Raw genomic sequence first — 56,920 nt, 5'->3', positions numbered from 1 at the left:
GAGACCGAGCTTTCTAGTCTGCTGCTTTTGGCAAGTACTGATTCTGACATTAATCCTAAATTGAATTTGTAAAAAGCATAGGAGCGTCTTGTTCAGCCTATTAATTTCTAGAAATTGAATTGTTCACAAAATAGTCCGTGAGGGAGGAGTCTGGCATATTGACAGATTCCTTTTCTTTTATCATAATAAGTACTACATTATAATTATTTTAAATAAGAACTGACGCTAATGCCGTCCGTCATAAGGAGGATATAGTCATGTATAAATCTATTATCGTGGGTACTGGACCTGCCGGATTGACTGCTGCAATTTACCTGGCCCGTGCCAACCTGAACCCATTGGTTATCGAAGGACCGCAACCGGGCGGACAATTAACTACAACTACTGAAGTAGAGAATTTCCCGGGGTTCCCGGAAGGAATTATGGGTCCAGAACTTATGGACAATATGCGCAAGCAGGCTGAACGCTTCGGTGCGGAATTCCGCACTGGCTGGGTGAACAGCGTGGAACTGGGCGAGCGTCCGTTCAAGCTGAATGTGGAAGGGCTGGGCGTTCTGGAGACAGATACCCTGATTCTGTCCACAGGTGCAACAGCTAAGTACCTCGGCATTCCTGGAGAACAGGATAATGTTGGACGGGGCGTTAGCACATGTGCTACTTGTGACGGATTCTTTTTCCGTGGCAAAGAGATCGTGGTTGTCGGCGGCGGCGATTCCGCGCTGGAGGAAGCAGGCTTCCTGACCCGTTTTGCCTCGAAAGTAACGCTGGTGCATCGCCGGAATGAACTGCGTGCCTCCAAAATCATGCAGGATCGTGTCCGCGCTAACTCTAAAGTAGAATGGGCATTGAACCGTAGTCCGCTGGAAGTGACCGCTGGCGACAACGGCGTGAACGGGCTGAAGGTTCTGAACAATGAGACCGGACAAGAAGAGATCATCGAAGCTAGCGGCGTGTTCGTGGCAATTGGCCACCACCCGAATACATCGTTCCTCGGCGGACAGATTACTACGGATAGCAACGGCTATATCGTGACCAACCCTGGTACTTCCGAAACAAACATCCCAGGCGTATTCGCTTGCGGCGATGTACAGGATACACGCTACAGACAAGCCATTACAGCAGCAGGCAGCGGTTGTATGGCAGCGATGGATGCTGAGAAATATATCGAAAGCCTGGAGCACAGCGCAGTAATTCTGTAACTTGGTACATTACGCACTGCGGTGCTACAATAGATGATGCTATATTTGGTATACAAGAGGGCTGACGCCCCATTTTGAACAGGAGGAGATCATACGATGGAAAACGTAATTGTGTACACATCCACCAACTGTCCGCATTGCCGTCAGGTAAAAAGCTTTCTCGGCGAGAAAGGTATTTCCTATGAGGAGCGCAACATCGAGCAAAACGATGATTATGCTCAGCAGGTCTGGGATATGGGGATGAGAGCTGTGCCTGTAACTGTGATTGGCGATTTCAAAATCGTAGGCATGAACAAGCTCCAATTTGACAAGGCCTTGGCAACTTTATAATAGACGGCCATTTGGCCGGAGAAAAAGCCGCTTCCGTTATGGAGGCGGCTTTTTTGCGGGCGATGAAACAGCAGGCGGTGGAGCAGACGCAGCGTGTTTCTTTTACCCTATTAAAAGTTAATGGGCTTCATTAGTTCTTCTTAGTTGTTAAACTAAAAACATAATCACTTGAAAAACCACGTATACGGCAACACCGCCGCCGATTAGCATGAATCCGGATTTTTTTCTGGACTGGAATAGGCGCAACACACCGAGACTGACTAAAGGCGCGATAATGAGCAGAAATAGCAGTACAGTGATGAACATTTGTGCCGAAATATCAGACGTATCCACATAGGTCATAGACGCTCTCTCCATTTCAGAAAAAAGGGTGATGGTGATAAATATCACACCGCGTACCCTTCATTATATAGGATTGACATTGTTTTTACTGCACCTGAGACCAAAATAAATAGGCGATTTTACGTCAATTTACATCTATGCGTTTCGTTCGGCTGCCAATCACGGATCTTGCTCGAAGAGATAGCAAGAGATCTCCTAAAGTGTTACACGAGTGTCTCCGAGAAAATGCATGACAGCGGCAAAAGCTGCGCCAATCATGGCTCCGCGGCTGCCCAGTTCGGAGAATACAATTTGTAGCTGCTGCTTGTGATAGGGCAGTGTTCGTTCCGCTACCACACGCTGCAACGGCTCGATCAGCCAGTCCCGGGCCACGGAGAGTGTCCCCCCGATGACAATCAGCTCCGGGTTGAAGCTGTTGATCACGTTGGTTAATCCAATGCCCAGCGCTTCGCCCATGACATTGAAATGACGCAGGGCATCTTCCTGGCCGCTCTCAGCGTACCGGACCAGTTCCGGCGTTGTCCGCGCCGGAAGGCGGAGATCAGGCTGATCATAGGTTTTCTCCGAAGCGTATAATTCCCAACAGCCGCGATTGCCGCAGCTGCAGGGCTGACCATCTGCCTCGATGGACATATGTCCGGTCTCACCGGCATAACCCCGTGCACCCTTGTACAGCTCGCCGCCGATAATAATCCCGGACCCGATCCCCGCACCAGCACTGATATAGAGGAGATGGCGGATATCTCGTGCCACACCAAAGTTCAGCTCCCCTTGGGCTCCGGCGTTGGCTTCATTGTCGATAGTGACCGGAACGTCAAACTCCTCCTCCAGCAAAGCCCGCAACTCAACCATTTCCCAGCCCAGGTTGGGTGCAAACAGGACAACGCCATTCTCATCGACCATACCAGGAACGCCGGCACCGATGCCGACGATTCCGTAAGGGGTGTCGGGTGCCTTGGCGATCAGGCTGGCGATCATGCCCTTCATCTCGCCAAGCACATGTGGCAGGCGGTGGTTGTCCAAGGGGGTATGGATCTCCTCAAGGATCCCTCCGCCCAGATCGCAGAGCACAGCCGTGATCTGCTTGACGCCCAGCTCAATACCGACAACGCTGCCGGCCATGCTGTTGAAGTGCAGGATCAGCGGCTTGCGGCCACCGCTGGAGATCCCTGGCCCGGCTTCCGTGACTAGCTGTTCGTTGCACAGCTCTGCTACCAGATTAGAAACGGTCGCTTTATTGAGTCCGGTCATTTCCGAGACCTTGGCCCGGGAGATGGGGGAATGCTTGCGAATGGTATGGAGCACAATCGATTTATTTATCTTTTTGACCAACGCCTGGTCACCGGTTACCTTCACGAATCACACTTCCTTCTTAAGAACGTTCCCACGAATAACATGCCATTTAGTCTAAAACGATAGTCGGCAAAATGCAACTTCCACCACGGACCCTAGGTTAGAGGAGTCAAGAAATGCAGTTCAAACAGTTAGCATAGGATGAGATAAACAGCAAAATAAAAACTTTGTTTAACCAATATACAAAGTCTAAAAGGTGTGTTAATATGATGCTGTAAACGCTTGCGAGCGAGCATAATTGATGAGGAGGATTACACAATGGCCTATTTTGAAACCGTGAATAAAATCGTTTATGAAGGAAGCCGTTCCACCAATCCATATGCATTCAAATTCTATAATCCCGAGGAAATCGTAGCCGGCAAAACGATGGAGGAGCACCTGCGCTTTGCTATGGCATACTGGCACACATTGACTGCTGGAGGTTCCGATCCGTTTGGCGCGGAGACCGCTGTGCGGAGCTGGGACAAATTGAACGGTCTGGACAAAGCGAAGGCACGGGTAGAGGCAGCATTTGAATTTTTGGAGAAAATGAATCTGCCGTACTTCTGCTTCCACGATGTGGACATCGCACCAGAAGGGGCTTCCCTGCGGGAATTCTATAGCAATCTGGATATCATTGTAGAACTGATCGACCAGGGTATGAAGTCTTCTGGTAAAAAGCTACTCTGGAACACAGCCAATATGTTCACCAATCCGCGTTATATGCACGGTGCAGGTTCCACCTGTAACGCAGATGTTTTTGCGCATGCGGCGGCCCAGGTGAAGAAGGGGCTGGAGATCGGCAAGCAGCTTGGCGCTGAGAACTATGTCTTCTGGGGCGGACGTGAAGGTTATGAGACGTTGCTGAATACAGACCTGGGTCTTGAATTGGATAATATCGCGCGTTTGTTTGGTTTGGCTGTGGATTATGCCAAGGAGATTGGCTTTGACGCCCAGTTCCTGATTGAGCCGAAGCCGAAGGAGCCTACCAAGCATCAATATGACTTCGATGCGGCGACAACGATTTCTTTCTTGCAAAAATACGGTCTCGATAAGCATTTCAAACTCAACCTGGAAGCGAACCACGCTACACTGGCTGGACATACCTTCGAGCATGAGCTGCGCGTAGCCCGTATCAATGGCATGTTGGGCTCGCTGGACGCCAACCAAGGCGATACCTTGCTGGGCTGGGATACCGATGAATTCCCGGTCAATATCTATGATGCTACATTGACTCTGTATGAAGTATTGAAAAATGGCGGCTTGGGCCGTGGCGGAATTAACTTTGACGCGAAGGTCCGCCGTCCTTCCTTCGAGCCTGAGGATTTGTTCTTGGCGCATATTGCCGGAATGGACACGTATGCCAAGGGTCTGAAGGTAGCCGCCAAGTTGATTGAAGACCGTGTATTCGATGACTTTATCGACAAGCGCTACAGCAGCTTCAAGGAAGGCGTCGGTGCTGATATCGTCTCCGGCAAAGCCACATTGGCTTCACTGGCTGAATACGCTTTGAACAATGAGAACCCGCGTCGCAACGAGTCGGGCCGTCAGGAACTGCTTAAGGCGACCCTGAACCAATACATTTTGGCTGAGTAGGAAGGGTTCGAACTCTAACGAGAGCTTTCTGGTAAAAGGCGAGCAACAGGCCGTACTGGCGAAATGTGAGTACCAACCCATACTGGCAAAAAGCGAGCACCAAACCATACTGTTAAAATGTGAGCATCAAGCCATACTGGCAAAACGAGAGTATCAAGCCATACTGGCGAAATGTGAGCACTAAGTCATACAGGAAAAAGGCGAGCACCAAGCCATATTGGCGAAATGTGAGCACCAAGCCAAACTGGCGAAATGTGAGCATCAAGCCATACTGGCGAAATGTGAGCATCAAGCCATACTGCCAAAGTGCGAGCACACAAGCCATATCGCAACGGAGGTTGCCGAAGGGGCATTCTTCGGCAACCTCTTTTTATACCGTATTTTGATAGAATAAACTTGCCTAATAGCAAACTAGGGGGATTATGATGAAATATGTAATCGGTGTCGACCTCGGGACCAGCGCGGTCAAGACCGTCCTGGTCAACCCGCAGGGAACGGTAGTTTGTGAGCATTCGGAAGCTTACCCGCTGAGCCGACCCCAACCTGGCTGGAGTGAGCAGAGTCCCGAGGATTGGGTACAGGGAACGTTTACTAGTCTACGCCGGTTAATGGAGAAATCGGAGATAGACCCTTTGGCGGTAGAGGGGCTTAGCTTCTCGGGACAAATGCATGGCCTGGTTCTGGTGGATGATGCAGGTCAGGTGCTACGTCCGGCTATTCTGTGGAATGATACTCGAACTACAGCTGAGTGTCGTAGGATTGAAGCAACGTTGGGCGCGCAGTTGACCGAGATTTCAAGAAACCGGGCGCTGGAGGGATTTACGTTGCCGAAGCTGCTCTGGGTGCAGAGCCATGAACCGGAGGTGATGTCCCGGGCTAGCCTGTTCTTGTTGCCGAAGGATTATGTGCGTTATCGGCTGACAGGAAATTATGCGATGGATTATTCGGATGCTGCCGGAACGCTGCTGCTGGATGTAGGTGCAAAAGAATGGAGTGCTGACATCGCTGGAGCCTTCGGTCTGCCGCTGTCACTCTGCCCTAAACTGGTCGAATCCTTTGAGCTGACCGGCACCTTGCTGCCCGAGAGCGCTTCAGCTTGTGGACTTCTGCCCTCGACGAAAGTATTTGCCGGGGGAGCGGACAATGCCTGCGGGGCACTAGGGGCAGGCATTTTGGGTGAGGGGAAGACCATGTGCAGCATCGGAACCTCCGGGGTGGTCCTCTCCTATGAGAGTAACAAGGATTTGAATTTGGAGGGGAAAGTACATTTCTTCAACCATGGGGAAAAGGATGCCTACTACATCATGGGGGTTACCCTTGCGGCGGGCCACAGCCTGACTTGGTTCAAAGAAACTTTTGCCGCAGACCAAAGCTTGGACGAATTGCTGCAAGGAGTAGCCTCCATACCGGCAGGAAGTGGGGGCCTGCTGTTCACACCTTACCTCGTAGGGGAACGGACCCCGCATCCCGATGCTACCATCCGCGGCAGCTTTATCGGTATGGATTCCGGTCATACGCTGGATCATTTTACGCGGGCAGTGCTTGAAGGTATCACCTTCTCGCTGCGCGAGTCCATCGAGATCGTCCGGGACTCTGGGAAGGCAATTACCGAGGTTATTGCTATTGGCGGCGGAGCGAAGAATGAGACATGGCTGCAAATGCAGGCAGACATCTTCGGCGCGGACATCGTGAAGCTGGAGAGCGAGCAAGGACCGGCGATGGGAGCAGCAATGCTGGCCGCTTACGGCAGCGGCTGGTTCGCTACACTTAGTGAATGTGCGGATGTCTTCATTCGCCGGGCGGAGGTGTACACGCCACAGCCACAGCAAGTCGAAACGTATGACGCGTTGTTCGGTCTTTATCAGGAAGTGTACGGGCAGACTCGCGAGCTGAACCGCAGCCTGGCTGCATACCGGCAATAATCGAGTCTAGCAAGTAAAATAAAGTCGGCTATAACAAAGGCCTACCAGTACTCTCCGGTTGACCTAATAAAACGAAGAGAATGTCCTAAGAGCCACAGGCGTAGGGACGTTCTCTTTTTGCATGATTCGCTCTAATGAGATGATGATGTGATTGATGGTTTGTGGGCGGTGATTGGTGAGTTGGTTGGTGATTGATGATTGATGATTTGTGGTTGATGGTTGATGGTTGATGGTTGATGGTTGATGGTTGATGGTTGATGGTTGATGGTTGATGGTTGGTGATTGGTGATTGGTGATTGGTGATTGGTGATTGATGGTTGGTGGTTGGTGGTTGGTGAGTTAATGATTAGTGTTGGTGGCTTGTGCGTCGTGACTGGTAAGTCATCACTAGTAGCTCGAAATCGGCAGTTCGGCAACTTAATTGAGCGTGAAATTACTACATCAGGTAAATAGGCTTATTAAGATACTATATATTCGCTAGTAAATCTTCTTTCAGGTTATATAGAACGCATTAAAATAACAAATAAAGCCTAGAAGTGAGTTCCCAAGTGTAATTAACGGCATTTTTGTACCTTAAATTATCAGTATTCAAGGTGATTTGGAAAATAAGTGCAATATTGTACATTAATTTTCCACAATAGCCCTCTCAGCGTACTTTTTGCAAAAATAAGGTACAGAAATGCTCTTATTCTCCCTATATACCTCAATTTCAGAAATATAAGGTACAAAAATGCTCTTAGTTGAGGAGGTAGGGCTATTTTCATTGGATGGAATGGCTCTTCGGCTCAACCTTGGCTTGAATTAGATGTAGGTTAGCACCTGGAGCGGACGCTCTGCGACCAAGCACCTGGGGATTCCGGTAATTTCTGTTGCACCAGGGACCTGGTGGTCTCTCGGGCGATGGTGAAATCCATGGGTTTGAGCGCAAATTCAACCTCCCCAAGATATCCCCTTGATCCTTTGATCTCCTGAGTTGATAATGAGAAGCAAGGGTTGCATAATCTTTTGTGTACATCGTGGAGATTGCAGTCGTGGAAACGGAGTTTCGGGCATTTAATATATAGTCAGGCTATTGAATTGCGTGCGTGCTCTATTTAAGATTAAAGATATACAAGTAATGAGGCGCGGGGGGCAGGAAAATAGTATGAGGAAGATTCGTATCACATTGGGAAAGGCTATTCTCGGCGGGATCATCATTGCTGCAGCTATACCTCCGGCGATTTATTGGGGCTGGGATTATGCCTACGCGGCTGACAAGCCCGCTGCGCTAGGTTCGATATCCCAAATGACCGAGAGACTAACGGGCGCAATGAACAATCGGAGAGAGACAATCACGTTTACTTACGAAGGCAAGACCTCTAATTTGAAAAATGGGATCCAAACTGCACTGGATCAGGCGATGGGCAGTGATCCTTACCTTTATTATATTGTGGATAGCTATGGCTTCACCTATCGGGGAAGCAGCCGCTCCGCTAATGTTACCGTACAGGTCAAATACCGGGAGACCCTGCAGCAGACCGCATACGTCAATAAACAGGTGGCAGCTGTGCTTAAAGATATCATCAAACCGGGAATGAACAATCATGAGAAGGTGAAGGCGATCCATGACTGGGTAGTACTGTATCTGAAATACGATACCTCTTACACCCGTTATACTGCCTATGAAGCGCTTCAGAGCCGTAATGCAGTCTGCCAGGGCTATTCGCTGTTGACCTACAAGCTGCTAAAAGGGGCCGGTATTCCGAACAAGATCGTGGAGGGAACCGCCAAACCAGAGGGAGGCTCGACCCTGTCGCATGCCTGGAACCTGGTCCAGCTTGATGGACACTGGTATCACCTAGATACCACTTGGGATGATCCGACACCCGACCAGGCAGGGGTAGCTAGCCACACCTATTATATGAGGACGGATGCGCAGATGCGCCGTGACCATACCTGGACGAAGCCTTATCCGGCAGCAACTAAGGGGTACCACAAGACACTTGCGGAGTTGGTTAGCCAAGGCGGGTCGAAAGTCGCTGTATACGAAAAGCTGCAGCAAGAGCTTCACTATGAACTGTATGATGAAGGACGAATCATCCGTTCGGTATCCGATCTGAAGGTGTTGGCTGAGAAGACTGTTGCTTCCGGGGAGCAATCGCTGTTGTTCCGCTACCGAGGCAGTGCCAAATCGCTGACAAACGATCTTCAGGTGCTGTATGCGCTGGGCTTGAGTAATCCTTCCTATTCCAGCAGCAAGTTCGATAATACCAGTGATCTTAGAGTGTATGTGGTTTGGAAGTAGCCTTGTATAAGAAATGGGCCGTCGCGGCATTGGTCACAGAATCATTTAGAGTGGACAGAGTCATGAAGAAGAGCAGGGTAATTCTAATGCTGTCCGCCATTGCTAAAAGAAAAGTGTACATGCATTAGCTGCAAAAAAAGGAAGAGGCGCTCGGGCCTCTTCCTTTTTAATATGTTCGTATTCTTTTATGTTCTTACTCCCTTGCGCTGCTTGAGTGAACGGTCGGGATCTATTTGGCCTCAGTGCTGAGGTCGCATTGATCCAGCGGCACGATGGAGCTCTTGCGGAACCAACGATAACCGATCCAGATCAGCAGGAACAACGGCAAGCTGATGTAGGAGACGAGAATGCCGTACCAGTCGATACGTTCACCTGTGAATGCGCCCATATTCTGACCCAGAATGGCGATCATGCACAGTACAAAGGCGAAGATTGGTCCAAATGGGAACCATTTTGCCCGATAGGGAAGCTCATCAAGTGAATGCCCCTGCGCGACAAAAGCGCGCCGGAAACGATAATGGCAGACAGCGATGCCGAGCCAGTTGATGAAGCCGCACATCCCGGAGGCGTTCAATAGCCAGTTATAGACGGCGCCGTCACCGAAAAAGGAAGCAAGAAAGGCCAGCATCCCAATGGCTGTAGTTACCAACAGGGCACCTACAGGTACACCGCGTCGATTAAGCTTACCCAGCGCACGCGGGGCCATGCCGTCCTTGGCCATGGCGTACAAGACGCGGGTGGAAGCATACATGCCTGAGTTCCCCGCCGATAGTACAGAGCTAAGGATGACGGCATTCATGACCGAAGCGGCAATGGCAAGGCCTGCCTTGTTGAAGACAATCGTGAACGGACTGACACCAATATCATCGATCCCGCCACGAAGAAGATCAGGATTCGTATACGGGATCAGCATTCCGATGACGAAGATGGCCAGAATATAGAAAATCAGGATGCGCCAGAATACTTGACGGATTGCAAGCGGCACATTGCGGCGTGGATTCTCACTCTCACCTGCGGCAACGCCGACAAGCTCAGTACCCTGAAAAGAGAATCCGGCTGCCATAAAGACCCCGACAAAGGCGAAGAATCCGCCATGGAAGGAGGTGCCTCCAAGCTGGAAGTTACTGAAGCCGACAACGGTTCCGTCACCGCCCATGATACCGAAGATCATGAGTACGCCTACAGCCAGAAAGACAACGACGGTAATGATTTTAATAATAGCGAACCAGTATTCTGATTCTCCGTAGCCCTTTGAAGACAGGAAATTCAGGCCGAACATCAGCAACAGGAATACCAAGCTCCATAGTACGGATGGGCTGTCCGGGAACCAGTATTTAATGATGACGGTGGCGGCGGACAGCTCTGCGGCGATCGTCACCGCCCAGTTGTACCAGAAATTCCAGCCGATGGCGAAACCGAAGGCAGGACTGATAAAACGAGTGCCGTATGTGCTGAAGGATCCGGAAGCTGGTAGGTACGTAGCCAGTTCACCCAGGCTAGTCATGAGAAAATAAACCATGATCCCAACAGCACTATAGGCGAGCAGCGCACCACCTGGACCTGAGGCGGCAATGGTGCCGCCGCTGGCGAGGAACAGCCCGGTTCCGATCGACCCGCCCAGTGCAATCATCGTGAGATGTCTGGCTTTGAATGATTTCTTCAGTTCGGTCGCAGGGCCGCTTCCGGTCGGTGAATGACTTGTTTCTTGCATGAAATGAACACTCCTTCTATTCGCATGTTTCTGTTCATGAACGGGGAGTGTGAAGGCCATGCACCGGATAACGGGGCATCTGCGTCAAATTATGAACGCAAAGAAACCGCAGACGGTCGCTGCGGCTTCTGGATAGACAGCTTCCGCATCATACTCCCTGAGAAGATAGCGCAACACAGTGCATTCCCCCATGACTATAGGAAAATGCTCCGTGACAGTTCCGTTCCTTTCGGAAACGGTCCCAGCCTGCGCCGCAGTGAGAGCGGCGGCACAGGCTTCGGCGGATAGTCCTTTCGGCGGCGTGTCATCGACGGCTCTTCAACGTCTCTACGCGCGTACTCTTCCTATCCGCGACCTCTACCTCATCCTAGGTATGATGAGGCTATCTTTACTACTTCATTCGTTTATAAACACAACAGCAATCAGTATAGATCATCTTCCAGCAGCGAGCAATGACAAAATACGGAAGTGTTGGCCTTATGTGCGGCGGCGCTCCGACATTTGTTGCCAGACCGTTCCGGCTGCTTCCTCGCCGGAAGCGATACGCTCCAGCGCCATGCGCGCTTGCAAGCCCACCTCAAACTCGGGGTCTTCTGCCGCAAGGGCCAGCGCATCCTGCGCTTCTGCGGTTCCGACCTCATAGAGGAACCGGGCAGCGCGCCAGCGGACCAGCTTGCTGCTGTCCGTCAGCGCCGCCGTCATGACAGGCGTGGCGGCAGGGTCACCGATGTCGGACAAGGTATCGCCCGCAGTACGCCGTACTGCAGGGGCGCTGTCCTTCATCGCTGCATAGAGCAGCTCCATTGCTTCTGGCGTGCGCAGGTCGCCTAAGTAGACTACCGCAAGCCGGCGAATATGCAGCTTGGGATCGTGCAGCGCCGCGCCCAGCTCCGGAAGCAGCTCTGGCGTTGGCGCTAGGGCTTCCAGCGCGGCGTAGCGGACGCGCCAGTCTTCATTCTTCAGGTCTTGCAGCAGTTCATCCCTGTCCTTGTCGGCCCGCTGCTCGACGAACTCGTCAGCAGTGCCGTGCGCGATGGCCTGCTGGATGAGGGAATTCAGGCGTTCCTGCGGGTACGCCGCCTCCAGTTCCTGCTCCACCTCGCGCGCGATATCGGCGGGCTCACCGTAGCGGACGCCGTAATCTGTGAGCTTGCGCTCCTTGATCATCACGGCGCTAGCCACTGCGGTGACCGCCTCGGTGAAGCGGGAGGACAAGCCAATGCGCTCTTCATTCGCGCCGGTCTTGACGCGGATTTGTATCGGAATGCCGCGGAACATTTGCACGAATACCTGGGCTTCCCCGAAGTGGGCCCCGGCATTCTCGTCGGTTAAACTCCAGTCGTCGGTCAAGCCTTCTCCGCCGCCGAAGCGGGATTGAACCTCCCGGAGAATGGCTGCCCAGTCGGCACTGCCCTTGCGCTCCAGCGCGGCAAAGTCTGCGGCATGATAGATGCTGGTTACACCGGGAATAGTCAGCATTTCCCGCGCCCAGGAAGGGGCGGAACGCTGGCTTTCCGGCGTATAGGTTCTGCGGATGCCCGCTTCGAGACTTTCGTCCAGATGAAGCTTCATCGTATTTGGACTTGGCGTCGGTTCAATAAAAGTAATCTTCATACGTAGCTCCCCCTCAAACGGATAGTGTCCTATTGACATTTTACATCATTTCTCCCGTTGAACACAAAGCGTATCAACCTTTCAGGGCAAGCTTAGTCTGTAGCAGGAATGGGTAAAATGAGTAGAATCAAGCTTGAACAGGAAAAGCCCGACAAGTGATCTTTCGAATAAAAGGGCGCACGCTTGTGCTGCAAACTGGATATTTTGCAAATATGTCTGTCAAAACCTATAGTTAATATATATTAGCTTGCCACGGAGTTTGCCCGGCAAACCTGTGAAGGAGAGAGAACCGCGATGGCTAAAAAAATTCGCTACAACAATATTGATAACGTCAGCACCGACAAAAAGCTTAAAGAATTTCGTCAATGGCGGGAAGAACGCCGTCGAAAGATCAAAGATTACTCTTATGTAGTGCCGAATGTTCCCCCTAGATTATCCTATCTGGCGGAGAACCGTCTGGAGACCACGATCACCTGGATTGGGCATTCTACCTTTTTGATTCAATATGAAGGCATGAACATTATTACCGATCCGATCTGGGCCCGGCGGCTTGGTTTTGAGAAACGGCTGGGAGAACCCGGCATGAGTCTGCAGGATGTGCCTCCGATCGATCTGATCCTCATCTCGCATTCCCATTATGATCATTTGCATATTGCTTCTATTCGCAAGCTCTACGGTGCAGGAACGACCATTGTTGTACCTGTCGGATTGAAGCGGAAGATGGTTCGCAAAGGTTTTCGCAGTTGTGTGGAAATGCAGTGGTGGCAGGAGCTCACCATTGGTAATATCAAGCTGTCCTTTGTGCCCACCCAGCACTGGACACGGCGCACTCCGTTTGACACGAATACTTCACATTGGGGAGGGTTCATTCTGGAACCGGCGCAGCCAGAGAAGCATCCTTCTGAAGGTGGCGTTAAGCGTGAACTGCCGCCCAATCTGTATTTTGCCGGGGACAGTGGTTATTTTCCAGGTTTCAAGGAGATTGGCAGGCGCTTCAAAATCCATATTGCCCTTATGCCGATTGGCGCTTATGAGCCGGAGTGGTTCATGACCTCACAGCATGTTAATCCCGAGGAAGCGATGCAGGCTTTTATTGATGTGGGTGCGGAAACGATGATTCCGATGCATTATGGCACCTTCCGGCTGGCTGATGATACGGCCAGAGAGGCTCTCGACCGGATGGAGGAAGCAAGAAAGGCGCATGGTATTTCGCAGGAACGAGTGCAGGTCCTCAGCCATGGAGAGACGCTTGTCGTGAAGCCGGAGGCCCGGACAGTGAAGCAATGAGCACGAAAGTGCATTTTTGGTGTAAACTTCCCGCTGGATACGCCACTTTGACGGGTTATTATAATGGTTTTTATGCTATAATGAGCCGGAAGCCTATGTGAAAAGGATGGTAATGCTTAATGATTAGTACAAGCGGCGTAACACTCCGCTACGGAAAACGCGCACTATTTGAAGATGTAAACATAAAATTCACTCCTGGTAACTGCTACGGCCTGATCGGCGCCAACGGGGCAGGTAAGTCTACCTTTCTGAAAATTCTGTCCGGCGAGATTGAAGCAAACACCGGGGATGTGCATATCACTCCCGGCGAGCGTCTGGCGGTTCTGAAGCAGAACCATTTCGAGTACGATGAATTCCCGGTACTTGAGACGGTAATCATGGGTCACACTCGCCTGTACGAGATTATGAAAGAGAAGGATGCTCTCTACGCGAAGTCCGATTTCTCGGAAGCTGACGGTCTGCGTGCCGGTGAGCTGGAAGGCGAATTCGCGGAGCTGAACGGCTGGGACGCTGAGCCGGATGCGGCAGCAATGCTGATCGGTCTGGGCATCATGCGTGAACTGCATGACAAGAACATGGCCGAACTTAGCGGCAATGAGAAGGTTCGCGTGCTCCTGGCGCAGGCCCTGTTCGGTCGTCCGAACAACCTGTTGCTCGATGAGCCTACCAACCACTTGGATCTCGAATCCATTGGCTGGCTGGAGAACTTCCTTATGGATTATGAAGGCACCGTAATCGTGGTATCTCACGACCGTCACTTCTTGAATAAGGTGTGTACGCATATCGCGGATATCGACTTTGGTAAAATCCAGATGTATGTCGGCAACTACGACTTCTGGTATGAGAGCAGTCAGTTGGCACAGACTTTGCAGCGTGATGCCAACAAGAAGAAGGAAGACAAGATCAAGGAGCTTCAAGCCTTTATTCAGCGCTTCTCGGCGAATGCCTCCAAGTCCAAGCAAGCGACATCCCGGAAGAAGCAACTGGAGAAGATTACACTGGATGACATTCGTCCTTCCAACCGTAAATATCCTTTCCTTAACTTCAAACCAGAGCGTGAAGCTGGCAAGCAACTGTTAACCATCAGCGGATTGTCTAAATCGCTTGACGGTGAGAAGCTGCTGGATGAGCTTAGCATTGTAGTTAACAAAGGCGACAAGATTGCTTTCGTAGGTCCGTATTCCCAACCAAAATCGCTGCTGTTCGATGTGATTATGGGCGAGAAGGAAACCGATGCCGGTGAATATACTTGGGGGGTTACCACCACTCAAGCTTATTTCCCGAAAGACAACTCCAACTATTTTGATGGTGTGGACATGAACCTTGTGGAATGGCTGCGCCAGTACTCCAAGGATCAGGATGAGACCTTCCTGCGCGGTTTCTTGGGCCGGATGCTATTCTCCGGAGAGGAAGCACTGAAGAAGGCGAGTGTGCTGTCCGGGGGAGAGAAGGTTCGCTGTATGTTGGCGAAAATGATGCTGAACGGGGCGAACGTGCTGGTCTTTGACGAGCCTACGAACCACTTGGATCTCGAATCCATTACAGCGCTGAACAACGGGCTGATCGACTTTGACGGCACGATCCTGTTCACTTCGCATGACCATCAGTTCATTCAGACGATTGCTAACCGGATCATTGAGATCACACCGGCTGGCGTTATCGATCGTACCATGAGTTATGACGAGTATCTGGAGAGCGATGAGATCAAGGACCTGCGTAAGCGTATGTATCCTGTAGAAGTTTAATATCATATTGCTGTTCCCCGCCCCAGCGGGGAGTGCTCAAGACGAGGTAGCCTGATCAAATCCCGAGGGATTGAACAGGCTGCCTTTTTTTGAATTTCGGGAAGCAGCAAAAACGGCTGCATGCTCCCAGAAGAGAGTACGCAGCCGTTTGGCTGTAACCTATGTACCTGCCCCTTGAATCAGGCCGAGCATTGACATTGCCCGTGAATCTGATAGGGGATCAGGAGCCCCTAGGACCCGCCAGTGCGACGGCGCTGATTGTTGGGCTTTTTGTTGTTCTGGCTTTTTAAGGGTTTGGCCGAACCTGCCTGGAATGAAGATCCCGGCTTGGCGGAAGATTGCTGCTTCTTCTGCTCAAGTTTTTTGCGGATCGCATCGGCAAGATTGATTTTTCCTTTTTCGGTGTTTTCGCTCATAGTGCTAACCTCCTTGGGAGCAAGTCCTTCACTTTATTTTAATGGTTTTTAAATGCTGCTACAAGGGCGAGAATAGTTGAAGGAATTCTCTACGTACGTTGATGGAGCAGCAGGGGGCGGCAGATATCTGCGGGATATTTATGACGATATACGTCAGGGTAACATGGGGCCTCGCTCAGCATTACAACCCATCTTATTCTGCCGACTATTGAACACATTCTGGACTAGTGGCTCATTGAGGAGCGCATGTACAACCTGCGTAATATTATCCATAGGAAGGTCACTTGGAACCTTAAGCCTAGGTAAGAATCAGCTTTACCTAATACATTCCATCTTCCACCAAATCCAAGGAGAAATCGCGACTATAGACCTGTATCTTACCATAAAGTGGCATACTTATTTATGAAATTTGGGGCATGTTCTAAATCCCGGTCAAGCCTATAATGAGGGCAGAAAGCAACAAATGTAGCGCGCACACTTGTTGGTTCTTATTTTAATGAACCGGAGGAACGGAATGATCAAGTCACACAAACAGCTTACATCTACATTATTGGTTTCTGCTGCACTTGCGTTGACGCTTGGGGTTGTTAGCCCTCAGCAGGTGTCCGCCCAATCCGAATCGCTAAATTCATCAATGGTTGTGGCTGCTGCCGGACAGTCCGCCAAAATTGAATCCAGTGTTCGTCTGCGTACCGCCCCATCTGTAAACAGCAATGTGCTGAAGTATTTGCAGAAGGGTGAAATCGTCTCGATTTTGGAAGTGACGAACAGTTATTTCTATAAAGTACAGTCTGCTACTGGTGAGGTCGGGTATGTCAGTTCGGGGAGTCAGTATATCTCTTTGACCAGCGCTGGCAGTGCTGGGGCTAAGCCTGCACCAACCCCTGCACCAACTCCAGCTCCCGTTGTTCCCAATCCGAGCAACGCAGTAGAACGGGTAATCAGTGCGGGCATGGGATATTTGGGCACGCCATACGAGTTCGGCTCCAGCCGCAATAATACAGATACCTTCGATTGCTCTGATTTTATCCGCCAGATTTTCATGGATGCAGGTGTTGTGAAGCTGCCCGCAGATTCTCGTCAGCAAGGGGATTGGGTGAAGCAGAACAGTACTGTTGTTAAGAATATCTCTGGTTTAAAACGCGGAGATCTGATGTTCTTTATGAGTTACCGCGGCAATTCCGCATCGGCCTACGCCGGTGTCAACAAGTTGACTGAAAAAATCACACATGTTGCCATCTACTTGGGCGACAACAAAGTACTGCACACTTACTCCGTTGCTTCCGGCGGGGTTAGAGTGGATAATTTAAGCGCTTCTTGGATGAACCGTTTCCTGTACGGAGGATCGGTCATCCGCTGATATAGATAAGTCGATCAAGGCACAGAAGCGGCAGCAAGCAGCAAGAGTATGTGACGGGTGAACGCAAAGCGGGTACAAGGAAGAGGCTATTCCTTCAGTAGAAGTTCTACTGTGGGGATAGCCTCTTCTTTTCATATAGGAAATTCAATAAAGTATAGGGTTCGCTTTGATTTTGCCGAGACTATTCATGCTTCTGGAATAAAAACCATGGACAGCCACCATTTGCTGGGGCTATGGTAGAGTTATGGTATAAATACATACGCTGAAGCAAGGATGTTAATCCAGACTTTGCCCAGCCAGGTATTGGTTTGGAGATTTTTTATTATCGCTGATTGTTGCTATTCAAGTAAACCCAAAGGAGGCCGGTTGAATCAAACGCTTAGGAATAGCGGGTGGTTACATTGATCTTCCTCTGCGTCCGGTAAAGAGCGAGATGACGAAGAGAACAAGAAAGATATAGAACAGGACTTTGGCGATGCCTGCTGCTGCGGCTACCAGATTGAAGAAACCGAAGATTCCGGAAATCAAGGCAATTACTAGCAGGATTACAGACCATTTTAGCATGATGACTTCACCCTTTCGTTGTGTCGATAGTCATTGTATAAACAGTGAGGTAGGCCATTGAAACAAAGGGCTTGTGAATAGTCTTTTGGACGCTTGACATGTTGTTTCGGCTTTTTGGGGAAGGGGTAACTATGCAGTATTAAGGCAGGTTAGCCATCATTCATTTATGATTTTGGAAGGGGTTTTTGGATATGATTATTGAACTTAGCGTAGCCCTTGTGGCTGTCGCATTCGCTGTACTTGTCTTCTTTTTAATCAAAACCTTGCGTTCGGCCAAGGATTCTCTCGATAATGTCAGCCAGACGCTGCAGGAGGTCCAAAAGACCATTGATGAGCTTACGTATGAAGTGAAAACCACAGTCCGGCACGCGAATGATATTACTGTAGATGTACAGAATCAGCTTCAGAAGATCGATCCTATTATGGATTCGGTGAAGAATCTGGGAGAGGTCATGAATGAACTGACGCTAACCGCAAAGCAAGTATCTGTGACCGTCATTGAGAAATACCGTAAATCTCGTGAGTTGAAGGAAAAGAGTAAGGCAGTATCCATTGATTCTATTCCGTTAACCTCATCTGAGGAGCGTACGGTGAAGTCTAATGAGGACACCAATGCTAAAAAAGAAGGGGGCAAAGTCTCCGCCGTCCTGAAGGGTGTGGATGTGGCCGCGACTCTCTGGAAGAAGTTCCGACCTTAGGTACGACGTAAAGGGCAAGACGGAAACGGATCAGAGAGGTGGAACAACAAGATGAATATGATCATTCTATTGCTTAGTCTCCTTTCTCCGATGTTGGATGCGGGTCCGCAGAAGCCGGACTCCGCAGCTGCCTTGGCGCCGCAGGCGCAGGTGATTTCGTCGCTACTATATGCTGCCCGTCCTACAACTTACCTGGACAGCTTTGATTCCTTGGCAGGTGTTTCTTTGGATGCTACAGCGGAAGAACTGCTGCAGATCAAGGGGACACCGCTTCACATTGCACAAGATCCTTGGCCTGACTGTCTGGAGTATCAATATGCAGACATGTCAGCAGGAGTGTATGAGGGAAAAGTGGTCTATGTTCACGTTGCCCCCGAACAAGCGCGGCTATATGGTCTGCTAATTAACGGGGTGAAGATTGAGCCGGAGAAGGATGTTTTACATGAGTTGCTGGGAGCCCCGTATTTTTTGGCTGAGGATGGCGACGTATATATGAGGGGACATGTAGCGCTCAAGATTTATCGTAATCCGGCTACCGGAACGTGGGATGGCATTGACTTGTTCGATGGCAATTCTTCCTAACCGTTTCAATAGGGGGGGATTGCGGTTAATGAAGGTTCAGTTGTCTTTTTGTTACAGTGACCCTTTGTATAAGGAGTGTCCAATAACGTAACCTCCAGAACCACTAGGTGTAGTGGGGCTGGAGGTTACTTTGTTGAATTCCGAAGGCAGACCTACTTCCTAGTATAATAAGGTTGTGAATGGAACCGTCTTAACAAGTATCGTATGATTATGAAGATACAGGTTGTACAGGATGTTACGGTCGATATACTACTCATGCGAGGTGAAGATAATGAGAATTCTAATCGTGGATGATAATCCGACTAATGTGATCATTATCCGTGAGATCCTGAAGAAAGAAGACTACCGGAATTTCATCACGGCCTCTTCTGCAAAGGAGATGCTGGAGCTTCTGGGCATAGACCAGAATAATCCGGAAGAACGCCCCCGTCCCTCGGACATTGATCTGATTCTGCTAGATATGATGATGCCGGAGATGGACGGGATTGAAGCTTGCCGTGTAGTTCAGCAGTACGAGCATCTCAAGGATATTCCAATTATTATGGTTACTGCTGTAGGCGATTCCAAAAAGCTGGCTGAAGCGCTGGACGCTGGGGCAGTAGACTATGTTACGAAGCCAATCAACAAGGTGGAGCTGATGGCTAGAATCCGCTTGGCACTACGTTTAAAGCAGGAGAAGGATTGGCATAAAGAGCGGGATCAGCGAATACAGGATGAACTGAAGCTCGCAGCGCTTGTGCAGAACGCTGTGCTTAGCCTGCCGATTGAGGAGGCGGATTTTGAAGTCCATGCTATTTATCAGCCGTCCTTTGAACTGGCGGGAGATTTATATGCCTGGTACGCCTTAGGGGATGGTCGCTACGGCGTCATTCTTTTGGATATGATGGGTCACGGAATCTCATCGTCACTCTTTTGTATGTTTATTGCCTCCGTGCTGAAAGACACGGTCACGACCTATGTAGAGCCGGAGAAAGTCGTGCAAGAACTGAACCGGCGTTTTAACCAGCTATATATTGAAAAATCGCTCGTGCAGTATTATTTCACAGCAATTTATATGGTTGTGGACACACGTATGCGCCGTATTGATTATGTCAATGCAGGCCATCCGCCGGCGCTTTTCTTCGAAGGCGATAGCAAGGAACCGGTGCTGCTGAAGAGCAACTGTCATCCGGTCGGTCTGTTTGATCGTATGGATGCAGAGCCGCAAAGCCTCAGCTTTGAGAAAGAAGGTCATCTCGTACTGTATACCGATGGGCTCTTGGAGATGGCAGAGGGTGAACAGGAGGACCAGTTGGACTTTATGATCGGACACCTGAGAGGTGGACATGGTTGGCGGGAAGAAGAGATGCAGGCTGCGTTCTTTAATGAAAAGCTGAATCGGGAACGCGATGATGACAAGTGCCTGGTCTGGATCTCACTGAAAAAGGAGCCGGAGAAGGAATGAAGATCAAAGCCAAACTTCTTATCGGTTTCAGTGCGTTGCTGGCAATTATGTTTGCCCTCACTCTTATTGGATATGACCGGTTAAATTATATGAACCACCAGTTAGACAGCTATCAGGACCGGTATCAGAAGGGGCGTAATTCTTCCGGAATGCGCGGAGAAGTAAATGATATGGCGCGTATATTGACAACCTCGATGTTGAATTCAGATTCCATGGCTATCGAGTCGCAAAAGAGCGAGATTAACGAGAAACTTGCCAAGGTGGATCAATATTTGGGCAACATCAAGGAATCGATGACTAGTGCGGAAGAACTTCAGATCGTCAAAAGAATCGAGAACGCCTATTCCGCTTATAAGGATTATCAGGAACGGGCGATGGTAATGCTTGCCGCTGGCGATATCCAAAGCGCCAATGCCTACCGCAATGCCAAAGGTCAGGATGTGCAGAACGAGGTGCTTGAGAGCCTGAACAACTTGTCTGACTATAACTATTATAAGCAGAATGAACAAGCTAATCAGGCGGAGCAGGCCTACCAAAGCTCCATCCAGATGGTTACCCTGATCATGATTACGGGTCTGCTGCTTGGGTTGGGAGTGATTCTGTGGGTCATTCCCAGCATTACGCGCGGCCTGAATGTGATATCGATGATGATCAGCAGCTTCGGCAACGGTAAGCTCAGGGCGATCCGCCGGATCAGAGTTACCTCCAAGGATGAGATCGGCGAAGTGGCTCGGGTGTTCAAGGAAATGGCCGAAGATATCGAGCAGAAGCAGGAGATGGAACAAGCTTACACTCAGGCACAGACCGATCAATCCTGGCTCAATGCTAATGTTGCCCAGGTCACCGAACTACTGCGTGGAGTTAGCTCGCTGGACGGAATCGCCCAGACTTTTATCAATGAATTCACCCCTATACTAAGCGCTCAGTACGGAGCGCTCTATTTGAAGGACCCCAATAATCCAGAGTCCCTGCGCAGTAGCGGCAGCTACGCCGCCGACGGCGAGAAGGAGCCGAAGGGAAGCTTCGTCATCGGCCAGGGGCTTGTCGGGCAGTGTGCTCTGGACAAGAAGCCAATCAAACTCGAACAGGCACCGGATGATTACATCAAGGTGGCCTCCGGTTTCGGTTATGCCCAGCCTGGCTACATTTCCATTCATCCTGTGTTGTTCGAGGATGAACTGCTAGGAGTATTGGAATTTGCTTCGTTTGAACCGTTTACGGCTCTGCAGACGGAACTGCTGCGCCAACTCGCGAACAACCTGGGCATTATTCTCAATAATGTGACACGTCGAATTGTTGTAGAGGAACTGCTCCGTGAATCGCAGGCGATGACAGAAGAGCTGCAATGCCAGTCGGAGGAATTGCAGACCCAGCAGGAGGAGTTGCGTCGCTCTAATGAGAATTTGGAGGAGCAGACGGAGGCACTCAAGCGCTCCGAAGAGCTGCTGCAGCGCCAGCAGGAGGAGCTGGAACATTACAATACGGAGTTGATTGCCAAGACCCGCGCCTTGGAGGAACAGGTGCAGGCAGTCGAGGAGAAGAAGAACGAGATTGAGCATGCCCGTGGTCAACTGGAGAAGCAGGCGATGCAGCTGGCTGTGACCAGCAAATACAAGTCGGAATTCCTGGCGAATATGTCCCACGAGCTGCGGACTCCACTGAACAGTCTGCTGATTCTTTCGCAGCTGCTCACGGAGAACAAGGAAGGTAATCTTAACGATAAGCAGGTTGAATTTGCACACACCATCTATATGTCAGGCGCGGATCTGCTGAAGATGATCGACGAGATTCTTGATTTGTCCAAGGTCGATGCTGGCAAAATGGAACTGAACCACGAAGAGATCCGGCTGAATGATCTGAACAGCTTCGTGAAGCAGAATTTCGGTCCGCAGGCCCTCAAGAAAGGTCTGTCCCTGCGCACAAACTTCAATGATCCGCTGCCGGAGATCATTATTGCCGACAGCCACCGATTGAAGCAGATTTTGCGGAATTTGCTCTCCAATGCTTTCAAGTTCACAAGTGAAGGATTTGTCGAGTTTTCTGTAAGCCCAGTAACAGGGGACCTGCCTCTCTATTTACCTACTGAAGCCGAATACATCGCTCTGGCTGTGAAGGACAGCGGCATCGGTATTCCGGCGGATAAGACGGACCTCGTGTTCGAAGCGTTCCAGCAAGTGGACGGAACGACCAGTCGCAAATATGGCGGCACGGGCCTTGGCTTGTCTATCAGCCGCGAGTTGGCTCGTTTGATGGGCGGGGCGATCGTGTTGGATTCCCGGGAAGGGCAGGGCAGCACATTCACCCTATACCTGCCGGTCCAAGCGAATTACAGCCAGCTAATGGGGGCATCAGAGGCCGCCGCAGCGAGTGAAGCAGCGACGCTGGCCGGCTATGTCGAAGATCTGCTGCCAGTCAAGACCACCAATGCTTTTACTGTCTCAGAGGTTCAGGAGATGGTCGTTGTAGAGGATGATCGGGAGGATCTCAATACCAGTGATAAAGTGCTGCTGATCATTGAAGATGATGAGAGCTTTGCGAAGATACTGCTCGGTATGGCCCGTGGCCGTGGTTTTAAAGGGTTGGTGGCTCTTCAGGGAGATACCGGGATGGGGATGGCCAAGTCCTACTTGCCAGATGCCATTATTCTCGATATCCAGTTGCCGGTTATGGATGGCTGGTCAATCTTGCGGGAGCTGAAAAGTTCCTCACAGACCCGCCATATCCCTGTTCATGTCATCTCCGTCAGCGACGAGGTGAAGCAGGGACTCATGATGGGCGCGATGGCCTATCTTCGCAAGCCCTCTTCCCGCGAGGCACTGGAGCGGGCATTCTCGCAAATCGAGAACTATACATCCAGTACACTCAAGCATCTCCTGATTGTGGAGGATGATGAGATTCAGCGCCTCTCCATCATGGAGCTGATAGGCCATGATGATGTCGCCATCACCGCGGTATCTAGCGGCGGTGAAGCGCTGGCTGAGCTGCGCAAGCAGAAATACGACTGCATGGTGCTGGATCTCATGCTTGAGGATATGAATGGCTTTGAGCTGCTGGATCAGATTCGCGATGATGAGGAACTGAATGATCTGCCGATCATCATCTACACCGGCAAGGATCTCGACAGCAAGGAAGAGATGCGGCTGCGCAAATACGCGGAGTCGATCATCATCAAGGATGTCCGCTCCCCGGAGCGGCTGCTGGATGAGACTACGCTGTTCCTGCATCGGGTGGAGGCTAATTTACCGGAAGACAAGCGTATGATCTTACAGAAGCTTCATAACAAAGAAGAACTATTCGACGGCAAAAAAATACTGCTCGTTGATGACGATATACGGAATGTATTTGCCCTGTCCAGTGTACTGGAAGGCTACAATATGGAAGTTAAATTCGCTGAGAACGGCCGTGAAGCATTGGACCTGCTCGTGGAGCAAGAGGATTTCGACCTGATCCTGATGGATATGATGATGCCGGAGATGGACGGATATGAGGCCATGCGCCGGATTCGTGAGATGCCGCAGTATCAGAAGCTGCCGATTATCTCGCTTACAGCGAAAGCTATGAAAGAGGATCGGGCTAAATGCATAGAGGCCGGCGCCTCCGATTATATCAAGAAACCGATCGAGACAGATCAGCTTCTTTCATTAATGCGGGTGTGGTTGTATTCGTAGCCACGATTTTGGGGTAATAGTTGTAAAGATTAATAAACAGACCATCTCTGGATGGTGCAGTAGCAAGGAGTCAGGATAATCATGACCGCAATGGATCACGGATATGAGAGCCAACCTGCATTGACCGGGGGCAAGAACGAATTAGAGCAAATTGAGATTGAACTGCTCCTCGACGGGGTACATCGTTTATACGGATATGATTTTCGTAATTATGCGCTGCCTTCCTTGAAGCGGCGGATTTGGCATCATGTCCATGCAGAGAATCTATCGAGCATATCCGCTTTGCAGGAGAGAGTGCTGCATGACCGGTCCTGTTTTGAACGTTTTGTCTACAGTCTTTCTATTCCCGTAACGGAAATGTTCAGGGACCCAGGGCTGTTTCTCACCTTTCGTCAGAAAGTCATTCCGCTCCTGCGAACCTACCCTTACATTCGCATTTGGCATGCTGGCTGCTCTACAGGCGAAGAAGTATACTCCATGGCGATTTTGCTGCATGAGGAGGGGCTGTATGACAAGGCGCGCATCTACGCGACGGACATGAATGACCGGTCCTTGCAGCAGGCCAAGGAAGGCGTATACGAAATCAGCAAAATGCAGCAGTATACCAAGAATTATCTCGAGGCGGGCGGGACCCGCGCATTTTCAGAGTACTATACAGCAAAATACAACTCGGTGATTTTGCAGCCTTATTTGCGCAAAAATATTATTTTTGCCGAACATAATCTGGCTACAGATACTTCATTTAACGAATTCAATGTTATTTTCTGCAGAAATGTAATGATCTACTTCAATGATGAGCTACGAGACCATGTGCACGGGTTGTTTAATGAAAGCCTTGGCCGATTCGGCGTGCTCGTGCTTGGCTCGAAGGAATCCATTCATTTCACCAGGTACAGCGATAGTTACGAACCCCTGGACAGGGTAGAGAAAATCTATCGGAAGATCAAATAGTGTGCGTAGGAGGGTCCCATGGGGTTTCAAGAGCCGATTCATATACTGCTGGTAGACGACCGTCCTGAAAATTTGCTGGCGCTGGAGGCAGTGCTTGAGAGCCAGCAATATAAGCTTGTCAAAGCCACCTCCGGCGAGGAAGCGCTGCGGTGTTTATTGAAGTATGAGTTCGCAGTTATTGTACTGGACGTACAGATGCCGGGTATGGATGGCATTGAGACCGCCAAGATGATCAAGGCCAGAGATAAGACCAAGGATATCCCGATTATTTTCGTTTCAGCTAACAGTAGAGAGGCGGAGCATCTGTTTGCCGGATACTCCGCCGGGGCTATTGACTATATGGTGAAGCCGTTCATTCCGCAGATTTTGAAATCCAAGATTGAGGGCTTTGTCGATATGTATTTAACGAGTAAGAAGCATCAGACCCAAACCATGCTGCTGCAGCAGAAGACCCAGGAACTGGAGCGGATCAACGGGGAATTGATCAAGGCCAAGGAAGAGGCGGAGATCGCGGCCAAAGCCAAGACAGAATTCCTGGCCATGATGAGCCATGAGATCCGTACGCCGATGAACGGTGTCGTGGGCATGATCGACCTGCTGATGGAGACAGAGCTTGAGCCAGAGCAGAAGGAATATACCGAAATAATCCGCAAGAGTGCCGACACATTGATTACCGTTATTAACGATATTCTTGATTTCACGAAGATGGAGTCCGGCAAAATGGAGATGGAGGAGCAACTCTTTGAGTTGCGAACCTGTATACAGGAGGTCTTCAACCTGTTCGCGATGGAAGCCGGGAAGAAGAACCTGGAGTTGGCCTATTTCATTGACTACAAGCTTCCAAGATTGTTGTACGGTGATATGGCGCGCCTGCGCCAGGTGCTTATCAATTTGGTGGCGAATGCCGTCAAGTTCACCAATCAGGGTGGAGTGTATCTGGTTGCGTCTGCTGTGCAAAGCAAGGATAATAAAGTTGTAGTAGAATTTACGGTTAAGGACACGGGCATCGGGATTTCCCCGGAGAAATGCGACCGGCTATTCCAGCCGTTCTCGCAGCTTGATTCCTCCATGACACGCAAATATGGGGGAACCGGTCTAGGTCTCGCCATCTGCAAGTCCCTTGTAGGGATGATGGGCGGCGATATTCGAGTCGAATCGATGGAGGAGAAGGGTGCTACGTTTGTCTTTACCATTCAGGCAACGTTACCCGAAGGGGAATTGATAGGCAACGGAGAGAAGGAAGCAGCAGCCCATACCTTCCCAAGTGAGGCGGAGCGGAGCAGGGTACTTATTGTGGATGACCACCCCATCAATCAGAGGCTGATGGTCAGTATGTTGCACAAGCTGGGCTTTGAGGCTGATGTCGCCGAAGACGGCAGACAGGCCGTGTCCCTGGCGCTGAAGCATACTTATGAGTTTATCTTTATGGACCTGCAAATGCCGGTGATGGACGGCCTGGAGGCTACTGCTGAGATCCGGCGTGGAAGCGGACCGTCTGCTGGAACAGCTATTATTGTTGCGATGACAGCCAATGTCATGGAGGGCATACAGAATCGCTGCCAGGCTTCCGGAATGAATGATTACATCAGCAAGCCGCTCAAGATGGGTAGTATCAAACAAATCATTTCACGGTATTCCCGAAAGGATGCTCTGATGAATGAGCATGGGACGTCCATTAATCATGCGTAATTCAGCAAATGCTAGAGTCTGAATAACCGTTTTTTTGTTTCAAAAGTATGCCTTTAGGGTTATTGGTAAAGAAATCATATATCAGGAGAGAATGTCTATGAATACACATAAAAGCGAGAAATTTCATGCAAAGACAAAGACCGAAGGCAGTGTATGTACAGTTTTCCTAAGCGGGGAACTCGATTTGTCGGTTGCTCCTGATTTTCGTCTTGTCATGGAGCCGCTTGTGGGTGAAGCTGGGCTGGACCTCGTCATTAATCTTAAAGAATTAAGATATATCGACAGCACGGGCATCGGAATTCTGCTCTCGATCCTGAAAGCCAGACATGGTATGGATGTTAAATTCATGGTGGAGGAAGTTCCTCCGCAAATTCAGAAGCTGTTTGATATGACTGGTATTGCCAAGTTTTTTGCTCCCCAAGAGAATTCCCACTAGGAAAGGACCGAACAAAGAATGAGTGATGATGTGCAAAGAGTAGTTCTCCAGTTGCCGGCCAGCGCAGAATATGTCGATATCGTCAGATTAAATCTATATGGTATTGCTTCGAAAATGGGTTTTACGTACGAGGACATTGAAGATATGAAAGTTGCCGTATCGGAAGCGTGTAATAACTCCGTGCTGTATGCCTACGGACAGGATGACGGATTGGTGGATGTGATTTTCGAAGTTGGAGCAGATGCACTGTCCATTACAGTCAAAGATGAAGGGGAGAGCTTTGACGGCGTGGATTCGGCTGCTGAGCGCACGACACTGCACGATAAAGAGCTGAGTGACGTTCAGGTCGGAGGTCTGGGATTCTACCTGATGCAGGCATTGATGGACGATGTCAGCGTAGTAAGCGAAGCGGGGAAAGGGACGGTGGTTACCTTGACCAAGCGGCTTCATTTTAGTGAGGAGAAAGTATGAATGAAAAAGCGACTCCCCCCGAGTCCATGAATGAAGCAGTGAACCTGATCTCGGAATACCAGCAAAGCAAAGATAATGAAATAGCCACCACATTGATTCAAAAATACGAGCCTATGGTCAAAATGGCTGCTGGTAAAATCGCCCGCAATCGTCCCGACCTTTATGAGGATCTGTACCAGGTCGGCCAGATGGCGCTGATCCGGCTACTGCAGCAATATGATATCAGTTTGGGAATTCCTTTCGAACCCTATGCCATGAAAAGTATGATCGGGCATATGAAGAATTTCCTGCGCGATAAATCCTGGTACATACAAGTTCCGAGACGGATCAAGGAGAAGGGCGCTCTCGTTCAGCAAGCGATCGACGAATTGACGATCCGGCTAGAGCGTTCGCCTGCAGTGGATGAAATCGCCCACTATCTCGACCTGTCTGTGGAGGAAACAGTAGAAGTACTGGCGGGCAGGGAATGTTATCACTATGTGTCGCTGGATTCACCGCTTTCTCAAGAGGAGACTGGCGCTACACTTGGCGAGCTGATCAGTTCGGAAGCCAACGATTTCGAAACGGTGGAGAAACGCATGGATTTGCAGCAAGCACTCGGCCAATTAAAGGAGCAAGAGCAGCAAGTGCTGCTATTGGCCTTCCAGGATGGGCAATCCCAGCGGGCTATCGCGCAGAAGCTGGGTGTTTCGCAGATGAGTGTCTCGCGGATTCAGAAGCGGGCCACCGAGAAACTGAAGCAAATCATGTCCAATTCTTTCTATTGAACAAGAAGCGGATATTACTTATGATGAATAGAATCGATGACGCCGTCTGCACGCTATTGCTGAAAGAATGATAGGGTATGCTATTCTCCGGAGTGGAGAGAAGCATACCCTTTGTTGTGTCAACATATGAAGGCCATCTGCGAACACCATTTATCGTAACAATTCTTGAAGGAAGTTCAGGCACAGACAGCAGGGGCGTTAATTGTTGGCATCAATATATTTTTTGATCTCGGCCAGGTAATCTCCGATAACTGGTACATTAATGAACAAACTGGCTATATAACCAAGCAGACCAAGGATGATGAATGTTCCTAGTGAAAGTCCGAGTCCCCGGGAAACGCCAGCCATCAGGTTGGTGATAATTCGTTTTTTCGGGTTAGAATAGTTTTCGAGAATATCTTTGATTTCTGATCGTTCCAGCGAATTAGCAATTTGGTCGAGCCGTGTATTTAGCCGTTTGACCTCATGCCTTAGCTCAAAGGGATGCTCGTCCAATTCATAGGTTTTGCTTCTGTTCATTGAATCTCCCATATTGCTTCCCTGCTTTCTTTAGCGGCAATATTTTAAGTTCAATCTATCCTGAAGACATGGCAATAGCCAGCTACGGTGAGCTGGCTATTGAATCAATGGAGCATAGCTGGTTTTCACCGTCGTTCCATTAGGAGGATTTAGAAGCATCTTGCACATCCGAGGCCACGCTGGCGGAAGCTTCGCTAACCGTATCGCCGATCTTTCTTCCAGTGTCCTGCAGAGTGGCTGCGATTTGCTGTTTACTGTCACTGACGGTAGTATAAATGTCGGAGGCTTTGGTCGAGACCGTGCTGGCAAGGTCAGAAGCCTTTTCGCCTACGGAAGTTGCCAGCGCTTTGGTCTTATCCGTCACGGCCCCTGCTACCTCCTTGGTCTTGTCTGTGGCAAGCGATAGCTTGTCCGACAAATCGCTGCGGATCTCGCGGCCAGGCTTGGGGGCGAACAGTAGGGCGGCTGCCGCGCCGATCAATCCACCAATAAAGACACCTTTTAGGAAGTTGCTACCGTTCTCTGTTTCATGCTCTACGTTACTCATCACCGATCACTCCTTATCAGAATAGGGTATTCCAGATCGGAAGACGAACAATTGCCGTCTCCTGCATCGGAATCTCAGGGGAACCTGAAGTTATCTTACTTGGTATATAAACGTTAGTGTATAAGCTGAAACAGCAAATCAGCAAGGGAACGATTAACGGAGAAATCCGCAGATTGGACGCTACAGAACGACTCTTAAGCACATAAACGGCTGTTTTTGCGGCTTTACAAACAACCCGGAAAGCCGAAAGATTATATAGTTTCTTGGGATTAAATATGAATTATTTTATAGAAGTTTTTAGAAAAGAGGAGAGACATCATGGAAACAGTGTTGGTGCGAGAATACCGGTCGGATTTGCTGGAGTGTGTTCATAGTGGACATATCGCCATCGTCGGTGAGGGGGGGCAATTAAAGGGATACGCTGGAGATCCCGGTTTTGTTTCCTTTACCCGTTCAGCAGCAAAACCTATGCAGGCCATTCCCGGTATCCGTGGTGGAATCGCTGAGCATTATGGCCTCACACCGCCGGAAATTGCACTTATGACGGCTTCCCACCGGGGCGAAAGCTATCATGTGTCTACACTGGAGAGCATCTCGGCTAAGGTCGGCATTGAGGAATCTACTATGATTTGCGCGACTAGCTATCCGCTGGACCGCAGCAGTCGGGAAGAAGCCATCCGTGGCTATAACAAGCGAAAAATTTATCACAACTGTGCCGGTAAGCATATGGGTATTCTGTCCTACAGCAAGCTGAAGGGCTTGCCGCTGGATGAATACGACCAGCCGAGTCATCCGGTTCAACGTGAAATTATAGATACAATTGCAGACTTGGCGGACATAGCTTCGGAGAGCATTGGGCTCGGAACGGATGGCTGTGGCTTGCCCGTATTTGCCCTCCCTCTGACGGCACTCGCTAATGCCTACCTGAAGATGGCCTGTCCCGATCTTATTGACGACGAACCAACCCGTGAGGCGGTCAAGGTCATTACTTCGGCTATGAATGCTCATCCAGAGATGGTGGCTGGTCATGGACGGCTGGATTCTATTCTGCTGGCAGATGATAATATCATTGCCAAAGGTGGCTTCAAGGGGGTCTATTGCTTCGCGCTACGCCGGGAGCGGCTGGGGATCTCGTTCAAGATTCTCGATGGTTCTGAGGAAGAGTGGGGCCTGATCGTCTATAGCATTTTGGAACAACTGGGATACAGCGAGCAGACTACGATGGAAAAGCTCCGTGCAGCCTTCACAGGAATGATTTATAATGACGGCGGAACAAGAGTCGGGCATGCAGAGACGGTGTTCAAACTACAGTCTAATCTCGATTAATGCATGATTGACAGCGAATTACAGTGAACTTTGCTTTGTTTAATTGAAAAAAAGCCCCTTGTCTTCATGGCTCATTCGCGGAATGGACCAGAACAAGGGGCTTTTGTCTACGCTGTTACTTGCGGCGAAGACGACCAAGCTCGGACACCAGCGCCTCTACTTGGGAAATGCTGAGTCTGTCGCTACCCATAGCGACTTCATACACATCGAAAATATCCTCATAGTTATCTACCGAGAACGCGGAAGCCTGCATCGCGGCTGCGCTGGCCATTTTCAGCTTATCCTTGATAGCTTCAATCATATATTCAACATTTTCCTGACTTGGCTGTGTCAAATCCATTGGGTTTATTACATCCTCTCTGACCATTGATCCATGTATTTTACCATGTTTGCAGGGGGCACCACCATTTTTTTGTCCAGGAGGATGAAATCGTGTAGAATGATAAAAGCATTTTGGAATAACGGAGCAAGAGAACAAGGAGGTGGGGCAGATGGGAATCAGGGAGCAAGAGGATGGACGCCGCTATAAAAAGGACGCGGAAGGGCTGACCGCTTTCTTTCGCGAAATTGCAGCTCTTCATAGTATGGAACAGGTAACCTTTCTCTGTATTGGAACGGATCGCTCCACCGGAGATGCGCTTGGCCCGTTAACAGGCAGTAGGCTGCTGGAATATGGCTTTCCGCATGTAATCGGCACATTGCCAAAGCCCTGTGATGCAGATAATTTGGCTGCACGGGTGGCTTCGATCCCACCAGAACAGATTATTATTGCTGTAGATGCCTGTCTGGGGACGCTGCTCACACGGGGGAGTTATCTCGCTGCGGTGGGACCCTTGCAGCCAGCACAGTCGGTCGGTCTGAAGCTTCCGGCTGTTGGGCATTACAGTATAGCGGCTATTGTGGATGTTAACGGCCCCAAGCCCTATCATACTTTGCAGACCACGCCGCTGCACCGGGTGATGATCATGGCAGAGCAGATTGCGGAAGCGGCTGCCACAGGTTTCGGTCTGGAAGCTTATGGGCGTTTCAAGGGAAGTAGTTTGGCTTAAATATATATATCTAACGTGCTTCATAATCTTCTACATAGAAAGAAGGAGCAGCCATGGAAAAAGTTCGATATGAAGGAAGCACGATCTGCTACAGTGATCAGGGTAAGGGTGAAGTCATTGTTCTGCTGCACGGATTTTGCGGCAGCGCTGAATATTGGGAGAAGGTGATCCCTCGTCTAAGCAGCAGTTATCGCGTCATCACACCTGACCTGCGCGGACATGGTGAATCGGATGCTCCGCTAGGAGCGTACACAATTGAGAGTATGGCGGACGATGTGCTTGCGCTGCTGGATGCCCTGGAGTTGTCCAAGGTGACACTGCTTGGTCATTCGCTGGGCGGTTATGTTGCGCTGTCCTTTGCCCAGCGGCATGCGTCCCGGTTGACAGGCTTTGGACTGATCCATTCGACAGCCTATCCGGATACGGAAGAGGCGAAGGAGAAACGGCTGAAGAGTGTAAGCACCATTCAGAATGAAGGAATTAACGTGTTTGTAGACGGGCTTGTACCAGGTCTATTCGCCCCCGGTACAGTGGAGTCTTCGCCGCATCTGCTAGAGCGTGCGAAGGAAATCGGTTATAGAACACCTCCACAGGGAGCCGCGGGAGTGGCTCTGGCGATGCGCGAGCGCCCGGATCGCCGGGATGTACTCTCGGCCAGCGAGCTGCCTATTCTACTGGTGGCCGGTGCGGAGGACAGATTGGTTCCTGCGGAGCGAACCTTTACATCAGACAAGCCGAACGTCACACAGGCTACGATTGCAGGCGCGGGTCATATGAGTATGATGGAAGACCCCGAGCGGTTGTCGGAGATTATCGCGGATTTTGTGGACAAGGCTGTGGCTATAAATTAATATCTGATCTCCAAGAAGGCAAAGAGGCAGCACCCGCAGATTTGCGGAGCGCTGCCTCTTTGCCGTTCATCTACCATGCAGTCCGTCCGATCGAGTGTTTTTTGTCAAGCCGTTGTCCATCGTATAAGATGGAAGCAGAAGCACACAGCTGAGCAAGAAAGAGGCAGCGTGGCGGCTGGGAGTTTGTAATCGCGGCTGCGGCAATAGAAAGGAGTGTAGGGTATGTTCCGGAGAGATTATATTGTTCGCATGATTGAGGATATGACAACGATGGTGGCAAAGGTCCTTACGTTGAAGCAGGAACGAAAGACGACGGAAGCCTTATGGGAAGTCGATGAATTACTGAACAGGCATTTCCGGCTCAATTCCCGCCTTTTAAATTCATTGTCTGTGGAGGATGTTATTGAGATGTTCCGTTTAGGCGGCATCATTGAATCCGATAAACTTCAGGGAGTAGCCAGACTGCTCAAAGAGGAGAGCGGAATCTACACGGCTGCAGGCAACAGGGAAGAAGCGCTATTCCGGTCTATGCGGGCACTACATCTGTACTTGTACGCCGATATGCATGGTGCTGACCGGAGCCTTTTATCGATGACAGAGGAAATTGATGAACTCCTGCAAGAGGTCCAGGGCTATCGGATCCCAGCCAAGACAGAGCGGCTTCTGCTGCCCTATCTGGAATCCCAAGGCCGTTATAGTAAAGCGGAGGACAGCCTGTACCGGTTGAGAGAGCAAGGGGAGAATGTAGCTGCTGAAGGGAAGGCTTGGTATGAACGGCTGCTGCTTAAGGACCCCGAAGAACTGGAGAGGGGACAGTTGCCCCTTGAGGAAGTCAAGCAAGGATTGCAGGAATGGAATCGACTGACTGCCCGGGAAAAGGAGTGGGAGCTGCAATGAGCCTGCCTTTATTCATTGTTGATGCATTTGCAGATCAAGCTTACTCTGGCAATCCGGCCGCCGTATGCCTACTGAAGGGCCCTGCCGGAGAGGACTTTATGCAACAGACCGCCGCAGAAATGAATCTGTCAGAGACAGCCTTTCTCTGGCCGGAAGCCGGTGCATATCGGCTGCGCTGGTTCACACCAGTTACGGAAGTGAAGCTATGCGGACATGCTACGCTGGCGAGTGCACATATACTGTGGGAGACTGGAGTGTTGGCTCCCGGTGAGGAGGCTAGGTTCCATACATTAAGCGGACTCCTGGTAGCAAGACGGGAGGCTGAAAAGATCAGCCTCTATTTTCCGCCCTATGAACTTACACCGGTGCGGGAGGTACCGGGACTGACAACTGCACTCGGTATACCAGAGAGACATGTCTCACAGATCATGCAGTACGCTGACAATCTACTGGTTCATGTGGATCAGGAATCCATGGTTCGGGAACTGAAGCCTGACTTTACGCTGCTGGCTGGACTTGCTGTAAGGGCTGTTTCGGTTACAGCTGAGAGTAAGGAAGAAGGCATTGATTTCGTCTCGCGCTTCTTTGCCCCTAAAATGGGTGTGAATGAAGATCCTGTAACCGGCTCTGCACATACCGCACTCGGTCCTTATTGGGCCGCGAGATTGAATCGTTCCCGTCTGAATGCCTATCAGGCCTCCCCACGCGGCGGTTATCTGCTGTTAGATGTCGACACGGATACGATCACCCTAACTGGTCATGCCATCACAATACTCAAAGGGCAATTACAAGTAGAGCCGGTCGGTTTATAACCAGTATTGTTATGACATGCTATAATAGATGAACTATCAGGAGAACATGGTTCTCCATTTTTAATACCGAAAGCGAGATGTGCCCTGTGGAATCTTTGAAAGCTCTTATTGAACAAGTGATCAGTGACCGTACGTTAATTACGGCGACGCTGAGTCAACTGCGCAGCAAAGGCGAAGTCGCCTACAACAAGGTGGTAATCAAACCTGTTGAGTTAAAAGGCAAGCTGCATTATCAGTTCGCCTACTATATTGGACCAAAGGTGGAGCATCGCAACATCCCGGCCGAAGAGGCTGCCGAAGAGATGACTCTGCTACTCCGAGAGACCTTCCGCCAAGGGCTGATCTGTACCATAGAAGCCGATTATCAAGTGCTGATTAGCAAGAAGTACAAGGTCTCCATTCTGACGAAGTCCCCAACCAAGCAGGAAAAGCCGGACCTGGCCCATAACCGCCGCAAGCGTTATGTCCTGGAGGACGGGAAGCCGGTACCATTCCTCGTCGAGCTGGGGATCATGAACAGTGAAGGCAAGGTGTTGGCGAAAAAATACGACAAGTTCCGGCAGATCAATCGCTTCCTGGAAATGGTGGAGGATGTACTGGCCGATCTGCCAACCGGACGTCCGCTGACAATCGTGGATTTTGGCTGCGGCAAATCATATTTGACCTTCGCGTTATATCATTATTTGAAGGTGCGCGAGAAACGCGAGCTGAACATTGTTGGTCTGGATCTGAAAGTCGATGTTATCGCACATTGCAGCGAGCTTGCTGCAAAGCTGGGATACGATCAGCTTCGTTTCCTGGTAGGCGATATCGCCAAGTACGACGAACTAGAACAAGTCGATATGGTCGTCACACTCCATGCCTGTGATACCGCGACGGATGCTGCGCTTGAAAAAGCTGTTCGTTGGGGCGCTTCAGTCATCCTCTCCGTACCTTGCTGCCAGCATGAGCTGTTCGCACAGGTCGAGAATGAAGTGCTGAATCCGCTGCTGTCGCACGGCATTCTGAAGGAACGATTCTCTGCGCTGGCGACAGATGCTATTCGTGCCAAACTGCTGGACCTTCTCGGCTACCGGAGTCAGCTTTTGGAGTTTATCGACCTGGAGCATACGCCGAAGAACATCTTGATCCGTGCTGTCCGCAGTGCTGGAGGCGATAATGCTGCCAAATGGCGCGAGTATACCGCCTTCCGCGATTTCCTTGGCGCCAAGCCGTATCTGGAACGCGCATGTGCAGATTTGCTGCCGTCAGAGGCGTAGGAAGCTGCGTCTCCAAGTCGTAATAGTTGACAATGACGGACTACCTCTTGCCAAGATCATAAGTTCGAATGATATCGTTTTGAAAATGGACGGGCCGTACACTATAGATTACAGCGACATTGTGTTGAGCGTTAACGGGGCAAATGCCATAAGGTTCAACGATATTGTGTTGAAATAAAGTGACCATAGACCATAAGCTCCAACGAAATTGTGTTGAGCATAAAACTGGTCACACCATAAGTTCCAGCGACATTTCGTTGAGCATAAACAGTCTCAATCGTGTCCGCAATCGTTGAGCTCAACCTAAAAATGACCTCAGAATCCACGCTTCAGTGGAGGACGAGGTCATTTTTTGTAGCAAAATTCCGGCTCAATGTTATAATCAGCGCCAGCTAAAGCAACTTCAAATAAGCAACTTCATCATAGAGCTTCATCAGAACAACTTCATGGAGTTAACTTTATGGAACTAACCATATAGTAGGTTGGAGCTCATTAATGAGAGCTACCGGACTGTATAGCCGTTATTTGCCGCATAAAGTTGCTTTGGAGATGTAGTGGACTCAGATGACGCTATTTCCTTCTAGACAGCGGTATTTGGACAGTATTTCTCGCCATAGCGCCTTTGGAGTCCGTTAGCTTCCTGATTGGTTGGATCTATAAGCAATAAGGTCTCTGGAGTCCGTTTCTTGACGAAGCAAGCACTGATTATGAGAGGAATCCCAGATTCCAAAACAAAAAAATCTATCGAATATAAAATTTATATCGAAAGGATTGCGATATCCCTTTTGTATAAAAGCTAGGCTGGGAATACTGGTGAGCATCATGTAGTACAGGGGACTTTCCAAATGTTCAATAATCAACACAAAATTTCAGTGCAAACCACGTTCTTATATCTGTGTGCAGCAATGGTCGTAGCTGCAGGAATAGCAGCATGTCTGCTACGAGGATTTTTTTTCACGCGAGAAATCTATTTTTTTCTGACCGTATGGTTTGTGTTGTGCTGCTTGCTTCTTTTGCTGAAGCTAGTGTTATTAGAGAGAGGTAGGAGCAGAGCCAATAATCGGGCAATGATCTACATTGTGCTTTCCAGCCCTATTATTATTCTTTGCCTTTACGTCATTCATTGGCTGCGTGGTCCGTTGTCGGCACAGGCCAATCTTGATGAAATACTGCGCTGGGCGCTGTACGGTAGTTTTGCTCTGATTGCCTACAACAGCGCGGACAGCAAGGGCGCTACCCAGATTTTGACTGCTGGTTGGCATGGACTTGGTTTGACACTATGTCTTAGCGCATTGCTCCCACTATGCACTAGCTTGACGCTTCCCTTTAATGTAGCCTATACCAGCACCCCGGATGTCAGTGTAACAGGTGCACGGCTCGCTGGCCTGCTGCAATATCCCAACACCTTTGGTGCGGTCATGGCAGTTTTTTTGCTGGAGCGACTCTTTGCAGTCGCGGGGGGGTATGGAAGTGCAGAAAGTGGAGAGGCGCTACTAAGGCAGCAGCGGCGGCTGTGGCAACTCCCGTGTACCGCCAAGTTGCAGCGCCAGTGGGGGCAATTCTCGCATGCCCCCAAGTTGCGGCGTCAACGTCAGCAATTCCCGTACGCCGCCAGGTTGCTGCGCCAGCTGCCGCTATTCCCGTACGCCGCCGCGCTGCTGCTCAGCGAGTCGCGCGGCGCATGGCTGGCGGCGGCTTGCGCATGCGCCGCCGCTCTGGCATTGAAGCGGCGGCTGATCGCGCCGCTTCTGCTCACAGGCGCCGCGCCCGTGGCTAGCGCGGCGCTGTTCTACCGCCAATTGGCCGCTGCCGGCCTGGCGGTAAAGCCCTTGCCCGGCCTGCTGCTGCTGGCCGGGTGCTGGGCCGGCGCTGTGCTAGCCGGCCTGTGGCTGGAGCGCCGCTGGCACAGCGCGGCGCAAGGGACCCGGGCCGCGCTGCTGGCACTCGCGGCCGCGGGCTGGACGGCGGGGGGAACCGCCGTCCTGACGTACATGAGCGCGCGTATCACCGGACCGTCGTCCACGGTCGCCGCGCGCGGCCTGTTGTACCGCGATGCCCTGCGCCTCGCGGGTGAAGCCCCTTGGCTGGGGCGCGGGGGCGGAACGTGGCGAAATATGTATCTCGCCATTCAGTCCCGTCCCTATGTTGGCAGCCAGACCCATAACGGCTACCTGGATCTACTGCTGAACCTAGGCGTTGTCGGTTTGGCAGTGGTTCTGGTCATGCTGCTGGCTGCTGCATATTCTCTAAGAGCGGCACCGCATCTGCTGGCACCATTTCTGGTCCTGGTTCTGCACAGTGCCGTTGATTTTGACTGGAGCTATGGCTTGGTCTGGCTGCTGCTCTTCTGGTTGCTGGCGTTGGCTGTTTCCCCAAGAAGAGAACCGGCCGCCTCGTTGTGTCCAATGTCATACAGCCCGATTCAAAGGCATTCCCGCTGGATAGCAGGGGGATTAGTGTGTATTTTGCTCTTGATATTAGGAGTCAGCTCATTCCGGGCAGACCGGGGCGCATTATTATATCGTGCAGCGCTCAACGCGCCTGGGCCTGCGGAGAAGGTCAGCCTGTTGAAACGATCCATGAACTGGAACCCGTGGTCTTCCGAGACGTGGCTTGAGCTTTCAAGGCTGGTACCAGATGGACAGCGCGAAGCTGTATTACAAGCGGGTCTCCAGGGATCACAGCACCATGCAGGATTGAACTGGGAAATGGCAGAGCTATACATGAGGAGAAGTCAGCCGCGAACTGCGGTATATTGGATTCGCAAAGCCCTGGGGACGGATACGTATAACTATTTCAAATGGACTAAGGCTGTAGAAGGAGTATGGGAGTTGGGACGTAACAGATTTCAGTCCGGGGACAAAGAAGAAGCTGTCCGGATCGCCAACTCCGGTATGGAATTGCTGCGGGAATACAGATTGCTTGAATTGAATAGTGGAGGAAAGGGGAATGATCGACATTTCCGAATGACCGCGCAAGCTGAGGTGGCAGGTCAGAAGCTGCAATGGCTGTTGACAAAAGGTCAGCAAGTCGCTCGGAAGAACCCTCTGTATCCGTAATCGACTAGTTTAGCGTCAACACTCGGATTTTATCCTGTGATGCAGAAAAGAAGCAAAAGCAGCAACAATCCTAAAGGGTAGACGTACAATTCACATCTTGGATCGCTGCTGCTTTGAATTTTTGTTTACACGCTATATAAGACTATATATGAGGAAATTAAGATCTAAATGTAAGGACTGGATTTAGGGATCGGTTGTCACTATGGTGATTGACTGGACTTCCAGACGATTTAGGCCTTCAGCCGCTGCGCCATCATCCACGAATAAACGACGGGAACGAGAGTGGACAGCACCAAAGCTATCACAATCACTACTGTGTTCCATATTCCCCCCGTAAATATGGATCCAATCATCAGAAGTCCGCCAATCATCCAGAGACCGCCTGCGAAACGATGTGTTTTGCGCCATACCTCGGGATTATGCAGTGTCCATGGGGTGCGAATGCCAATGAAGTAGTTATCTTTGACCTGGGGCATATAATTTCCTATAACGATAAAGAGAACCCCGATCGCACCTACTGCAATTTTGCCTACAGGAAGATTGATGTTGAGCCCGTACATGATGACCAGGACAAAAATAAAATCGAACAATAGGGCCATGGCCAGACGTGTCATAGCATAGGCATTTTCAAATTTTGCATAATTTTCTCTTCGCGGATCAATGCTGCGTATAAAATGCATTAGCAGTGGAAAGAGCAAGCCCAGCGCCCCCAGGCAGGCTATAGCCGAATTCTTGCTCCAATATCGGTTAACCTCTCCCGTAACTCCGAATTGGGCCGGAAGCTGGTCCGGCAGGGCATTGTAATTGAATAGGGCAAAACCAATTGAGGCTAGACCCAACACTACAATAAGGGTATCCTGCCATTTCCATTTGATGTTTCTCATCTTCCATCCTCCTTAGTAGCGTGATTACTCTTGCTTCTTGGATTTTTGTCGGATTTCTGTGCGTTTTCCTGCTTGCCCGTCCCCGTCATCTCCAGCAGCCAGCCAACCACCTCATCGAGAACAGTGGTGTTCAGACTATACAGAATGAATTGGCCCTGGCGCTCATCCTGCACGAGCCCAGCGTGTTTAAGGGCGTTAAGATGATGCGAGATGCTGGGCTTCGAGACGTTAAAATAATCGGCTATCTCACCGGCTGTCCTATTCTTCTCCCGCAACAGCCGAATGATTTGGCGGCGGGTAGGATCGGCCAGTGCTTTGAAGGATTCATTCATGTCTACCCAACCTTTCGATATTTAAATAATTATCTAAATATATAATAGCAATAAATTTCCTGTTCCGTCAATGATCCTATCGTCTATTTTGCAGAATTCCCCGTCATGTCCATAATGTATTGTGGAGATACATTTTCCTGTAAGTAGAAGTTGTATCCTTCCATATGCTAGAATAGGCTAAGAGAAGACTGGCTACATAGAGCATAGCGACGCAGTGAGCCCTGCCGCCTATGCAAATAAACGGAGGAGGAGCGCCTACATGCATTACATCTCTGAGCTGATCTCGAATCTTTTTGAATGGATCCAGAGTCTTGGCTATTTCGGGATTATGATCGGCTTAATGATGGAAGTTATTCCTAGTGAAATTGTTCTAGCTTACGGAGGATATCTTGTTTGGACAGGGGATATTAATTATTTCGGTGCAGTGGTATTCGGAACAATCGGGGGCGTTATTGCCCAGATTTTCGTATACTGGATCGGTCGTTACGGCGGCAGACCTGTACTGGAGAAGTACGGAAAGTACATTTTTATCTCCAAAAAGCACATTGATCACTCCGAAGAGTGGTTCAACAAATATGGGACAGGCGTTATTTTCACAGCTCGGTTCATTCCGGTTGTACGTCATGCCATATCCGTACCTGCCGGAATCACCCGGATGCCACTGGGCAAGTTCACCCTGCTTACTACACTTGCCGTTATCCCATGGAGTGCATTATTCGTGTACTTAGGTATGACTTTAGGTGACAAGTGGAAGAACATTGATGAAGTGGCTTCGAAGTATACTCACGAAATTATTCTAGGCGCTATTGCCCTTATTGTTATTTATTTTGTAATCAAGTGGTACCAATCCAAGAAGAAGAGAGGGAATGCAGCATGAAGCAAAATGTAGCTCCTAAATTTGGTCAAGGACTCACGCCCCGTCAATTCGTTGAGGGCATGACCCGCAATCAGCAGGATTTCGAAGCCTGGTATGAGAAGTTTACCTGGGAAGACGAGAGCGACCGGGAATTTTTCGAGAGCCTCAATCACCGTGATGATTTGCGTGTACTCATTCTGGCAGCGGACTGGTGCGGCGATGTTGTGCGCAATGTTCCAGTTGTATTCCATATCCTTGAGACCGCAGGAATCAAGACAGAAGTGCTTATTTTAGAAGAAAATCAGGATTTGATGGACAACTTCCTGACCATGGGCGGTCGTTCGGTTCCAATCGTTATCTTCGCCGATACCGGCGGCTATGTACTTGGACATTGGGGACCTCGTCCTGAGCATGTACAACGTCTGATGAGAGAGTTTAAGCAGGAGAATCCTGACCGCGAAGCTGCTGATTATGACAGCAAAATCGGGGATGTCCGCAAGGCAATGGGTCAAGCCTACGGGGAAGGAACGGAATCCCACGCCATTATCGCTAAAGAGCTGCGTGGCCTGATTTCCGGTTTCTAAGAGTCATGCTTAATATTCGTTCATTTACGCTTGGCCCGCTTCAGACCAATGCTTATCTGCTTACGGGGGCTGATCCAGCACGGGGCATCATTATCGACCCTGGTATGAATCCTGCTGCACTGGTGCGAAGCATAGAGGGGATGGAGATTGAAGCCATTCTGCTGACACATGCCCATTTTGACCATATGGGCGGTGTGGATGAAATCCGCAAGCTGAAGAACTGCCCAGTCTATCTGCATCCTCTGGAGAGTCAGTGGCTGGAGAGTCCCAAGCTGAACGGTTCCCTGATGTGGCCGAATCTGTCCGCTCCTTTAACTACAGCTCCGGCGGAATATGATCTTGGTGAAGGCCAAGTTTTGGACTTTATTGGACATACTTTCCGTGTCTTCCACACCCCGGGGCATTCTCCCGGCAGCGTTAGCTTCCTGTGTGGAGATGACCTGTTCTCCGGTGATGTGCTGTTCAAGCTGGGAGTAGGGCGTACGGATCTAACCGGTGGCCGGGAACGGGATTTGTTTGATTCTATTCGGGGCAAGCTCTACCGGCTGGATGGAGAGGTTAAGGTCTATCCGGGTCACGGCTCACGGACAACAATCGGGTTCGAGCGCGAGCACAACCCATACGTATCTTTATAGTCTACCGTCCCAGAAGTACCGACAAAAATCGGGGAAATACAGATGGACAAGGGACTACAAAGTTGGTACAATATTGTTAATTAAATGTAATATTTACCTCGCGAAGCACGCAGACTGTGGAATAATCCCGGTTTGCGTGTTTTTTTGTCTACATATGGATTTGAATTTCATTTACATGCTAGGGAGGACTTGGAGTGAAGGATGATATATCGGGGCACTTGGATTACGGATCCACCCAATCTCAAGGTACATACGAGCACTTATGCAGCAAGAATTGCCGCTTTTTTTCGGAGTGTCCGGAGAAAGGCGGCTTTTGTTCATTTATGGAGTACAGACAGCATGTAGGGGAAGAAAAGGCTGTTGTTATGCCTGAGGATTTGGTTAGGGAGGCCTGTTTGAGTAGAAGCTACGAAAGTGCTCATGGAGGAAATCTTACGGATCGTCGTCGTGGGAGAGAAACGTTATTCTGGTGTTTTCCTGCCGGGAAAGGCTCCATCCAGCCTTGGCGGCGCAAGCTTTGGGAGTACCAGAATAAAATATGAATCGCTGATTGAACGATGTCTCCTAGATAATCGTATTATACATGAATCAATTTCATAATGCGGATTTCAATCCGATTAGGTGCGATATCTAGTTATACCTAAACCATGTATAACTAGATATCCATGATTAGACGCTCACTTATGGATTTATGAAAATGATTCACTTGCTGACAACTTTTATGGAGGGAAGGGCCCATGGACGATCCAATGAAGGAAAGGGTACGGCAGGCTCAGCAGGGTGATGTTTCATCACTGGCGGTGCTTCTCCGTGAACATTATACCTTTCTTTACAAGTATTTGATCAAAGTGACCATGGACCCTTTGCTGGCGGAGGAAATTGCTCAGGATACCATGGTCAGATGCATGGAGAAAATCCGGGCTTACAATGGCTCCTCATCCTTTTCCTCCTGGCTGATTACGATTGCGACTCGGCTGTATATTGACCGAAAACGACGCTGGAAACGTGAGGAGCAATGGAAGCGGGAGGAGCAGGGTATTCGCTCCATTCGCTGGCAGTTTGAGAGCAAGGATGAGGAATGGAGTGACGTGCTGGATGCATTATCCAGACTGCCTTCCGCTCAGCGGATAGCGGTCCTGCTGAAACATTATTACGGTTACAGTTATGAGGAGATCGGAGAGATTTTGCAGATTCCTGCTGGCACAGTCAAATCACGGGTAGCTTATGGCCTGAATCAATTACGGAAGGAGCTGAGAGAAGACAATGAATAAGGATGCCGGGCAGGAGGAGGCGCTATTGCACAAACTTACTGAGGAGATGGATCGCCTGGATGAGCAGTATGATATTCCCCTTCCATCCCTCAGAGCGCTGGAATCTTTAATTGTGGCAGAGGAACAATCAAGACGAAAGAAGGCTCGCAAGGAAAGGTTGCTATTCTGCATCGTCTCAGTGATTCTGCTCAGCTCTACATTAACTTTACTTGGCTATGTGCCAGTAATCTATCTGACTCTTCAAGGAATTATACCGCTAGCCGCATTAGTAGTTCTGACTGTATCACGCTTCCGGCGCTGGAAAGAAGGTGCCAGGGAATGAACGAACTGCAGGATGTGCCGTTATGGGTATGGATCGTTATCGCCATTTGTTTATTTTTGCAAGGGAACTTGTTGTTTCGGGATGCAAAACGAAGAGGCAAGAAGGCCTGGTTCTGGGGATTATGGGGGATTACCGGGTTTCCCACGCCCACGGTTGTTTATCTGCTGTTCGTTATTTTGCCTGAATCCAGAAGACGAAGAGCCAATAGAAAGTAACAATGAAGGAGAGTGGGTTATGGAGAATGTGAATTGGGGGCTTATACTACCGCTTGTGGTGCTGCAAGTCCTACTTGCGGTCATCGGTTTAATTTCACTTTGGAAGGCGGAGAGTGTCCGGGGGCCCAAATGGCTCTGGATCATCATTCTTGTAGCCGGGAGTTTGTTCGGCAGTATAGCCTATTTCACGGTCGGTAGGAGGGAGGCATGATGCAGCCGTTGCTTCAAGTCTCTAATTTGCAAAAAAACTACGGCAGCCACCTCTCTGTTGGCGGGATCAGCTTTGAGATTGCCCAAGGAAGCTGTGTCGCGCTGCTCGGACCCAATGGTGCCGGGAAGACAACGACGCTGCGCATGATAGCCGGACTGCTCCCGCCATCAGCGGGAAGCATTGCCTTTGCAGGGAGTTACCAAGGAGGAGATTTTCGGCGGGAACTGGGATATCTACCCCAATCGCCAGCTTTTTATGGCTGGATGAGTGGGCAGGAATACGTTGTTTTTGCTGCTAAGCTCAGTGGAATGAACGGGAAGGAAGCCGTAAGCAAGGCTAAGACGGCCTTGGAACGGGTGGGGCTGACAGCCGCCGCACGCCGCCGCATCGCCGGGTACTCTGGTGGGATGAAGCAGCGCTTGGGTTTGGCACAGGCGCTTGTGCACCATCCCCGCCTACTGCTGCTAGATGAGCCGGTATCGGCACTTGATCCCATTGGTCGACGGGAGGTCATGGAACTGCTGCGTGAAATTCGGGAAGAGACAACCATCGTTTTTTCCACACATGTGCTACACGACGCAGAAGAAGTGTGCGATGAAATTATAGTGATGAAGGACGGATTGATTGCAGAGCAGGGGGCATTGTCCATGCTGCGTTCCAAGTACAGTCAGCCAGTCATTACGGTTCGTACAGAGAAGAATGCAGAGGCTATCCAGTGGTTAAACTCTGTTGCCTCTAAGCCCTTTATATTAGAGGCACGGCTTAATGGAGAACACGCTGTGTTCAATGTGGACAATTTGGAGCAAGCACGCGGTGCCATTCTGAAGGAAGCTGCCTCTTTGGATATCCCTCTTCTGCAATTCGAAGCAGGTTCTTCCACGCTTGAGGATATGTTCATGAAGGTGGTCGGGGGATGAGAAATACCTGGATTGTTTATCAAAAAGAAATGTTGGAAGCAGTTCGGACTTATAAACTAATCTGGATACCTGTGGTCTTTATTCTGCTGGGAGCCATGCAGCCTATAATAACCTACTATATGCCGGATATTTTGCAGGCATCGAACAATGTCCCTCAAGGGATTTTGGAAGGCTATGTCATGCCAGGTGCAGGTGCGGTGATGTCCCAGGCGCTGGGGCAATACAGTACGATCGGAATCCTGGTACTGGTACTGGCGGCCATGAACAGCTTGTCCGGAGAACGGTACAACGGAAGTGTTGAGCTTGTGTTATCCAGACCTTTGTCACCTACTGGATTTGTAATTGCCAAGTGGATTGGGTTGTTTACACTACTGTTGCTTGCGCTTGGCCTGGGTGTAGCTAGTGCACTCTATTATACTGAGCAGTTGATAGGGACTCTCCCCTGGATGGATGTCGTGGCTGCAACAGCACTTTATGGACTATGGCTGTTATGTGCCCTTTCACTCACCTTGCTGTTCAGTGCTTTTTTGCGTGCATCTGCCGCTGCATTCCTGTCACTTCTGTCGTCCGCAGGAATGGCGCTTGCCAACAGCCTGATGCCATCATGGTTTGATTGGACGCCAGCGGCTCTCCCCGGACTGTCTACCCAGCTTCTTTCTGCAGGAAGGAAAGCCACTACGGTGGACTTAAGTCCTTGTTTGTCAGCAGTGCTGCTCATTCTCCTTTGCTTTGCTGGTGCTTCCATATTGATGGGGAGGAATAAATTGCCGAAATGAAGGTGAAGCCACTTTATCCGCGACTTTTTTCCAATCCCGAAGCATATTATGGAAAAAGAGCTTGAACGCTTCCTCCTTCCGCTAGACAGCTCTATTATTTTTTAGTAGACTGTTGAAATAAGTAAAATCATCATAGATTTTGGGCCAGGAGGTAGGGCGATGCTGCGTTTAGGAGAGAAGATTGTCATTGTCGCGGACGCTTTCGAGCAGGGTCTTCCTATCGGGGACTACGGCTACCTGATTGCTTACGATCGCAATCCCGATAATGCGTTTGATTATGTCATTCGAGTTCCCCAGGCGAACAGGAATTTTTATGTTCCGGCAGAGGACATTGAAGCAGAAGAAGTTTTGCTGACCGTCGAAGCCGAGCGGGCGACGCATGAAGCGTTGATCGATTATGCCTTGTCCACGCACAATGAGAAGCTGTTCCATTATTTAATGAACGGCGATGTGGCCGATGCGGAAGAGATAGAGACTACAACCAAAGAGAGTCTGTCCCAGGCGGAATTCATTAAGCAAGTGAATCTCCGGGCTTGGATTTAAGAAGGGCCGGCGCAAGCCGGCTTTTTTAACATGCCTGAGGCACAGTACAAGCACATTGAATTGTCCAGGCTTCTACAATATAATTAAAAACGTTATCCGGGCGCTTTAGCCCTTTAATCAGGAGGGATGTTTGTTATGAGCATTACTGTCAAAGATGTGCAGCATGTGGCCAAGCTGGCTCGCCTGCAGTTAAGCCCGGAAGAAGAGGCAACCTTTACCGAACAAATGAATGCCATTTTACAATATGCAGAGAAACTCAATGAGTTGGATACAGAAAATGTACACCCAACCACTCACGTGCTTCAGGTAAGCAATGTCATGCGTGATGATGTTGTGAAGGAGAGTTTGTCTCAGGAAGAGGCGCTGCTTAATGCGCCAGATCAGGAAGACGGACAATTCAAAGTACCAGCCGTACTGGAATAACTACACCTATTTAAGAAGGAGGAAGAATCTTGAGCCTGTTTCAATATCGTTTGCCCGAAGTACATAACATGCTGAACAACAAAGAGATCTCTGTCAGTGAGCTGACTGAAGAATCGTTGTCCGCCATCGCTGAGCGTGATGCGCGCGTGCATGCTTTTTTGACGTTAAATGAAGAGGGGGCACGTGCTGCAGCACGCTCTCTGGATGACAAACTAGCTTCCGGGGCGGCACGTGGTCTGCTGTTTGGTCTCCCTGCGGGGATTAAGGACAACATTTCTACCAAGGGATTGCGTACAACTTGTGCCAGCCAATTCCTGAACAATTTCCAACCGGTCTATGATGCTACAGTAGCCGACAAACTGCGTCAGGCTGATGCTGTAACCATCGGCAAGCTGAACATGGACGAGTTCGCTATGGGCGGCTCCAATGAGAACTCAAGCTTTGGTGCTGTACGCAATCCGTGGGATCTTGAGCGTGTTCCTGGCGGTTCCAGCGGTGGCTCCGCAGCTGCTGTTGCAGCTGGCGAAGTATTCTTCGCGCTGGGCTCCGACACTGGTGGTTCCATCCGCCAACCCGCTTCTTATTGCGGCGTAGTGGGTCTTAAACCGACCTATGGCCTCGTATCCCGGTATGGCTTGGTGGCTTTCGCCTCCTCGCTGGATCAGATTGGCCCGATTACTCGCAATGTGGAGGATTCCGCATATGTGCTGCAAGCTATCGCTGGCTATGATGCCAAGGATTCCACATCCGCCAAAGTAGATATTCCAGATTATTTAAGCGCGCTTACTGGCGATGTATCCGGACTGCGTATTGCAGTACCGAAGGAGTATCTGGGTGAAGGCGTTGATGCTTCTGTTCGCGAGCCGGTTTTGGCAGCACTCAAAGTGTTGGAAAGCTTGGGAGCTACCTGGGATGAAGTATCCTTGCCGCATACCGAATATGCGGTTGCTACCTATTATCTGCTGGCTTCGTCGGAGGCATCCTCCAACCTGGCCCGTTTTGACGGTGTCCGTTATGGTGTTCGTGCGGATGATGGCAGCGGCCTGCTCGACCTTTACCACAACTCGCGTAGCCTTGGCTTTGGACCAGAGGTGAAGCGCCGGATTATGCTGGGTACCTATGCGCTCAGTTCAGGTTACTACGATGCTTATTATCTGAAAGCTCAGAAGGTAAGAACTCTGATTAAACAAGACTTCGATGAAATCTTCCAGAAATACGATGTTGTGATTGGGCCAACTGCGCCTACAACAGCCTTTAAGCTGGGTTCGCAGACCGAAGATCCACTGACTATGTATTTGAACGATATTTTGACTATTCCTGTAAGTCTGGCTGGTATTCCGGCTGTCAGCGTTCCTTGCGGTTTTGCTGAAGGACTCCCAGTGGGTCTGCAAATTATCGGTAAGGAATTTGATGAAAGCACTGTACTGCGTGTCGCACACGCATTTGAACAAAATACAGATCATCATAAGCAGCGTCCACAGCTTTAATCGGATTTTGAAGCTAGATTGGACTTGAAAATATACAAGAAGGGGAAAGTGGCGTAGGGGAATTTTGGAACTGTAGGAGCGAGAGCGTCCGCCTTTGTCTGCGGATTTCTACCGCTAATAGCGGTTAAAATCAAGAAATCTGCAGACAACAGCGGCCGAAAGTCCAAACATTCTCTGGAGTCACGGCTCATCCCATAGTAGAAAAATCACAAGTTCAATCTATATAGTGAAGAATAGGCTCACAAAACTTTTAAGGGAATGAGATAACTTATGTCTAAATATGAAACGGTTATCGGGCTGGAAGTCCATGTGGAGCTTCATACAAAGTCCAAAATCTTTTGCGGCTGTTCCACTGAATTCGGTGCTCCGCCTAATACACACACATGCCCAGTCTGCCTGGGCCATCCCGGTGTTCTGCCGGTACTGAACCGCCAAGCGGTGGAATATGCAATGAAGGCGGCAATGGCGCTGAATTGTACCATCGGTGACGTTAGCAAGTTTGACCGCAAAAACTATTTTTATCCTGATTCGCCGAAGGCTTATCAGATTTCCCAGTTCGATCAGCCAATCGGTCTGAACGGCTGGATTGATATTGAAGTGAACGGGGAGACCAAGCGGATTGGCATCACCCGTCTGCATCTGGAGGAAGACGCTGGTAAGCTGACACACGTAGATGGCGGTTATGCTTCATTGGTCGATTTCAACCGGGTCGGTACGCCGCTGATTGAAATTGTCTCTGAGCCGGAGCTAAGATCGCCGGAAGAAGCACGAGCTTATCTAGAGAAGATTCGGGCGATCATGCAATACTGCGATGTATCCGATGTGAAGATGGAAGAGGGCTCGATGCGTTGTGATGCGAATATCAGCTTGCGTCCATACGGACAAGCTGAGTTTGGTATCCGGGCCGAGCTGAAGAACATGAACTCCTTCCGTGGTGTACTGCGTGGATTGGAGTATGAGGAATACCGTCAGGCTGAGATTCTCGACGACGGCGGTGTGGTTGTACAGGAGACGCGTCGTTGGGATGAAGCACAAGGCAAGACCTTGTCCATGCGTGGTAAGGAAGAGGCGCATGATTACCGCTACTTCCCAGACCCGGATCTAATTGTGCTGCACATTGATGAGGAATGGAGAGAATCCATCCGCGCGGGTATCCCGGAGCTTCCCGATGCACGGAAAGTCCGTTACAGTGAGGAATTTGGACTCCCGGCTTACGATGCTGGTGTGATCACTTCATCCAAGCTGCTGGCTGATTTCTTTGAGGGAAGTCTGGCCTATACCCAGGATGCCAAGGCTGTAGCCAACTGGATCATGGGTGACTTGCTGGCTTATTTGAACAGCAACAATCTGGAGCTGTCCCAAGTGAAGATCACCCCTCAGGGGCTCGGCGAGATGATTGGCCTCATTGCGGCTGGAACTATCAGCAGCAAGATTGCCAAGACTGTCTTCAAGGAGATGCTGGAATCCGGCAAATTGCCAGGCGTTATCGTTGAAGAGAAGGGTCTTGTGCAGATCAGCGATGAGGGAGCCATTAAAGGAATCGTCGAAGCCGTTGTTGCAGCCAATCCGCAGTCCGTAGAGGATTACAAGGCGGGCAAGCAAAAAGCGATCGGCTTCCTGGTTGGCCAGGTAATGAAAGAAAGTAAAGGCAAAGCGAATCCGGGCCTTGTTAACAAATTGCTGGCTGAGGTTTTGAATAACTAATGTACTTGTAGCGATATATAACTTGGGGCTTGTCGGCAACGGCAGGCCCTTCGCGGCATATAAGGGGACGGCGGGAATGAATATAACAAGACTTGATCTTCAGGATGAGATGACTGTTGATGATCTGTGGAGCCTCCAGCACAAGGCTTACCGTTTGGAAGCGGAGCTTATCGGGTTTCACGAAATTCCTCCACTAATGGAGACGAGGGAGATGCTTAGACGCTCCCCGGAGGTTTTTTACGGCTGTCATGACCATGCCTATGAGCTGATGGGTGCAGTTGCTGTTGAAGAAGAATCACCTGGCAAGCTGACGATTACCCGGATGATGGTGAACCCGGGGCATTTCCGTAAGGGAGTTGCCGGTGCGCTTTTAGAGTACGTATTTGGAAAATACAGCGAGATGGAGCAGTTCATCGTCTCCACTGGCAAACTGAACTTTCCTGCAGTTGCTTTGTATACGAAGCATGGATTTGTTCAGGTGGGAGTAGAAGAAGTGGTTCCCGGTGTTGAACTGGTCGAATTTTATCGGAGGGGTCACGTTTGAAGTGGGACAAGCAATCTTGGCGAGAGGAGGAGCCTGGAATGACAGACAAGCCGGAGTTCGTGCCCGAAGAAGAGCAGGGCGAAATGGATATGCAAGAGTCACTTCAGGATGATGATCAGCCTAAAATAATTCCGCCGCGGCCCAAACGGCGCAGACGTAAGCTTAAGTTTATTGCGGGCTTGCTGGCGGCGATTATTCCTGGGTCCGGGCATATCTATTTCGGGCTGCTCCGTAAAGGGATTTCGTTTATTTTTGCTATTCTTTTAGATATCTCTGCACTAATATACTTCTCCTCAATAGGCATGCAGATTAATGTGCCGTTGCTTATCCTGCTGGGGCTACTGATCCCTGTTCTTTATTTCTATAATGTATACGATGTGCTGCAATCTGCAGATCGGATTTTACGATTTCCGGTAGAACAAGACCCCGGACTTGCCCCAGTACCATCCAAACGCCGGACCTTTGTTACCGAACCGGGCCTATCCTTTGGCCTGATGCTGTTATTCGGCGGGGCACTACTCTTCCTTTTCCGACAGAAACCCCCATGGTTACAGTATTTCATTGAGCATTATGCGGAGGCTACTATCGCTATAGTTTTAGTAGGCGCAGGCTTGCTGATGGGGATTAGGGAGATTGCCAATGGCACTGATCGGTGGAGACGGAAGGAGCGCCGCAAGCGTCGTGTCGGAAGATATACAGCTGTCGCTCTGCTTGTTAGTGTCGGTATCCTTCTTTTCCTCGACTGGAAAGAAGGGACGGAACGGATGCTGCTTCTGCTGAAGTGGTGGCCGCTGATCCCTGTACTTTGGGGTGTGGAGTACCTGGTGATATATGTTGTTGCCCGCCGTGTGAACGCTGAGCATGCTGCAAGAGCGAGGCTTGATCTTAGAGGCTTGTTGTCTGCCATTGTACTGGCGGCGAGTGTCTTTCTTGTAGCGGAGCAGGGTCATTATCTGCATCTATGGAACCGTGTAAGCTTAAATTTGACCGCTGCTGCCGTTGATTACGGGGAAGCAGAAGGAAGGCAATTTGAGAAGCCAACGCTAATTGTACCGGTTGAACTTAATACCGCGAAAATTTCTATAGACGGGATCAACGGAGATATTCTATTGCACCGTGCACCAGTCCAGAATATTGAGATCAATACTACTGTATGGGTGGATCAATTGGAAGGCGCAGTGGCTGAAGCAATATCCGAGCAGTCCTTTGTGGATGTAGCGGTAGGCCCCAACATCAAAATCACCCCCAAAAGCAAAGCATACGGCGATTCGGGAAAACGTCAACCGCGGATGAACCTGGACATATCACTTCCTGAGGACCGGCGGTTTGACATCGAAGTCCGCACCATGAACGGTGGCATAACGCTCCAGAATGTAGAAGCGATCAAGGACATTTCCCTGGAGACGGGCAACGGTCAATTGATTCTTCACCGAATCTACGGCGATGTCAAAGGGAAAACGCTGAATGGCGCGGTCCGTGCCAGAGGGGTGCAGGGCAGCGTGGATTTGACGACGAACGGTGGCGACATGAATGCCTGGGATGTGAATGGGGCCTTGAAGCTGTCGACGGTAGTTGGTAACATCAGCGCCATGAACAGTAATGACAATATTGATCTTACCAGCAAGAACGGAAATCTGGAGATTGATGGTGCACCGCTGAAGCTGCATGCAGAATCCCTGAATGGAGGTATCATTGTCCGTTCACCTTTGGTTGGCGGGGACTGGGATATTTACAGCGCAGTGGGTGATATCAGCTTGTATCTCCCCGAGTCTGGAGATTACCAGCTGAGTGGCTCCAGCGGTTATGGAGATATCATCTCGGATTTGCCAGGACTGGTTATAGACAAGAAAACAATCTCCGGAGAAGCGGGAATGGCAGAATTCAAGCTGCATGTGGAAGGAAACAGCAATCTAAATGTGAGGAAATATTGAATTAAGTAATTTTTCTTATATAATAATAAATATAATGTACAGACCACATTGACAATATTGAAAGAGCGGTCTTACAATTGTAAATATACTTTTACAGAAGTTTTTTAATTTAAAGGCGGTGGCAATTATGGGTAGTGGCGTACAACATGCATTGGAACAATTAAAAACAACCGGTGTCCGTATTACACCCCAGCGACATGCAATACTTACGTATTTGATGGAAGCGATGAATCATCCGACGGCGGACGATATTTATCGGGCGCTGGAGCCTAAGTTTCCAAGCATGAGCGTGGCAACCGTATATAATAATCTCAAAATGTTTATGGAAGCCGGCATGGTTCGTGAATTGACCTACGGCGATAATTCCAGCAGGTTCGATGCCAATGTCTCCGATCATTATCATGTGATCTGTCAGACATGCGGCAAGATAGAGGATTTCAGTTATCCGCCGCTTCATGATGTGGAGCATCGTGCAGCAGAGGAGACGGGATTCAGAATTACAGGACTGCGTATGGAGCTTTATGGAGTATGTGAAGAGTGTAATGACAAGAAGATCCAGCAATAGAATTACAGGCAGCTGAATAGTAAAAGGCGGGAAAGCATGGCGCTTCGGATGATCCGGGAGACCTATGGCCTGTCTGTTCATAACGTGTGGAGTCCGGTCAACGGAAGCTGCACGTTTTATTTTTTATATCATTTTTACAGAATGAGGGAGGTATGCCAGCAGTTTTTGAAACAAAACAGGCATTTAACGCGTATACTTAAAGGCAGTGTTAACCGTATTTATCAATAATTCAAAAATGCTATAGTTGGAGGATGCATCTTGGACAGAAGACATGGACAAAGACATGTTAAAAAACGCGGAAGCCTTTTTCGCCGCTTACTTGGGCTCTTGATTGTCGTGGCTGCAGCTTACTGGGTGATCTTTTATATAATGCCGAACCGGCAGCATGTTGACCCTGATTGGAAGGGGCTGGAGAGACCTGTATTCGTCAAAGGAGAGCTGACAGGATACTCTGCCACTGGAACTGGAGATGGCCTTCTTTTACCGCTGCCGCTGCTTCAGGAGTATGTAGATTCGTCTATCCGCTATGAAGCGGCCACGAAATCAGTGATCCTTTCCACAGGTAATGAACTTCTTTATATGCAGGAGAATAAGACAGATGCCAGTCTCAATAACAAGCCCCTGCAGCTTCGGCTCGCCCCGGAAGTGAAGGATGGTGTGACCTATCTGCCAACGACTACACTTGAGGATCTGTACGGGTTTGAAGTTCAGGAGGACAAGGATACCGGTGCTGTCTTGTTGATGAGTGCAGGAGAATCGGTTCCGCTTGGAAAAGTGAAGGGTAAAGTAGGGGGCAAAACAGTTGCCATGCGTACGGAAGCCACGATTCACGCCCCAATTGTAGCGGACATGCCTCCCGGCACTTCGGTGAGAATCTGGAAAGAAGCCGAGGAGGGCTGGCTGTATGTGCAGCTGGACAGCGGCTATTCGGGGTATGCCAAGACGAGCGACATTATCCCTGATGGTGATAAAACCGTTGAGCTGAAGCCCGTAGTTCCTTCAAGAGCCGAGCGTAGCTGGAAGGGTAAGCCTGTTAACCTCATCTGGGAAGCTGTCTATGAACGCAAGCCAGACCCGAATGCAATCGGCAAGCTGCCGGGAGTAAATGTGGTCAGTCCAACATGGTTCCGGATTGTGGATACTGATGGCAATGTTCGCAGTCAGGCGGATAGCGCGTATGTACAGTGGGCTCATGCTCAGGGGATGGAGGTATGGGGACTGCTCAGCAATAGCTTTGAGGCTGATCTGACAACGGAGGCTTTGTCCACTTATGAGAAGCGGATGAGGACGATCGTGCAGATGCTGGAATATGCAGATCTATACAATCTTGACGGGATCAATATTGATTTTGAGAATGTGTATACGAAGGACGGAGAGAACGTTACGCAGTTTATGCGCGAACTGAAGCCGATGGCGCAAGCCAAAAATCTCATCGTATCTATAGACGTCACCCCCAAATCGAATAGTGAAATGTGGTCGTTGTTCCTCGATCGCCGAGCCCTGGGGCCGCTTACGGATTTCCTGATCGTGATGGCGTATGATGAACATTGGGCAGCCAGTCCCAAAGCAGGATCTGTAGCTTCACTTCCATGGGTCAAGAATGCGATGAATCGTATTATCAATGAAGATGAGGTACCTCCTGAGAAGCTGATTCTTGGGGTGCCTCTGTATACACGTATCTGGACCGAGAAACCGGTTGATGGCAAGACGAAGGTTAGTTCCAAGGCAGTGAGCATGAATACAGTGGACAAGATCATTAATGAAAAGAAGTTGAAACCAACCCTGGATGCGAGTGCAGGGCAGAATTATGTAGAGTACAAGGAGGAAGGCGTTCTGCGCAAAATATGGATCGAGGATAAGACTTCGTTGCAGGCTAGAGTGGAACTTGCCCAGTCCCTCGGACTTGGAGGCATTGGTTCTTGGAACCGCAGCTTTGCTAATCAGTCGGCCTGGGAAGCTTTGCAAGGAATTCATAAGTAATATTTTATAAAAATGATCTAAAAAGGGACTCCGCTTTTTCGGAAGTCCCTTTTTCTATGCATATCTAGTTGGAGTATCGTTCAGATGAGCCTTCACGCATTTCTAATTCTGATTAAGCTGCTGTTGCTTAAGCTGTTCTGCAGTAATATTCGCCTGGTTTGGGTCCAGCGTGAGAATGGTGTGACAGAACATACAGCGGTCGGTTTTGCCGAGCATTTTGGTGAGCTTATGACATTCCGGGCATTCTAGCTGCACAGCGCTTGTAGAGAGCATGCCAGCCCAGAAATAGATGGCCATACTGGCCACCATCGAAATTAAACCGATTACAAGCCCAATTCCGGCAAATACTTTACCGGCAGGGCCCCAGAATACAATTCCGGCAGTCCCCAAAATCATTAGTCCCATTCCAAGCATTGTGAGCAAAAGTCCCCATGTACGGAAAGCGTTGATTTTGGCCGATTTGAATTTCATGAGTATTAACTCCTAACCTAAATATAGTTCGGTTGACCAGAAGGAACTAACTTGGATATGTAGAATTACATTACTAAGTAAATTATACCTGAATTATAACTGAATTGACGCAAAATCGCCAAATTTGATGGAGGGAAGTATGGAACTGTCCAATTTGACTTTGTTAAGTGGAGAAACGTTTGATGATAGTGTTCTCGGCGCTGTGGCATTTCGGCGGAAGGGGAATGCTCCTTTTCAGAGCGCGCTGCTTCACGATTTTGATATGGTCGTGCTTATGCTACATGAAGGGCAGGAGAAGGAACGTCTGGTTAGTCAGACAATTGCCGGTGAGAGACGCACCCATTCGCTCCACGTAGGTATGTCTGCTCTCGAACGGGCGGTTATGGCGGGCGATAACAATGAACTGCTTACTAGTCTAATGTCGGGAGAGATAATCTGGGATCCGAAGGGTATCCTTGAGGATATGCGTCAGGAAATCACTCGATTTTCGGCACCACTTAAGGATCGGGTACTGTTAATGGAGTTCGCCCGCTTTTTGCATATGTATGTGAAGGCCAAGCGCTATATGGATGCTGCATGTATTATGGATGCTTACAATTGCATATTGATGGCTTTGTATCATTGGGCACGCATTGAAGTGAGCGAAAGTGGCAGTTTTCCCGAGCCTGCTGTATGGGATCAGGTCAAAAAAATGAACACACCTGTTCATAAGCTGTATGAGGAACTCACTGTAAGCACAGAGACGCTGGAACAAAGAGTGGAGCTGATCTTGTTAGCTTGTGATTTCTCAATTATGTCGAAGATGGTGGATTGTTGTAGTCTACTCCTCTCCATTTTGCAGAGTCGCAAGGAGCCATGGGGCATCGCGGAACTCCTTCAGCAGTCAGGACTGAAACCACTGGAAGCTGAACTTCCGCTTGTTCTACGTAAACTAGCCTCCCGTTCACTCCTTCGAGAGATCACCTCCTGGGGTGAAGCTAATCCTGGGGAAGGTCATGCTGTTCGCTATACTGTATAGAGATAAGAAGAAGCACACCGCTACAACATACTATAGATAAAAGCTGTGGGTAGGGAGAGGCGAAGCACTCTCTTTTTTTGTTTGGTTGTAGCTTATAAATGGGAAATACGAAGTAAGAGAAAATTTATAGTTGACTCATCGTATGAAGATGTGATAAATTATAACTCGTCCCTCTGAGACAGAGATTTGTTGAAAAACAATCGATGAACAACCTGAAAAAAGAAATTAAAAAAAGGGTTGACGAAAACGAGGACAGCATGGTATAGTATAAGAGTTGCTGCTGAGACATTAAGCGGACAACGAGAACAGCTTGATCTTTGAAAACTGAACAACGAGTGAGTATCGAATTCACGCAAGTGAATTCACAAATGAGAATTTAATTCTCGTCAGATGTTTCAAAATGAGCAATCGCTCTTTCTAAATACCAATTTGGAGAGTTTGATCCTGGCTCAGGACGAACGCTGGCGGCGTGCCTAATACATGCAAGTCGAGCGGGGTTGATTTGAAAGCTTGCTTTCAAATCA

56 protein-coding genes, 1 rRNA gene and 1 riboswitch are annotated in these 56,920 nt (G+C 49.7%); of the genes, 45 read left to right on the top strand and 12 right to left on the bottom strand.

Annotated elements, in window-relative coordinates; translation table 11 throughout:
- Positions 1–257: 257 nt before the first annotated feature.
- The 3 genes from trxB to AC3Y23_RS24620 all read left to right on the top strand — a co-directional run bounded on the left by trxB (position 258) and on the right by AC3Y23_RS24620 (position 1,663).
- Positions 258–1,199 carry a thioredoxin-disulfide reductase gene (trxB, locus tag AC3Y23_RS24630; protein ID WP_379204099.1) on the top strand — a complete coding sequence of 314 codons (942 nt, stop codon included), beginning with the start codon at positions 258–260 and terminating at the stop codon, positions 1,197–1,199.
- Positions 1,200–1,295: 96 nt separating this feature from the next.
- Complete coding sequence (locus AC3Y23_RS24625; RefSeq protein WP_379204097.1) at positions 1,296–1,529, top strand: glutaredoxin family protein; 234 nt, start codon at positions 1,296–1,298, stop codon at positions 1,527–1,529.
- Between the two features lie 11 nt (positions 1,530–1,540).
- A complete protein-coding gene (locus AC3Y23_RS24620) occupies positions 1,541–1,663 on the top strand; it encodes a hypothetical protein (protein ID WP_379204095.1) in 123 nt (40 codons plus the stop codon).
- Positions 1,664–1,676: 13 nt separating this feature from the next.
- Here the strand turns inward: AC3Y23_RS24620 and AC3Y23_RS24615 are convergent, their stop codons facing one another.
- Both AC3Y23_RS24615 and AC3Y23_RS24610 read right to left on the bottom strand, forming a co-directional pair.
- Positions 1,677–1,871, bottom strand: a complete 195-nt coding sequence (locus tag AC3Y23_RS24615) for a hypothetical protein (protein ID WP_379204093.1) — start codon at positions 1,869–1,871, stop codon at positions 1,677–1,679.
- 195 nt (positions 1,872–2,066) lie between these two features.
- Positions 2,067–3,227: an ROK family protein gene (locus AC3Y23_RS24610; protein WP_379204091.1), complete on the bottom strand. Its 1,161-nt coding sequence runs from the start codon at positions 3,225–3,227 to the stop codon at positions 2,067–2,069.
- Positions 3,228–3,482: 255 nt separating this feature from the next.
- Between AC3Y23_RS24610 and xylA the strand changes: the two genes are divergently transcribed.
- From xylA to AC3Y23_RS24595, 3 genes are all read left to right on the top strand, one after another.
- A complete protein-coding gene (gene xylA / locus AC3Y23_RS24605; protein WP_379204089.1) occupies positions 3,483–4,799 on the top strand; it encodes a xylose isomerase in 1,317 nt (438 codons plus the stop codon).
- Between the two features lie 425 nt (positions 4,800–5,224).
- A complete protein-coding gene (xylB, locus tag AC3Y23_RS24600) occupies positions 5,225–6,721 on the top strand; it encodes a xylulokinase (RefSeq protein ID WP_379204087.1) in 1,497 nt (498 codons plus the stop codon).
- A 1,144-nt stretch (positions 6,722–7,865) separates the two neighbouring features.
- A complete protein-coding gene (locus tag AC3Y23_RS24595) occupies positions 7,866–9,005 on the top strand; it encodes a transglutaminase domain-containing protein (RefSeq protein WP_379204084.1) in 1,140 nt (379 codons plus the stop codon).
- Positions 9,006–9,234: 229 nt separating this feature from the next.
- Here the strand turns inward: AC3Y23_RS24595 and AC3Y23_RS24590 are convergent, their stop codons facing one another.
- Together AC3Y23_RS24590 and AC3Y23_RS24585 are read right to left on the bottom strand one after the other, a co-directional pair.
- Positions 9,235–10,716 (bottom strand): amino acid permease, encoded by a 1,482-nt coding sequence (locus tag AC3Y23_RS24590; protein WP_379204082.1) that lies wholly within the window; start codon positions 10,714–10,716, stop codon positions 9,235–9,237.
- A gap of 158 nt (positions 10,717–10,874) precedes the next feature.
- A riboswitch (Lysine riboswitch) is annotated at positions 10,875–11,084 on the bottom strand.
- 109 nt (positions 11,085–11,193) lie between these two features.
- Positions 11,194–12,330, bottom strand: a complete 1,137-nt coding sequence (locus AC3Y23_RS24585) for a virulence factor (RefSeq protein WP_379204080.1) — start codon at positions 12,328–12,330, stop codon at positions 11,194–11,196.
- A 294-nt stretch (positions 12,331–12,624) separates the two neighbouring features.
- Here AC3Y23_RS24585 and AC3Y23_RS24580 point away from each other — a divergent pair, with 294 nt between their 5' ends.
- Positions 12,625–13,617, top strand: coding sequence for an MBL fold metallo-hydrolase (locus tag AC3Y23_RS24580; protein ID WP_379204078.1), 993 nt, complete (start codon positions 12,625–12,627; stop codon positions 13,615–13,617).
- A 119-nt stretch (positions 13,618–13,736) separates the two neighbouring features.
- Positions 13,737–15,362, top strand: coding sequence for an ABC-F family ATP-binding cassette domain-containing protein (locus tag AC3Y23_RS24575; RefSeq protein ID WP_379204076.1), 1,626 nt, complete (start codon positions 13,737–13,739; stop codon positions 15,360–15,362).
- Between the two features lie 230 nt (positions 15,363–15,592).
- Here the strand turns inward: AC3Y23_RS24575 and AC3Y23_RS24570 are convergent, their stop codons facing one another.
- Positions 15,593–15,778 carry a hypothetical protein gene (locus AC3Y23_RS24570; protein ID WP_175371737.1) on the bottom strand — a complete coding sequence of 62 codons (186 nt, stop codon included), beginning with the start codon at positions 15,776–15,778 and terminating at the stop codon, positions 15,593–15,595.
- Between the two features lie 514 nt (positions 15,779–16,292).
- Here AC3Y23_RS24570 and AC3Y23_RS24565 point away from each other — a divergent pair.
- Positions 16,293–17,138, top strand: coding sequence for a C40 family peptidase (locus tag AC3Y23_RS24565; protein WP_379204074.1), 846 nt, complete (start codon positions 16,293–16,295; stop codon positions 17,136–17,138).
- A 396-nt stretch (positions 17,139–17,534) separates the two neighbouring features.
- On the opposite strand, the gene AC3Y23_RS24560 is transcribed toward AC3Y23_RS24565, so the two are convergent.
- Positions 17,535–17,702: a DUF1328 domain-containing protein gene (locus AC3Y23_RS24560; protein ID WP_379204072.1), complete on the bottom strand. Its 168-nt coding sequence runs from the start codon at positions 17,700–17,702 to the stop codon at positions 17,535–17,537.
- Positions 17,703–17,893: 191 nt separating this feature from the next.
- Here AC3Y23_RS24560 and AC3Y23_RS24555 point away from each other — a divergent pair, with 191 nt between their 5' ends.
- From AC3Y23_RS24555 to AC3Y23_RS24515, 9 genes are all read left to right on the top strand, one after another.
- Complete coding sequence (locus AC3Y23_RS24555; protein WP_379204070.1) at positions 17,894–18,400, top strand: DUF948 domain-containing protein; 507 nt, start codon at positions 17,894–17,896, stop codon at positions 18,398–18,400.
- A gap of 51 nt (positions 18,401–18,451) precedes the next feature.
- The gene (locus tag AC3Y23_RS24550) at positions 18,452–18,982 is read left to right on the top strand and encodes a hypothetical protein (protein ID WP_379204068.1); all 531 of its coding nucleotides are present in this window, start codon (positions 18,452–18,454) and stop codon (positions 18,980–18,982) included.
- 271 nt (positions 18,983–19,253) lie between these two features.
- Complete coding sequence (locus AC3Y23_RS24545) at positions 19,254–20,426, top strand: SpoIIE family protein phosphatase (RefSeq protein ID WP_379204066.1); 1,173 nt, start codon at positions 19,254–19,256, stop codon at positions 20,424–20,426.
- Positions 20,423–24,094: a response regulator gene (locus tag AC3Y23_RS24540; RefSeq protein ID WP_379204064.1), complete on the top strand. Its 3,672-nt coding sequence runs from the start codon at positions 20,423–20,425 to the stop codon at positions 24,092–24,094. Before AC3Y23_RS24545 ends, AC3Y23_RS24540 begins: the two co-directional genes overlap by 4 nt.
- Before the next feature lie 81 nt (positions 24,095–24,175).
- Positions 24,176–25,045: a CheR family methyltransferase gene (locus AC3Y23_RS24535; RefSeq protein ID WP_379204061.1), complete on the top strand. Its 870-nt coding sequence runs from the start codon at positions 24,176–24,178 to the stop codon at positions 25,043–25,045.
- Between the two features lie 18 nt (positions 25,046–25,063).
- Positions 25,064–26,734, top strand: coding sequence for a response regulator (locus AC3Y23_RS24530; protein WP_379204059.1), 1,671 nt, complete (start codon positions 25,064–25,066; stop codon positions 26,732–26,734).
- Between the two features lie 97 nt (positions 26,735–26,831).
- Positions 26,832–27,170, top strand: a complete 339-nt coding sequence (locus AC3Y23_RS24525; RefSeq protein WP_379204057.1) for an STAS domain-containing protein — start codon at positions 26,832–26,834, stop codon at positions 27,168–27,170.
- An 18-nt stretch (positions 27,171–27,188) separates the two neighbouring features.
- On the top strand, positions 27,189–27,641 hold the full coding sequence (gene rsbW, locus AC3Y23_RS24520) for an anti-sigma B factor RsbW (RefSeq protein ID WP_379204055.1): 453 nt from the start codon (positions 27,189–27,191) through the stop codon (positions 27,639–27,641).
- Positions 27,638–28,408 (top strand): sigma-70 family RNA polymerase sigma factor, encoded by a 771-nt coding sequence (locus AC3Y23_RS24515; protein WP_379204053.1) that lies wholly within the window; start codon positions 27,638–27,640, stop codon positions 28,406–28,408. The genes rsbW and AC3Y23_RS24515 overlap by 4 nt, the downstream gene beginning before the upstream one ends.
- 198 nt (positions 28,409–28,606) lie before the next feature.
- On the opposite strand, the gene AC3Y23_RS24510 is transcribed toward AC3Y23_RS24515, so the two are convergent.
- Positions 28,607–28,927, bottom strand: a complete 321-nt coding sequence (locus tag AC3Y23_RS24510) for a DUF5665 domain-containing protein (RefSeq protein WP_379204051.1) — start codon at positions 28,925–28,927, stop codon at positions 28,607–28,609.
- 139 nt (positions 28,928–29,066) lie between these two features.
- Positions 29,067–29,474 carry a YtxH domain-containing protein gene (locus tag AC3Y23_RS24505; protein WP_379204049.1) on the bottom strand — a complete coding sequence of 136 codons (408 nt, stop codon included), beginning with the start codon at positions 29,472–29,474 and terminating at the stop codon, positions 29,067–29,069.
- Between the two features lie 318 nt (positions 29,475–29,792).
- Between AC3Y23_RS24505 and AC3Y23_RS24500 the strand changes: the two genes are divergently transcribed.
- Complete coding sequence (locus AC3Y23_RS24500) at positions 29,793–30,800, top strand: asparaginase (RefSeq protein ID WP_379204047.1); 1,008 nt, start codon at positions 29,793–29,795, stop codon at positions 30,798–30,800.
- Positions 30,801–30,915: 115 nt separating this feature from the next.
- Here AC3Y23_RS24500 and AC3Y23_RS24495 read toward each other — a convergent pair whose 3' ends face one another.
- The gene (locus tag AC3Y23_RS24495) at positions 30,916–31,140 is read right to left on the bottom strand and encodes a DUF1128 domain-containing protein (RefSeq protein ID WP_379204045.1); all 225 of its coding nucleotides are present in this window, start codon (positions 31,138–31,140) and stop codon (positions 30,916–30,918) included.
- 151 nt (positions 31,141–31,291) lie between these two features.
- On the opposite strand from AC3Y23_RS24495, the gene yyaC reads away from it, so the two are divergent.
- From yyaC to AC3Y23_RS24465, 6 genes are all read left to right on the top strand, one after another.
- Positions 31,292–31,849 (top strand): spore protease YyaC, encoded by a 558-nt coding sequence (gene yyaC, locus AC3Y23_RS24490; RefSeq protein ID WP_379204043.1) that lies wholly within the window; start codon positions 31,292–31,294, stop codon positions 31,847–31,849.
- A 53-nt stretch (positions 31,850–31,902) separates the two neighbouring features.
- Entirely contained in the window at positions 31,903–32,700 is a 798-nt protein-coding gene (locus AC3Y23_RS24485) for an alpha/beta fold hydrolase (protein WP_379204041.1), read from the top strand.
- A gap of 222 nt (positions 32,701–32,922) precedes the next feature.
- Positions 32,923–33,597, top strand: coding sequence for a DUF6483 family protein (locus tag AC3Y23_RS24480; RefSeq protein ID WP_379204039.1), 675 nt, complete (start codon positions 32,923–32,925; stop codon positions 33,595–33,597).
- Positions 33,594–34,409, top strand: a complete 816-nt coding sequence (locus AC3Y23_RS24475; RefSeq protein ID WP_379204037.1) for a PhzF family phenazine biosynthesis protein — start codon at positions 33,594–33,596, stop codon at positions 34,407–34,409. Before AC3Y23_RS24480 ends, AC3Y23_RS24475 begins: the two co-directional genes overlap by 4 nt.
- A gap of 77 nt (positions 34,410–34,486) precedes the next feature.
- Positions 34,487–35,668 carry a class I SAM-dependent methyltransferase gene (locus AC3Y23_RS24470; RefSeq protein ID WP_379204035.1) on the top strand — a complete coding sequence of 394 codons (1,182 nt, stop codon included), beginning with the start codon at positions 34,487–34,489 and terminating at the stop codon, positions 35,666–35,668.
- A gap of 1,067 nt (positions 35,669–36,735) precedes the next feature.
- Entirely contained in the window at positions 36,736–38,727 is a 1,992-nt protein-coding gene (locus AC3Y23_RS24465) for an O-antigen ligase family protein (protein ID WP_379204033.1), read from the top strand.
- 230 nt (positions 38,728–38,957) lie between these two features.
- On the opposite strand, the gene AC3Y23_RS24460 is transcribed toward AC3Y23_RS24465, so the two are convergent.
- Positions 38,958–39,611: an SdpI family protein gene (locus AC3Y23_RS24460; protein ID WP_379204031.1), complete on the bottom strand. Its 654-nt coding sequence runs from the start codon at positions 39,609–39,611 to the stop codon at positions 38,958–38,960.
- Positions 39,608–39,943 carry an autorepressor SdpR family transcription factor gene (locus AC3Y23_RS24455; protein ID WP_379204029.1) on the bottom strand — a complete coding sequence of 112 codons (336 nt, stop codon included), beginning with the start codon at positions 39,941–39,943 and terminating at the stop codon, positions 39,608–39,610. Before AC3Y23_RS24455 ends, AC3Y23_RS24460 begins: the two co-directional genes overlap by 4 nt.
- Before the next feature lie 259 nt (positions 39,944–40,202).
- Here AC3Y23_RS24455 and uptA point away from each other — a divergent pair, with 259 nt between their 5' ends.
- From uptA to AC3Y23_RS24365, 18 genes are all read left to right on the top strand, one after another.
- Positions 40,203–40,820 carry an undecaprenyl phosphate transporter UptA gene (uptA, locus tag AC3Y23_RS24450; RefSeq protein ID WP_379204027.1) on the top strand — a complete coding sequence of 206 codons (618 nt, stop codon included), beginning with the start codon at positions 40,203–40,205 and terminating at the stop codon, positions 40,818–40,820.
- Positions 40,817–41,383, top strand: coding sequence for a thioredoxin family protein (locus AC3Y23_RS24445; protein WP_379204025.1), 567 nt, complete (start codon positions 40,817–40,819; stop codon positions 41,381–41,383). The genes uptA and AC3Y23_RS24445 overlap by 4 nt, the downstream gene beginning before the upstream one ends.
- A 5-nt stretch (positions 41,384–41,388) precedes the next feature.
- The gene (locus AC3Y23_RS24440) at positions 41,389–42,018 is read left to right on the top strand and encodes an MBL fold metallo-hydrolase (protein WP_379204022.1); all 630 of its coding nucleotides are present in this window, start codon (positions 41,389–41,391) and stop codon (positions 42,016–42,018) included.
- A gap of 395 nt (positions 42,019–42,413) precedes the next feature.
- Entirely contained in the window at positions 42,414–42,560 is a 147-nt protein-coding gene (locus AC3Y23_RS24435) for a hypothetical protein (protein ID WP_379204020.1), read from the top strand.
- 195 nt (positions 42,561–42,755) lie between these two features.
- Entirely contained in the window at positions 42,756–43,289 is a 534-nt protein-coding gene (sigY, locus tag AC3Y23_RS24430) for an RNA polymerase sigma factor SigY (protein WP_379204018.1), read from the top strand.
- Positions 43,290–43,314: 25 nt separating this feature from the next.
- The gene (locus AC3Y23_RS24425) at positions 43,315–43,611 is read left to right on the top strand and encodes a YxlC family protein (protein ID WP_379204016.1); all 297 of its coding nucleotides are present in this window, start codon (positions 43,315–43,317) and stop codon (positions 43,609–43,611) included.
- Positions 43,608–43,826, top strand: coding sequence for a hypothetical protein (locus AC3Y23_RS24420; protein WP_379204014.1), 219 nt, complete (start codon positions 43,608–43,610; stop codon positions 43,824–43,826). Before AC3Y23_RS24425 ends, AC3Y23_RS24420 begins: the two co-directional genes overlap by 4 nt.
- 19 nt (positions 43,827–43,845) lie before the next feature.
- Positions 43,846–44,037, top strand: a complete 192-nt coding sequence (locus tag AC3Y23_RS24415; RefSeq protein WP_379204012.1) for a PLDc N-terminal domain-containing protein — start codon at positions 43,846–43,848, stop codon at positions 44,035–44,037.
- Positions 44,034–44,954, top strand: a complete 921-nt coding sequence (locus AC3Y23_RS24410) for an ABC transporter ATP-binding protein (RefSeq protein WP_379204010.1) — start codon at positions 44,034–44,036, stop codon at positions 44,952–44,954. Before AC3Y23_RS24415 ends, AC3Y23_RS24410 begins: the two co-directional genes overlap by 4 nt.
- Positions 44,951–45,730 carry an ABC transporter permease subunit gene (locus AC3Y23_RS24405; protein WP_379204008.1) on the top strand — a complete coding sequence of 260 codons (780 nt, stop codon included), beginning with the start codon at positions 44,951–44,953 and terminating at the stop codon, positions 45,728–45,730. The genes AC3Y23_RS24410 and AC3Y23_RS24405 overlap by 4 nt, the downstream gene beginning before the upstream one ends.
- A gap of 159 nt (positions 45,731–45,889) precedes the next feature.
- Complete coding sequence (locus tag AC3Y23_RS24400; RefSeq protein WP_379204006.1) at positions 45,890–46,273, top strand: ATPase; 384 nt, start codon at positions 45,890–45,892, stop codon at positions 46,271–46,273.
- A 135-nt stretch (positions 46,274–46,408) separates the two neighbouring features.
- Positions 46,409–46,696, top strand: a complete 288-nt coding sequence (gene gatC, locus AC3Y23_RS24395) for an Asp-tRNA(Asn)/Glu-tRNA(Gln) amidotransferase subunit GatC (RefSeq protein WP_379204004.1) — start codon at positions 46,409–46,411, stop codon at positions 46,694–46,696.
- 29 nt (positions 46,697–46,725) lie between these two features.
- Complete coding sequence (gene gatA / locus AC3Y23_RS24390; protein WP_379204002.1) at positions 46,726–48,183, top strand: Asp-tRNA(Asn)/Glu-tRNA(Gln) amidotransferase subunit GatA; 1,458 nt, start codon at positions 46,726–46,728, stop codon at positions 48,181–48,183.
- A 270-nt stretch (positions 48,184–48,453) separates the two neighbouring features.
- Positions 48,454–49,887 carry an Asp-tRNA(Asn)/Glu-tRNA(Gln) amidotransferase subunit GatB gene (gatB, locus tag AC3Y23_RS24385; RefSeq protein ID WP_379204000.1) on the top strand — a complete coding sequence of 478 codons (1,434 nt, stop codon included), beginning with the start codon at positions 48,454–48,456 and terminating at the stop codon, positions 49,885–49,887.
- 76 nt (positions 49,888–49,963) lie between these two features.
- On the top strand, positions 49,964–50,431 hold the full coding sequence (locus AC3Y23_RS24380; RefSeq protein ID WP_379203998.1) for a GNAT family N-acetyltransferase: 468 nt from the start codon (positions 49,964–49,966) through the stop codon (positions 50,429–50,431).
- Positions 50,432–50,469: 38 nt separating this feature from the next.
- Positions 50,470–52,362, top strand: a complete 1,893-nt coding sequence (locus tag AC3Y23_RS24375) for a DUF4097 family beta strand repeat-containing protein (protein ID WP_379203996.1) — start codon at positions 50,470–50,472, stop codon at positions 52,360–52,362.
- A 127-nt stretch (positions 52,363–52,489) separates the two neighbouring features.
- Positions 52,490–52,927 carry a peroxide-responsive transcriptional repressor PerR gene (gene perR, locus AC3Y23_RS24370; RefSeq protein WP_066365765.1) on the top strand — a complete coding sequence of 146 codons (438 nt, stop codon included), beginning with the start codon at positions 52,490–52,492 and terminating at the stop codon, positions 52,925–52,927.
- Positions 52,928–53,185: 258 nt separating this feature from the next.
- On the top strand, positions 53,186–54,907 hold the full coding sequence (locus AC3Y23_RS24365) for a glycosyl hydrolase family 18 protein (protein WP_379203993.1): 1,722 nt from the start codon (positions 53,186–53,188) through the stop codon (positions 54,905–54,907).
- Between the two features lie 102 nt (positions 54,908–55,009).
- On the opposite strand, the gene AC3Y23_RS24360 is transcribed toward AC3Y23_RS24365, so the two are convergent.
- The gene (locus AC3Y23_RS24360; RefSeq protein ID WP_379203991.1) at positions 55,010–55,378 is read right to left on the bottom strand and encodes a DUF2614 family zinc ribbon-containing protein; all 369 of its coding nucleotides are present in this window, start codon (positions 55,376–55,378) and stop codon (positions 55,010–55,012) included.
- A gap of 139 nt (positions 55,379–55,517) precedes the next feature.
- On the opposite strand from AC3Y23_RS24360, the gene AC3Y23_RS24355 reads away from it, so the two are divergent.
- Positions 55,518–56,396, top strand: a complete 879-nt coding sequence (locus tag AC3Y23_RS24355; protein ID WP_379203989.1) for a nucleotidyltransferase-like protein — start codon at positions 55,518–55,520, stop codon at positions 56,394–56,396.
- Between the two features lie 426 nt (positions 56,397–56,822).
- Positions 56,823–56,920, top strand: a 16S ribosomal RNA gene (locus tag AC3Y23_RS24350); the annotation flags it as partial.

This window comes from Paenibacillus sp. MAHUQ-45, assembly GCF_058133325.1.
This window is presented reverse-complemented; position numbering and strand designations above follow the sequence as displayed.

What these genes read in the sequence shown, in the direction of transcription:
- trxB (WP_379204099.1), top strand. Translation starts at nt 258, where the DNA reads ATGTATAAATCTATTATCGTGGGTACTGGACCTGCCGGATTGACTGCT.
- AC3Y23_RS24625 (WP_379204097.1), top strand. Translation starts at nt 1,296, where the DNA reads ATGGAAAACGTAATTGTGTACACATCCACCAACTGTCCGCATTGCCGT.
- AC3Y23_RS24615 (WP_379204093.1), bottom strand. Translation starts at nt 1,871, where the DNA reads ATGACCTATGTGGATACGTCTGATATTTCGGCACAAATGTTCATCACT.
- xylA (WP_379204089.1), top strand. Translation starts at nt 3,483, where the DNA reads ATGGCCTATTTTGAAACCGTGAATAAAATCGTTTATGAAGGAAGCCGT.
- xylB (WP_379204087.1), top strand. Translation starts at nt 5,225, where the DNA reads ATGAAATATGTAATCGGTGTCGACCTCGGGACCAGCGCGGTCAAGACC.
- AC3Y23_RS24595 (WP_379204084.1), top strand. Translation starts at nt 7,866, where the DNA reads ATGAGGAAGATTCGTATCACATTGGGAAAGGCTATTCTCGGCGGGATC.
- AC3Y23_RS24590 (WP_379204082.1), bottom strand. Translation starts at nt 10,716, where the DNA reads ATGCAAGAAACAAGTCATTCACCGACCGGAAGCGGCCCTGCGACCGAA.
- AC3Y23_RS24585 (WP_379204080.1), bottom strand. Translation starts at nt 12,330, where the DNA reads ATGAAGATTACTTTTATTGAACCGACGCCAAGTCCAAATACGATGAAG.
- AC3Y23_RS24580 (WP_379204078.1), top strand. Translation starts at nt 12,625, where the DNA reads ATGGCTAAAAAAATTCGCTACAACAATATTGATAACGTCAGCACCGAC.
- AC3Y23_RS24575 (WP_379204076.1), top strand. Translation starts at nt 13,737, where the DNA reads ATGATTAGTACAAGCGGCGTAACACTCCGCTACGGAAAACGCGCACTA.
- AC3Y23_RS24570 (WP_175371737.1), bottom strand. Translation starts at nt 15,778, where the DNA reads ATGAGCGAAAACACCGAAAAAGGAAAAATCAATCTTGCCGATGCGATC.
- AC3Y23_RS24565 (WP_379204074.1), top strand. Translation starts at nt 16,293, where the DNA reads ATGATCAAGTCACACAAACAGCTTACATCTACATTATTGGTTTCTGCT.
- AC3Y23_RS24560 (WP_379204072.1), bottom strand. Translation starts at nt 17,702, where the DNA reads ATGCTAAAATGGTCTGTAATCCTGCTAGTAATTGCCTTGATTTCCGGA.
- AC3Y23_RS24555 (WP_379204070.1), top strand. Translation starts at nt 17,894, where the DNA reads ATGATTATTGAACTTAGCGTAGCCCTTGTGGCTGTCGCATTCGCTGTA.
- AC3Y23_RS24550 (WP_379204068.1), top strand. Translation starts at nt 18,452, where the DNA reads ATGAATATGATCATTCTATTGCTTAGTCTCCTTTCTCCGATGTTGGAT.
- AC3Y23_RS24545 (WP_379204066.1), top strand. Translation starts at nt 19,254, where the DNA reads ATGAGAATTCTAATCGTGGATGATAATCCGACTAATGTGATCATTATC.
- AC3Y23_RS24540 (WP_379204064.1), top strand. Translation starts at nt 20,423, where the DNA reads ATGAAGATCAAAGCCAAACTTCTTATCGGTTTCAGTGCGTTGCTGGCA.
- AC3Y23_RS24535 (WP_379204061.1), top strand. Translation starts at nt 24,176, where the DNA reads ATGACCGCAATGGATCACGGATATGAGAGCCAACCTGCATTGACCGGG.
- AC3Y23_RS24530 (WP_379204059.1), top strand. Translation starts at nt 25,064, where the DNA reads ATGGGGTTTCAAGAGCCGATTCATATACTGCTGGTAGACGACCGTCCT.
- AC3Y23_RS24525 (WP_379204057.1), top strand. Translation starts at nt 26,832, where the DNA reads ATGAATACACATAAAAGCGAGAAATTTCATGCAAAGACAAAGACCGAA.
- rsbW (WP_379204055.1), top strand. Translation starts at nt 27,189, where the DNA reads ATGAGTGATGATGTGCAAAGAGTAGTTCTCCAGTTGCCGGCCAGCGCA.
- AC3Y23_RS24515 (WP_379204053.1), top strand. Translation starts at nt 27,638, where the DNA reads ATGAATGAAAAAGCGACTCCCCCCGAGTCCATGAATGAAGCAGTGAAC.
- AC3Y23_RS24510 (WP_379204051.1), bottom strand. Translation starts at nt 28,927, where the DNA reads ATGAACAGAAGCAAAACCTATGAATTGGACGAGCATCCCTTTGAGCTA.
- AC3Y23_RS24505 (WP_379204049.1), bottom strand. Translation starts at nt 29,474, where the DNA reads ATGAGTAACGTAGAGCATGAAACAGAGAACGGTAGCAACTTCCTAAAA.
- AC3Y23_RS24500 (WP_379204047.1), top strand. Translation starts at nt 29,793, where the DNA reads ATGGAAACAGTGTTGGTGCGAGAATACCGGTCGGATTTGCTGGAGTGT.
- AC3Y23_RS24495 (WP_379204045.1), bottom strand. Translation starts at nt 31,140, where the DNA reads ATGGATTTGACACAGCCAAGTCAGGAAAATGTTGAATATATGATTGAA.
- yyaC (WP_379204043.1), top strand. Translation starts at nt 31,292, where the DNA reads ATGGGAATCAGGGAGCAAGAGGATGGACGCCGCTATAAAAAGGACGCG.
- AC3Y23_RS24485 (WP_379204041.1), top strand. Translation starts at nt 31,903, where the DNA reads ATGGAAAAAGTTCGATATGAAGGAAGCACGATCTGCTACAGTGATCAG.
- AC3Y23_RS24480 (WP_379204039.1), top strand. Translation starts at nt 32,923, where the DNA reads ATGTTCCGGAGAGATTATATTGTTCGCATGATTGAGGATATGACAACG.
- AC3Y23_RS24475 (WP_379204037.1), top strand. Translation starts at nt 33,594, where the DNA reads ATGAGCCTGCCTTTATTCATTGTTGATGCATTTGCAGATCAAGCTTAC.
- AC3Y23_RS24470 (WP_379204035.1), top strand. Translation starts at nt 34,487, where the DNA reads ATGTGCCCTGTGGAATCTTTGAAAGCTCTTATTGAACAAGTGATCAGT.
- AC3Y23_RS24465 (WP_379204033.1), top strand. Translation starts at nt 36,736, where the DNA reads ATGATCTACATTGTGCTTTCCAGCCCTATTATTATTCTTTGCCTTTAC.
- AC3Y23_RS24460 (WP_379204031.1), bottom strand. Translation starts at nt 39,611, where the DNA reads ATGAGAAACATCAAATGGAAATGGCAGGATACCCTTATTGTAGTGTTG.
- AC3Y23_RS24455 (WP_379204029.1), bottom strand. Translation starts at nt 39,943, where the DNA reads ATGAATGAATCCTTCAAAGCACTGGCCGATCCTACCCGCCGCCAAATC.
- uptA (WP_379204027.1), top strand. Translation starts at nt 40,203, where the DNA reads ATGCATTACATCTCTGAGCTGATCTCGAATCTTTTTGAATGGATCCAG.
- AC3Y23_RS24445 (WP_379204025.1), top strand. Translation starts at nt 40,817, where the DNA reads ATGAAGCAAAATGTAGCTCCTAAATTTGGTCAAGGACTCACGCCCCGT.
- AC3Y23_RS24440 (WP_379204022.1), top strand. Translation starts at nt 41,389, where the DNA reads ATGCTTAATATTCGTTCATTTACGCTTGGCCCGCTTCAGACCAATGCT.
- sigY (WP_379204018.1), top strand. Translation starts at nt 42,756, where the DNA reads ATGGACGATCCAATGAAGGAAAGGGTACGGCAGGCTCAGCAGGGTGAT.
- AC3Y23_RS24420 (WP_379204014.1), top strand. Translation starts at nt 43,608, where the DNA reads ATGAACGAACTGCAGGATGTGCCGTTATGGGTATGGATCGTTATCGCC.
- AC3Y23_RS24415 (WP_379204012.1), top strand. Translation starts at nt 43,846, where the DNA reads ATGGAGAATGTGAATTGGGGGCTTATACTACCGCTTGTGGTGCTGCAA.
- AC3Y23_RS24410 (WP_379204010.1), top strand. Translation starts at nt 44,034, where the DNA reads ATGATGCAGCCGTTGCTTCAAGTCTCTAATTTGCAAAAAAACTACGGC.
- AC3Y23_RS24405 (WP_379204008.1), top strand. Translation starts at nt 44,951, where the DNA reads ATGAGAAATACCTGGATTGTTTATCAAAAAGAAATGTTGGAAGCAGTT.
- AC3Y23_RS24400 (WP_379204006.1), top strand. Translation starts at nt 45,890, where the DNA reads ATGCTGCGTTTAGGAGAGAAGATTGTCATTGTCGCGGACGCTTTCGAG.
- gatC (WP_379204004.1), top strand. Translation starts at nt 46,409, where the DNA reads ATGAGCATTACTGTCAAAGATGTGCAGCATGTGGCCAAGCTGGCTCGC.
- gatB (WP_379204000.1), top strand. Translation starts at nt 48,454, where the DNA reads ATGTCTAAATATGAAACGGTTATCGGGCTGGAAGTCCATGTGGAGCTT.
- AC3Y23_RS24380 (WP_379203998.1), top strand. Translation starts at nt 49,964, where the DNA reads ATGAATATAACAAGACTTGATCTTCAGGATGAGATGACTGTTGATGAT.
- AC3Y23_RS24375 (WP_379203996.1), top strand. Translation starts at nt 50,470, where the DNA reads ATGACAGACAAGCCGGAGTTCGTGCCCGAAGAAGAGCAGGGCGAAATG.
- perR (WP_066365765.1), top strand. Translation starts at nt 52,490, where the DNA reads ATGGGTAGTGGCGTACAACATGCATTGGAACAATTAAAAACAACCGGT.
- AC3Y23_RS24360 (WP_379203991.1), bottom strand. Translation starts at nt 55,378, where the DNA reads ATGAAATTCAAATCGGCCAAAATCAACGCTTTCCGTACATGGGGACTT.
- AC3Y23_RS24355 (WP_379203989.1), top strand. Translation starts at nt 55,518, where the DNA reads ATGGAACTGTCCAATTTGACTTTGTTAAGTGGAGAAACGTTTGATGAT.